The sequence below is a fragment of the Streptomyces sp. NPDC052773 genome, from assembly GCF_044547145.1.
Lineage (GTDB): Bacteria > Actinomycetota > Actinomycetes > Streptomycetales > Streptomycetaceae > Streptomyces.
Window position 1 is genome coordinate 340,468 of sequence record NZ_JBITZX010000004.1, and the last position, 57,671, is coordinate 398,138.

Annotated in this window: 48 protein-coding genes and 1 riboswitch (2 of these 49 only partly in view); of the genes, 25 read left to right on the forward strand and 23 right to left on the reverse strand. The window is 73.4% G+C overall.

Annotated features, from left to right (window positions below; translation table 11 throughout):
* The 6 genes from ACIG0D_RS11970 to ACIG0D_RS11995 form a co-directional block, all read left to right on the forward strand.
* A protein-coding gene (locus ACIG0D_RS11970) for a HAMP domain-containing protein (protein ID WP_399798874.1) crosses the window boundary here: on the forward strand, positions 1-2,321 show its 3' portion. Its footprint begins 1,957 nt before the window's first position; only the last 2,321 of its 4,278 coding nucleotides appear in the window; the start codon falls outside the window, past its left edge; the stop codon is at positions 2,319-2,321.
* A gap of 475 nt (positions 2,322-2,796) precedes the next feature.
* Entirely contained in the window at positions 2,797-5,169 is a 2,373-nt protein-coding gene (locus ACIG0D_RS11975; protein WP_399799285.1) for a SpoIIE family protein phosphatase, read from the forward strand.
* Positions 5,170-5,300: 131 nt separating this feature from the next.
* On the forward strand, positions 5,301-7,535 hold the full coding sequence (locus ACIG0D_RS11980; protein WP_399798875.1) for a glycoside hydrolase family 9 protein: 2,235 nt from the start codon (positions 5,301-5,303) through the stop codon (positions 7,533-7,535).
* 195 nt (positions 7,536-7,730) lie between these two features.
* Positions 7,731-7,976: a hypothetical protein gene (locus ACIG0D_RS11985; RefSeq protein WP_166004145.1), complete on the forward strand. Its 246-nt coding sequence runs from the start codon at positions 7,731-7,733 to the stop codon at positions 7,974-7,976.
* Between the two features lies 1 nt (position 7,977).
* Entirely contained in the window at positions 7,978-8,355 is a 378-nt protein-coding gene (locus tag ACIG0D_RS11990) for a toxin Doc (protein WP_365767714.1), read from the forward strand.
* 470 nt (positions 8,356-8,825) lie between these two features.
* Positions 8,826-10,391: a ricin-type beta-trefoil lectin domain protein gene (locus ACIG0D_RS11995; RefSeq protein ID WP_399798879.1), complete on the forward strand. Its 1,566-nt coding sequence runs from the start codon at positions 8,826-8,828 to the stop codon at positions 10,389-10,391.
* A gap of 765 nt (positions 10,392-11,156) precedes the next feature.
* On the opposite strand, the gene ACIG0D_RS12000 is transcribed toward ACIG0D_RS11995, so the two are convergent.
* Positions 11,157-12,326 (reverse strand): lactate 2-monooxygenase, encoded by a 1,170-nt coding sequence (locus tag ACIG0D_RS12000; protein WP_399798882.1) that lies wholly within the window; start codon positions 12,324-12,326, stop codon positions 11,157-11,159.
* A 421-nt stretch (positions 12,327-12,747) separates the two neighbouring features.
* On the opposite strand from ACIG0D_RS12000, the gene ACIG0D_RS12005 reads away from it, so the two are divergent.
* Positions 12,748-13,173, forward strand: a complete 426-nt coding sequence (locus ACIG0D_RS12005; RefSeq protein ID WP_399798885.1) for a subtilase-type protease inhibitor — start codon at positions 12,748-12,750, stop codon at positions 13,171-13,173.
* A 150-nt stretch (positions 13,174-13,323) separates the two neighbouring features.
* Here the strand turns inward: ACIG0D_RS12005 and ACIG0D_RS12010 are convergent, their stop codons facing one another.
* From ACIG0D_RS12010 to ACIG0D_RS12055, 10 genes are all read right to left on the reverse strand, one after another.
* Positions 13,324-13,530, reverse strand: a complete 207-nt coding sequence (locus tag ACIG0D_RS12010) for a CDGSH iron-sulfur domain-containing protein (RefSeq protein WP_399798888.1) — start codon at positions 13,528-13,530, stop codon at positions 13,324-13,326.
* Positions 13,511-14,164: a HemK2/MTQ2 family protein methyltransferase gene (locus tag ACIG0D_RS12015; protein WP_399798890.1), complete on the reverse strand. Its 654-nt coding sequence runs from the start codon at positions 14,162-14,164 to the stop codon at positions 13,511-13,513. The genes ACIG0D_RS12010 and ACIG0D_RS12015 overlap by 20 nt, the downstream gene beginning before the upstream one ends.
* Positions 14,165-14,185: 21 nt before the next feature.
* Entirely contained in the window at positions 14,186-15,193 is a 1,008-nt protein-coding gene (locus tag ACIG0D_RS12020; RefSeq protein WP_399798892.1) for an iron-containing redox enzyme family protein, read from the reverse strand.
* 68 nt (positions 15,194-15,261) lie between these two features.
* Complete coding sequence (locus ACIG0D_RS12025; RefSeq protein WP_399798895.1) at positions 15,262-15,462, reverse strand: hypothetical protein; 201 nt, start codon at positions 15,460-15,462, stop codon at positions 15,262-15,264.
* A gap of 27 nt (positions 15,463-15,489) precedes the next feature.
* Positions 15,490-16,497 carry a Ppx/GppA family phosphatase gene (locus ACIG0D_RS12030; RefSeq protein ID WP_399798897.1) on the reverse strand — a complete coding sequence of 336 codons (1,008 nt, stop codon included), beginning with the start codon at positions 16,495-16,497 and terminating at the stop codon, positions 15,490-15,492.
* 441 nt (positions 16,498-16,938) lie between these two features.
* Positions 16,939-19,767, reverse strand: coding sequence for an NHLP bacteriocin export ABC transporter permease/ATPase subunit (locus ACIG0D_RS12035; protein WP_399798899.1), 2,829 nt, complete (start codon positions 19,765-19,767; stop codon positions 16,939-16,941).
* A gap of 1 nt (position 19,768) precedes the next feature.
* Complete coding sequence (locus ACIG0D_RS12040) at positions 19,769-21,991, reverse strand: NHLP family bacteriocin export ABC transporter peptidase/permease/ATPase subunit (protein ID WP_399798902.1); 2,223 nt, start codon at positions 21,989-21,991, stop codon at positions 19,769-19,771.
* Positions 21,988-22,794: an HlyD family efflux transporter periplasmic adaptor subunit gene (locus ACIG0D_RS12045; RefSeq protein ID WP_399798904.1), complete on the reverse strand. Its 807-nt coding sequence runs from the start codon at positions 22,792-22,794 to the stop codon at positions 21,988-21,990. The genes ACIG0D_RS12040 and ACIG0D_RS12045 overlap by 4 nt, the downstream gene beginning before the upstream one ends.
* A 104-nt stretch (positions 22,795-22,898) precedes the next feature.
* Positions 22,899-23,117: a type A2 lantipeptide gene (locus ACIG0D_RS12050; RefSeq protein WP_399798907.1), complete on the reverse strand. Its 219-nt coding sequence runs from the start codon at positions 23,115-23,117 to the stop codon at positions 22,899-22,901.
* A gap of 456 nt (positions 23,118-23,573) precedes the next feature.
* Positions 23,574-23,987: a PaaI family thioesterase gene (locus tag ACIG0D_RS12055; RefSeq protein ID WP_399798910.1), complete on the reverse strand. Its 414-nt coding sequence runs from the start codon at positions 23,985-23,987 to the stop codon at positions 23,574-23,576.
* A gap of 222 nt (positions 23,988-24,209) precedes the next feature.
* On the opposite strand from ACIG0D_RS12055, the gene ACIG0D_RS12060 reads away from it, so the two are divergent.
* Entirely contained in the window at positions 24,210-25,649 is a 1,440-nt protein-coding gene (locus ACIG0D_RS12060) for a S1 family peptidase (RefSeq protein ID WP_399798912.1), read from the forward strand.
* Between the two features lie 67 nt (positions 25,650-25,716).
* Here the strand turns inward: ACIG0D_RS12060 and ACIG0D_RS12065 are convergent, their stop codons facing one another.
* On the reverse strand, positions 25,717-27,861 hold the full coding sequence (locus ACIG0D_RS12065) for a SpoIIE family protein phosphatase (protein WP_399799288.1): 2,145 nt from the start codon (positions 27,859-27,861) through the stop codon (positions 25,717-25,719).
* Positions 27,862-28,678: 817 nt separating this feature from the next.
* Here ACIG0D_RS12065 and ACIG0D_RS12070 point away from each other — a divergent pair.
* The gene (locus ACIG0D_RS12070; RefSeq protein WP_365764828.1) at positions 28,679-29,284 is read left to right on the forward strand and encodes a response regulator transcription factor; all 606 of its coding nucleotides are present in this window, start codon (positions 28,679-28,681) and stop codon (positions 29,282-29,284) included.
* Positions 29,285-29,389: 105 nt separating this feature from the next.
* Here ACIG0D_RS12070 and ACIG0D_RS12075 read toward each other — a convergent pair whose 3' ends face one another.
* Entirely contained in the window at positions 29,390-29,506 is a 117-nt protein-coding gene (locus ACIG0D_RS12075; RefSeq protein WP_365764826.1) for a SapB/AmfS family lanthipeptide, read from the reverse strand.
* Positions 29,507-29,609: 103 nt separating this feature from the next.
* Positions 29,610-32,219 (reverse strand): class III lanthionine synthetase LanKC, encoded by a 2,610-nt coding sequence (gene lanKC, locus ACIG0D_RS12080; RefSeq protein ID WP_399798916.1) that lies wholly within the window; start codon positions 32,217-32,219, stop codon positions 29,610-29,612.
* A 238-nt stretch (positions 32,220-32,457) separates the two neighbouring features.
* Here lanKC and ACIG0D_RS12085 point away from each other — a divergent pair, with 238 nt between their 5' ends.
* From ACIG0D_RS12085 to ACIG0D_RS12110, 6 genes are all read left to right on the forward strand, one after another.
* Positions 32,458-34,905: a SpoIIE family protein phosphatase gene (locus tag ACIG0D_RS12085; protein ID WP_399798919.1), complete on the forward strand. Its 2,448-nt coding sequence runs from the start codon at positions 32,458-32,460 to the stop codon at positions 34,903-34,905.
* A 56-nt stretch (positions 34,906-34,961) separates the two neighbouring features.
* On the forward strand, positions 34,962-35,381 hold the full coding sequence (locus ACIG0D_RS12090; RefSeq protein WP_399798922.1) for a CBS domain-containing protein: 420 nt from the start codon (positions 34,962-34,964) through the stop codon (positions 35,379-35,381).
* A gap of 164 nt (positions 35,382-35,545) precedes the next feature.
* Positions 35,546-35,902 (forward strand): DUF6479 family protein, encoded by a 357-nt coding sequence (locus ACIG0D_RS12095; protein ID WP_399798925.1) that lies wholly within the window; start codon positions 35,546-35,548, stop codon positions 35,900-35,902.
* A 73-nt stretch (positions 35,903-35,975) separates the two neighbouring features.
* Positions 35,976-36,155 (forward strand): hypothetical protein, encoded by a 180-nt coding sequence (locus ACIG0D_RS12100; protein ID WP_399798927.1) that lies wholly within the window; start codon positions 35,976-35,978, stop codon positions 36,153-36,155.
* A gap of 38 nt (positions 36,156-36,193) precedes the next feature.
* Positions 36,194-36,694 (forward strand): metallophosphoesterase family protein, encoded by a 501-nt coding sequence (locus ACIG0D_RS12105; RefSeq protein ID WP_399798929.1) that lies wholly within the window; start codon positions 36,194-36,196, stop codon positions 36,692-36,694.
* Between the two features lie 168 nt (positions 36,695-36,862).
* On the forward strand, positions 36,863-38,836 hold the full coding sequence (locus ACIG0D_RS12110; RefSeq protein ID WP_399798932.1) for a GTP-binding protein: 1,974 nt from the start codon (positions 36,863-36,865) through the stop codon (positions 38,834-38,836).
* A 39-nt stretch (positions 38,837-38,875) separates the two neighbouring features.
* On the opposite strand, the gene ACIG0D_RS12115 is transcribed toward ACIG0D_RS12110, so the two are convergent.
* Positions 38,876-40,129, reverse strand: coding sequence for a YncE family protein (locus ACIG0D_RS12115; protein WP_399798935.1), 1,254 nt, complete (start codon positions 40,127-40,129; stop codon positions 38,876-38,878).
* Between the two features lie 158 nt (positions 40,130-40,287).
* Here ACIG0D_RS12115 and ACIG0D_RS12120 point away from each other — a divergent pair, with 158 nt between their 5' ends.
* Both ACIG0D_RS12120 and ACIG0D_RS12125 read left to right on the forward strand, forming a co-directional pair.
* Positions 40,288-40,953 carry a TetR/AcrR family transcriptional regulator gene (locus ACIG0D_RS12120; protein ID WP_365764808.1) on the forward strand — a complete coding sequence of 222 codons (666 nt, stop codon included), beginning with the start codon at positions 40,288-40,290 and terminating at the stop codon, positions 40,951-40,953.
* Between the two features lie 324 nt (positions 40,954-41,277).
* Positions 41,278-42,141 carry an LLM class flavin-dependent oxidoreductase gene (locus ACIG0D_RS12125; RefSeq protein ID WP_399798938.1) on the forward strand — a complete coding sequence of 288 codons (864 nt, stop codon included), beginning with the start codon at positions 41,278-41,280 and terminating at the stop codon, positions 42,139-42,141.
* A 7-nt stretch (positions 42,142-42,148) separates the two neighbouring features.
* On the opposite strand, the gene ACIG0D_RS12130 is transcribed toward ACIG0D_RS12125, so the two are convergent.
* From ACIG0D_RS12130 to ACIG0D_RS12145, 4 genes are all read right to left on the reverse strand, one after another.
* The gene (locus tag ACIG0D_RS12130) at positions 42,149-43,447 is read right to left on the reverse strand and encodes a cytochrome P450 (RefSeq protein ID WP_399798940.1); all 1,299 of its coding nucleotides are present in this window, start codon (positions 43,445-43,447) and stop codon (positions 42,149-42,151) included.
* A 168-nt stretch (positions 43,448-43,615) separates the two neighbouring features.
* Positions 43,616-44,464 (reverse strand): bifunctional 5,10-methylenetetrahydrofolate dehydrogenase/5,10-methenyltetrahydrofolate cyclohydrolase, encoded by an 849-nt coding sequence (locus tag ACIG0D_RS12135; RefSeq protein ID WP_399798943.1) that lies wholly within the window; start codon positions 44,462-44,464, stop codon positions 43,616-43,618.
* Positions 44,465-44,486: 22 nt separating this feature from the next.
* Positions 44,487-44,572: riboswitch (ZMP/ZTP riboswitch) on the reverse strand.
* A 57-nt stretch (positions 44,573-44,629) separates the two neighbouring features.
* Complete coding sequence (locus ACIG0D_RS12140; RefSeq protein ID WP_365764800.1) at positions 44,630-44,995, reverse strand: nuclear transport factor 2 family protein; 366 nt, start codon at positions 44,993-44,995, stop codon at positions 44,630-44,632.
* Between the two features lie 139 nt (positions 44,996-45,134).
* Positions 45,135-46,889, reverse strand: coding sequence for an ABC transporter ATP-binding protein (locus tag ACIG0D_RS12145; RefSeq protein ID WP_399798946.1), 1,755 nt, complete (start codon positions 46,887-46,889; stop codon positions 45,135-45,137).
* A gap of 449 nt (positions 46,890-47,338) precedes the next feature.
* Between ACIG0D_RS12145 and ACIG0D_RS12150 the strand changes: the two genes are divergently transcribed.
* The 3 genes from ACIG0D_RS12150 to ACIG0D_RS12160 all read left to right on the forward strand — a co-directional run bounded on the left by ACIG0D_RS12150 (position 47,339) and on the right by ACIG0D_RS12160 (position 50,075).
* The gene (locus tag ACIG0D_RS12150; RefSeq protein ID WP_399798949.1) at positions 47,339-48,424 is read left to right on the forward strand and encodes an S-(hydroxymethyl)mycothiol dehydrogenase; all 1,086 of its coding nucleotides are present in this window, start codon (positions 47,339-47,341) and stop codon (positions 48,422-48,424) included.
* Positions 48,424-49,056 (forward strand): MBL fold metallo-hydrolase, encoded by a 633-nt coding sequence (locus ACIG0D_RS12155; RefSeq protein WP_399798951.1) that lies wholly within the window; start codon positions 48,424-48,426, stop codon positions 49,054-49,056. The genes ACIG0D_RS12150 and ACIG0D_RS12155 overlap by 1 nt, the downstream gene beginning before the upstream one ends.
* 101 nt (positions 49,057-49,157) lie before the next feature.
* Positions 49,158-50,075 (forward strand): SDR family oxidoreductase, encoded by a 918-nt coding sequence (locus ACIG0D_RS12160; RefSeq protein WP_399798953.1) that lies wholly within the window; start codon positions 49,158-49,160, stop codon positions 50,073-50,075.
* 56 nt (positions 50,076-50,131) lie between these two features.
* Here the strand turns inward: ACIG0D_RS12160 and ACIG0D_RS12165 are convergent, their stop codons facing one another.
* Positions 50,132-50,680, reverse strand: coding sequence for a hypothetical protein (locus tag ACIG0D_RS12165; protein WP_399798956.1), 549 nt, complete (start codon positions 50,678-50,680; stop codon positions 50,132-50,134).
* A 101-nt stretch (positions 50,681-50,781) separates the two neighbouring features.
* On the opposite strand from ACIG0D_RS12165, the gene ACIG0D_RS12170 reads away from it, so the two are divergent.
* The 3 genes from ACIG0D_RS12170 (at position 50,782) to ACIG0D_RS12180 (ending at position 53,204) form a co-directional block, all read left to right on the forward strand.
* On the forward strand, positions 50,782-52,107 hold the full coding sequence (locus tag ACIG0D_RS12170) for an MFS transporter (RefSeq protein WP_399798959.1): 1,326 nt from the start codon (positions 50,782-50,784) through the stop codon (positions 52,105-52,107).
* Between the two features lie 97 nt (positions 52,108-52,204).
* Positions 52,205-52,900, forward strand: a complete 696-nt coding sequence (locus tag ACIG0D_RS12175; RefSeq protein WP_399798962.1) for a L,D-transpeptidase family protein — start codon at positions 52,205-52,207, stop codon at positions 52,898-52,900.
* A gap of 142 nt (positions 52,901-53,042) precedes the next feature.
* Positions 53,043-53,204, forward strand: coding sequence for a hypothetical protein (locus ACIG0D_RS12180; protein ID WP_365767102.1), 162 nt, complete (start codon positions 53,043-53,045; stop codon positions 53,202-53,204).
* Positions 53,205-53,219: 15 nt separating this feature from the next.
* Here ACIG0D_RS12180 and ACIG0D_RS12185 read toward each other — a convergent pair whose 3' ends face one another.
* Both ACIG0D_RS12185 and ACIG0D_RS12190 read right to left on the reverse strand, forming a co-directional pair.
* Complete coding sequence (locus tag ACIG0D_RS12185; RefSeq protein WP_399798964.1) at positions 53,220-54,533, reverse strand: S1 family peptidase; 1,314 nt, start codon at positions 54,531-54,533, stop codon at positions 53,220-53,222.
* Positions 54,534-54,651: 118 nt separating this feature from the next.
* Positions 54,652-55,482, reverse strand: a complete 831-nt coding sequence (locus ACIG0D_RS12190; protein ID WP_399798967.1) for an SAM-dependent methyltransferase — start codon at positions 55,480-55,482, stop codon at positions 54,652-54,654.
* Positions 55,483-55,604: 122 nt separating this feature from the next.
* Between ACIG0D_RS12190 and ACIG0D_RS12195 the strand changes: the two genes are divergently transcribed.
* The gene (locus tag ACIG0D_RS12195) at positions 55,605-56,783 is read left to right on the forward strand and encodes a MalY/PatB family protein (protein ID WP_399798969.1); all 1,179 of its coding nucleotides are present in this window, start codon (positions 55,605-55,607) and stop codon (positions 56,781-56,783) included.
* 69 nt (positions 56,784-56,852) lie between these two features.
* Positions 56,853-57,254: a PPOX class F420-dependent oxidoreductase gene (locus tag ACIG0D_RS12200; protein ID WP_399798971.1), complete on the forward strand. Its 402-nt coding sequence runs from the start codon at positions 56,853-56,855 to the stop codon at positions 57,252-57,254.
* A 7-nt stretch (positions 57,255-57,261) separates the two neighbouring features.
* Here the strand turns inward: ACIG0D_RS12200 and ACIG0D_RS12205 are convergent, their stop codons facing one another.
* A protein-coding gene (locus tag ACIG0D_RS12205) for a Zn-ribbon domain-containing OB-fold protein (protein WP_399798973.1) crosses the window boundary here: on the reverse strand, positions 57,262-57,671 show its 3' portion. The gene runs 16 nt beyond the window's last position; the window shows 410 of its 426 coding nt (coding positions 17-426); the start codon falls outside the window, past its right edge; it ends in the stop codon at positions 57,262-57,264.

Consider the following 57,671-nt stretch of genomic DNA (forward strand, 5'->3'; position numbering starts at 1 on the left):
TGCCGCTGGTCTCCGCCCAGTACGGCGCCTTCTACCTCGCAGAGGACGGGGAACAGGGCTCCGAACTGCGGCTCGTCGGCTCCTACGGCCGCCCCGAGGACGACACCCGGCCCGACCGCTTCCCCTTCGGCCGCTCCCTCGTCGGCCAGGCCGCCCGCAGCCGCCGTACGATCGCGGTCGACCAGCTGCCGCCCGACTACGTCACCATCTCCTCCGGCCTCGGCCGGACCGTGCCGACCACGCTGCTCCTGCTGCCCATCCTCTTCGAGGACCAGGTCCTCGGCGTGATCGAGCTGGCGTCCGTCACCCCGTTCACCCCCATCCACCAGGACCTGCTGGAACAGCTGCGCGAGACGATCGGTGTCAACGTCAACACCATCCTCGCCAACGCCCGCACCGACGAACTGCTCGGCGAGTCCCAGCGCCTGACGGCCGAACTCCAGGTCCGCTCCGCAGAACTCCAGGCGCAGCAGGAGGAGTTGCAGCGCTCCAACGCCGAACTGGAGGAGAAGGCCTCGCTGCTGGCCGCACAGAACCGCGACATCGAGGCGAAGAACCTCCAGATCGAGCAGGCCCGGCAGGAACTCGAGGCGCGCGCCCAGCAGCTCGCGCTGGCCTCCAAGTACAAGTCGGAGTTCCTGGCGAACATGAGCCACGAGCTGCGCACCCCGCTCAACAGCCTGCTCATCCTCGCCCAGCTGCTCGCGCAGAACCCGTCCCGCAACCTCACCCAGAAGCAGGTGGAGTACGCGGGCATCATCCACTCCGCGGGCTCCGACCTGCTCCAGCTGATCAACGACATCCTCGACCTGTCCAAGGTCGAGGCGGGGAAGATGGACATCGCCCCCGAGCGGGTGTCGCTGCGCCAGCTCATCGACTACGTCGAGGCCACCTTCCAGCCGATGACGAGCCAGAAGGGCCTCGACTTCAAGGTGACCACCGCGCCCGGCGCGCCGAGCGACCTCGTCACCGACGACTCCCGGCTGCGCCAGGTGCTGCGCAATCTTCTGTCGAACGCGGTGAAGTTCACCGAGCAGGGCGGTGTCGAACTCGTCGTCCAGCCCGCCGCGCCGGACGAGGTGCCCGACGCCGTGGTCAAGAGCGGCCCCGTCGTGGCGTTCCGTGTCAAGGACACCGGCATCGGCATCCAGGAGCAGCAACTGGAGGCCATCTTCGGCGCCTTCCACCAGGCGGACGGCACCACCAGCCGCAAGTACGGCGGCACGGGCCTCGGCCTGTCCATCACCCGGGAGATCGCCCATCTGCTCGGCGGCGCGGTGACCGTGGACAGCACGCCCGGCCGGGGCAGCACCTTCACCCTGTTCCTGCCGGTGACCCGGCCCGACTTCGAGCAGTTGGCGGGCCGGTCGCCGGAGACCCCGGAAGAGTTGCCCGCCGCGGACGGCGCAGTGGACATCCCCCTGGCACCGCGCCCGCAGCCCCGCCCGCGTGCGGGGGCGCCGCGCCGACGCCGGCTGCTCGTCGTCGAGGAACGGCCCCGCGGGCTGCTGACCCTCGTCGCCGAGAGCGTCGTCGCGGACGTGGCCCGGCACAGCCCGGACGAGGCCCTGCCGCGGCCCGAGGTGGACCTGATCAACGCCGTCGGCGCCCAGGAGGCGGCCGGGGCACTGGCCGCCGAGCCCTGCCACTGTGTCGTCCTCGACCTCGACATGCCCGACGGTGAGGCCGCGCGGTTCCTGGAGGCGCTGCGCGGCGACTCGGCGCTCGCGGACGTACCCGTCCTGGTGCACAGCAGCCACCACACGGACGCGGCGCAGCTGCTCGGCCCGGACGCGCACGACGGGGCGCTGGAATTCCTCTCCAGCCTCGACGAACTGCGCGAACGCATCGCGCTGCACCTGTCCGCGGAGGAGCCGGGGGACGTGCTGTCCCTGGTGCGGGGAGAGGAACGGCAGGAGCTGCCGTCGCCCCCCGTCGACGACTCCTTCGCCGGACGGACCGTCCTCGTCGTCGACGACGACGCGCGCAACCTCTTCGCGCTCAGCGGGATCCTGGAGCTGCAGGGCTTCCGGGTGCTCCACGCGGAGGACGGCCGCAAGGGCATCGAGACGCTGCTCGACAACCCCGACATCGACCTGATCCTGATGGACGTGATGATGCCGGAGATGGACGGCTACACCGCCACGGCCGAGATCCGCAGGATGCCCCGGTTCGCCGACCTGCCCATCATCGCCGTCACCGCCAAGGCGATGCCGGGCGACCGGGAGAAGTCCCTGGCGTCCGGGGCGAGCGACTACGTCACCAAGCCGGTCGACACCCAGGACCTCATCACCTGCGTCCGACGCTGGCTGTCCCGGTGAGCCCCGCACCCCGCCGCACCGGCACGACCGTCCACGCCCCAGGGGCGTCCCGCGCAGGAGCAACCGCACCGTGACCCGAGCCGACCACCCCGAGGAACCCCCCGAGTCCCGAACCACCACGCCGGGCGACTCCGCCCACCACCAGGGCGGTTCGGGCCGCATTCCGGGTCCGGCGAGCGCTGCCGCGTCGCCGCACTCCGTCGAGACCGACGCCGCCGCGTCCCTGCCCGCCGCCCCGGTCGGTGATGAAGCGCCGGCCCTCACCTCCGGCCCAGCCGGCGGTGACGCCCTGTCGCTGCCCGCCGCCCCCGCCCGCGGTGACGCGGTGGCCCTCGTCTCCGTCCCGGATGGTGACGGCGCGTCGGCCATGGCCCCCGTCCCGGATGGTGACGGCGCGTCGGCCATGGCCCCCGTCCCGGACGGTGACGGCGCGTCGGTCATAGCACTCGTCCCGGATGGTGACGACGCGTCGATCATGACGCCCGTCCCGGTCGGTGAGTTGGCCGGTGTGGCGCCGACCTCCCCCGTCGGGAGGCTCGCCGCGACCGTGGAGCGGCTGCGTCGGGAGGTGCGGGCGGCGCAGGCCGAGGCCGAGGGACGGGCGCTGATCGAGCTGGCCAAGGGCATCCTGGTCGAACGGCTCGGCTGCGGACCCGCGCAGGCGGCGAAGCAGCTAGCGGAGCTGACCGAGCAGGCCCGGATGACCCCGCTGGAGTTCGCCGTCGAGGTCATCAACCAGGCGGCCCGGGACCGCGTGGCGGAAGCCACGGACGCGTTCCTCGCGACCGCCATGGGCGCCCGCGCCGGGAAGCTCGACCAGGCCGCCGTACGCCTGCGCGCCGCCGAGAGCGGAGCGCTCGCCGCGTCGGACGCGCAGGCCGTTGTCGACTCACTGCTGGAGCACGCGCTGCGCCCGCTGGGCGCGGTGGCCGTGGCCCTGTGGGCGGCGGGCCCCGACGGCTCGCTCACCCTGGCGGGCAGCGCCGGTTTCGCCCCGGCCGAAGCCTCACGGTGGCGCTATGTGCCCCCGGACGTGGCGACGGTCGCGCGCCGCGCGCTCACCGAGCGCAGCGGCCAGTGGATTTCCTCGCTGGCGGAGACCGGGCTGCCGACGGTCGGCCGGCACGCCTTCCCGGACGGCGGACGGGTCGCCGAGCCCGCCGGGACCGGCGGACGCATCCACGGAGTGCTGGAGATCGCCTGGCCGGGGCCGTTGGAGCCGCAGCCACCGCAGGTCGTCCGCCAGCTGGAGGCCCTGGCCGAGCTGTGCGCGCACACCCTGGAGACGTACCCGCCACGCCCGGACGCGGCCCAGGAGCCGCGGGTCCTGCCGGACACCGCGGAGCTGATGGACCTCGCCGACGGCCTGCACGACCCGGCTCTGGTGCTCGAGCCGTATGTCGACGACTCCGGACGGCTCGCGGACTTCCGTATCCAGCACGTCAACACCCGCTTCCTCGACCCCGCGGGCCGGCCCCGCGCGGTCGTGAGCGGCGCGCTGCTGCTGGAGGCGTACCCGATGACGGCCGGGGGCAGCGAGCTGTTCCAGCGCATCGAGCGGGTGTACGCCACCGGCGAGCCGTTCCGGGCGCGGCGGATGCATCTGACCGCGCTGGTGGACCAGGTGCCGCTGTCGGCGGTCGCGGACATCAGCATCAGCCGTCATGGCAACAGCCTGCTGCTGATCTGGCGCATCGAGGACGAGACGGCCCGGCTGGCGAGCCTGCTCCAGCACGCCCAGCGGCTCGGCCGGATCGGCGGCTTCGAGGAGAACCTGCTGACCGGCGGGATCACCTGGAACAGCCAGATGTTCGACCTGTACGGCCGTTCGCCCGGCAGCCCGCCGGTGCCGCTGGAGGAGCTGCCCGCCCACGCCCATCCGGACGACGCGGTGATCATCGGCCGCTTTCTGCGCACGCTGCTGCACCACCGGCGGCCCGCCTCCGCCGCCTTCCGGTTGCAGCGGCCCGACGGCGTCACCCGCCACATCCGCGTCGTCGCCGAGCCGGTGCTCGACACCGACGGCCGCCTGTTCGTCGTCCGCGGGGCCTGCCAGGACATCTCGGCCCAGCACTGGACGGAGGTCGCCCTCGCCGCCACCCGCGACCAGCTCGCGCACACGGAGCAGCAGGCCGCCGAGCGCAACCGGCTGGCGCTCCAGCTCCAGCACGCCATCATGCCCCCGGCGCAGGCGCCGTTGCGGATGCCCGGCATGCAGGTGGCGGTGCGGTACCGGCCGGCGGAGACGGAGAATCTGGTGGGCGGCGACTGGTACGACGCCGTGGTCCTGCCGTCGGGGCGGGTGCTGCTGTGCGTGGGTGACGTGGCGGGCCACGGGATCGAGGCCGCGACCAGCATGGTCGTCCTGCGCAACGCGCTGCGGGGACTCGCGGTCACCGGGGCCGGGCCGGGTCAGCTGCTGTCGTGGCTGAACGTGGTGGCGCACCATCTCACCGGCGCCGTCACCGCCACGGCCGTCTGCGGCCTGTACGACCCCGACGAGCGCACCCTGCGCTGGGCCAGGGCGGGCCATCTGCCGCCGGTGCTGGTCCGGGGCGCGGAGGCCGAGCCGCTGCCGCTGATCAAGGGTTTGCTGCTGGGGGCACTGCCCGAAGCGGTGTACGAGGAGGACGAAGTCCGGCTCGCGGCGGGGGACACCCTGCTGATGTACACGGACGGGCTGGTGGAGCGCCACGACAGTTCCGTCGAGGAGTCGCTGTCCCACCTGTTGGCCACGGCCTCCCGTACCGCGCCGACCGCGCTGGACCAGCAGCTGGACCGGCTGCTGACGTACAGCCGTTCGGACACCGACGACGACACCTGCCTCGTCGGCATCCGCGTGGCCTGAGACGAGTCTCCTCCGGACCGTTGACGCCGTGTCGTCCCTCCCACAACGATGGCCGCGTCCGAGTTTTGGGAGCGCTCCCATCGCGTGAGAAGCGCGAGGGAGCCACCCGTTATCTCCCGAGGAGCCCCGACGTGAGAAGACGCAGAACCGCCCTGCTGTCCCTGACGGCACTCGTAGGCGCGGCGCTCACCACGGTCCCGGCGCAGGCCGACGAGGTCGAGCAGGTCAGGAACGGCACCTTCGACACCACCACCGACCCCTGGTGGACTTCGAGCAACGTCACGGCGGGCCTGTCCGAGGGCCGGCTGTGCGCGGACGTACCGGGCGGCACGACCAACCGCTGGGACGCCGCTGTCGGACAGAACGACATCACGCTGGTGAAGGGGGAGTCGTACCGGTTCTCCTTCCACGCCGACGGCACCCCGGCCGACCACGTGGTCCGGGCGATCGTCGGTCTGTCGGTGGCCCCGTACGACACCTGGTTCGAGGTGAGCCCGCAGCTCAGCGTCTCCGGCAACACCTACTCGTACACGTTCACCTCGCCCGTCGACACCACCCAGGCGCAGGTGGGCTTCCAGGTCGGCGGCAGCGCCGAGCCCTGGCGGTTCTGCATGGACGACGTCTCGCTGCTCGGCGGGGTGGCGCCCGAGCCGTACGAGCCGGACACCGGGCCCCGGGTCCGCGTCAACCAGGTCGCCTATCTGCCCGCCGGGCCGAAGAACGCCACCCTCGTCACCGACGCGACCGAGCGCCTGCCCTGGCAGCTGAAGAACGCCGACGGCACCGTGGTCGCCCGCGGCTGGACCGTGCCGCGCGGCACCGACGCCTCGTCCGGGCAGAACGTCCACTCCCTCGACTTCAGCGGCTACAAGACCCGCGGCCAGGGCTTCACCCTGATCGCCGACGGGGAGACCAGCCGCCCCTTCGACATCGGCTCCCGCGTCTACGACCGGCTCGCCACCGACGCGGCGAAGTTCTACTACACCCAGCGCAGCGGCCTCGCGATCCGCGACGACCTGCGCCCCGGCTACGGCCGTCCGGCCGGCCACGTCGGCGTCGCGCCCAACCAGGGCGACACGGACGTGCCGTGTCAGCCGGGTGTGTGCGACTACCGGCTCGACGTCTCCGGCGGCTGGTACGACGCGGGCGACCACGGCAAGTACGTCGTCAACGGCGGCATCTCGGTCTGGGAGCTGCTGAGTACCTACGAGCGCGCGCTGCACGCGCGCACCGGCGAGACGGAACGCTTCCGGGACGGCACGCTCGCCATCCCGGAGAGCGGCAACAAGGTGCCCGACCTGCTCGACGAGGTCCGCTGGGAGCTGGACTTCCTGCTGAAGATGCAGGTCCCGGACGGGCAGCCGCTGGCCGGCATGGCCCACCACAAGATCCACGACGAGAACTGGACCGGCCTGCCGCTGCTGCCGAGCGACGACCCGCAGAAGCGCGAGCTGCACCCTCCGACCACCGCCGCGACCCTCAACCTGGCCGCGGTCGCCGCCCAGGCGGCCCGCCTGTACAAGCCGTACGACCCCGAGTTCGCGGCGCGGGCGCTCGCAGCCGCGCGCAAGGCCTGGGCGGCGGCCCAGGCGCACCCCGACGTCTACGCGGACGAGAACGACGGCATCGGCGGCGGCGCCTACCCCGACCGCGCCGTCGACGACGAGTTCTACTGGGCGGCGGCGGAGCTGTACCTCACCACCGGTGAGCGGCGCTTCGCGGACCACGTGCTGACCTCCCCGGTCCACACCGCCGACATCTTCGGCCCGCTCGGCTTCGACTGGGCGCGCACCGCCGCGGCGGCCCGCCTGGACCTGGCGACGGTGCCGAACCGGCTGCCCGGCCGGGACAAGGTCCGCCAGTCCGTCGTCAAGGGCGCCGACCGCTATCTGGCCACCCTGAAGGCCCACCCCTACGGGCTGCCGTACGCCCCCGAGGACAACAAGTACGACTGGGGCTCCACGCACCAGGTCCTCAACAACGCCGTCGTGCTGGCCACCGCCTACGACCTCACCGGATCCGCCAAGTACCGGGACGGCGCGGTGCAGACCATGGACTACGTCCTCGGCCGCAACGCGCTGAACATCTCCTACGTCACCGGCTACGGCGAGGTCAGCGCGCAGAACCAGCACAGCCGCTGGTACGCCCGTCAGCTCGACCCGCGGCTGCCGAACCCGCCGGCCGGTTCGCTGTCCGGCGGGCCGAACTCGAGCATCCAGGACCCGCTGGCGCAGAGCAAACTCCAGGGCTGCGTGGGCCAGTTCTGCTACATCGACGACATCCAGTCCTGGTCGACCAACGAGATCACGATCAACTGGAACGCGGCGCTGGCCCGGGTGGCGGCGTTCGTGGCGGACCAGGGCTGAGACAGGCCCGCGGGTCTGCGGGCCCGCGGGTCCGCACCAGGTGTGCCGCACCGGTGTCCGCATAGGTGTCCGAGGGGTTCGAATGTGATGCGCATCTCGTCGAATCTGACCGCTTTCGATCCCCTCGGTACCGTGATGCCCCCTATCTGACCAGGGGATATTTACGAGTAAGTACCCGCGCGGTACCGTGACCCCATGCCAGCCCTCAACGTGGAGTTCAGCGAACGCGAGCTGGAGGACCTGCGGCAGATCGCCAAGGAGCGCGGGACGTCGATGAAGGCCCTCGTCCGGGAGGCCGCCGCGGCCGACATCGCGCGCCACCGGGCGCTGCAGGAGGGAGCCGAGGCCTTCCGCCGGTTCTTCTCCGCCCACGCCGACGAGTTCGCGGCCGCCTTCCCCGACGACGAGCCGCCCGCCGGTGGCGAGGGACGGGTCGCCTGACGTGGCACCCGTCCTCCACATCGACGTGCCCTGGCTGCTCCAGCGTCACGAAGAGGTCCTGCCGGACCAGCCGACCATCAACGACTTCTCCGCGCTGGTCGCCGCCGTCGCCCGGCACCGCGTCGACCCGCCACGGCTCGGCGTCGACTCCGACCCGGCCTGGCGGGCCGCCGCGCTGCTGCACACCCTCGCCCTGCTGCGCCCGCTGCCGTCGGCGAACGCCCGCTTCGCCTGCGCGACCGCCGTGGCGTACATGTTCGTCAGCGGCGTCGGCATCGACCCGCCCTACGGCGCCCTCGTCGACCTCGCCCGCGACCTGATGGAGGGCAGGACCGACGTCTACGGCGCGGCGGACCGGCTGCGCTCCTGGCAGATCTGATCCGACGGCCGGACGTTCCCGGGCGCACGTCCCTGTGTCGTCGGCGCGCACCGCTCCCGCCCTCGGGGGAGGCCGCCGGCCGAGGGCGGGAGGAACACGGCCGGCGGCCGTGACGCGCGGGAGTGCCGCCGTCCCGCGCGGGGCCTGGCGATGAGGCCGACTCCAGTCCACCGCAGGCCGCCCGCCGGCGGGAGCGTGCGCTTCACCCCCGGTGAGGGCGCGGGTTTCACACGGGGTGCGGGAAAAAGCGAATGGCCGGGCGGGGGGCGGGAGTTGCCATGGAATCTGACTTTATCTCAGTGGTGCAGATGTTGCTCAAGTGCCTTGTTGTGCGTGACTCGGTTGTGCAAGGGTGATCCACCGGGAATTTCTGCTCCCGATCCCCGCCATAAAGGTATGCACCAAGTCCGGCTTCCTTTCGGCGAACAGAACTCCCGGCTGTCCCATATACGTGGGAAGGAAACCGCTCAGTGCTCACCCCCCACCCTGCTTCACCGCCGTTCCCCGACGGCGTTCCCGGCCCGTCCGACGAAGCGCTGGCCGCCCGGCTCAGCGGCGTACCGGACGCCGAAGTATCCCGGGCCACCGCCCTGCTGCTGGCCCGACACTGGCCCTCCGCGTACGCCTACGCGAGGATCTGCCTCGCCTCGTCCGCGCAGGTCGCCGCCATGGTCACCACCGCCGCCTGTCACCAGGTCCTGGACCGCCTCACCCTGGGTGACAACGGTGTCGCGCTGCGACCGCGGCTCCTCGTCACCGTGCGGGACACCGTGCGGCACTGGGCCGCCGAGGACCGAATAGCCGGTGCGCTGCCGGAGTTGCGGAAACCGGCGGGAGGACGCGGTATGCGCGCGGCCACGTCCATGACTCCGGAAAACAGGAGGCTGGCGGAACGCGCTTTCCAAGAGCTTCCGGGTCCGGCCCGCTGTCTGCTCTGGCACACGGAGGTCGAAGCGGAGCCGCTGGACATCCCCGCCGCGTTGCTCGGGATGGACACCGACACCGCGGCGGTCACCCTGGAACAGGCGCGGGAGAAATTCCGGGAAGGCTGCGTCCGCGCCCACCGGCAACTCGCCCCCAGCCCCGACTGCCGCTTCTACAACCGCCTCCTCGACGTGCCGATCCGGCGCGGTGGCGCGCTCCTCCCGGACGTCCAGGACCATCTGGCGGAATGCCGGCACTGCCGGGACGCCGCGGAGCAGCTGAGCCACGTCGAGACCGGGCTCGGCGCGCTGCTCGCCGAGGCGGTGCTCGGCTGGGGCGCCCGCCGCTACTTCGACTCACGGCCCGGCCGCACCCAGCACCGCCCGCGCGGCCGTGGCGCCCGGCGGGCGGGCCGCCGCCCCCGCGTGCTGCCGAGGTTCCCCGGCGTGGCGGCCCGCTCCACCCGGGCGCTGCGCACCGGGGTGGGCATCGCCTCCGCCGGGCTGCTCGCGACGGTCCTCGCCACCAGCCTGTCGTACGACGGTGACGCCGACCCCACGGCGTCCGCCGGCGCGACCGACCGCGGCGACGCGTCCACCCCCGGCCCGGTCACCACTCCCCAGGACGCGGCCCAACTCCCCAGCGAGATCCGGGAGACCAGGTTCCGCAACGCGGGCACCGACCTGTGCCTCGACATCCAGGGCGAGCCCAGGGCCGGCGCTGAGGCGGGTCTGTCGGCCTGCTCCGCGGAGTGGACCCAGCAGTGGTCGTACGAGAACGACGGCCTGCTGCGCAGCGTCGCCGACCCCGGCCTGTGCCTCGACGCCCACGCCGACGCCGGTGTCGTCATCCTCGGCACCTGCGCCGACGCGGGCGACCCACGCGGCGGTGACGTGCGCTACGACCTCACCCGCCAGGGCGAGTTCGTCCCCCGCTGGGACGAACAACTCGCCCTCGCCCCCACCACCGGCGAGCCGGGCGCCGACATCGTCGTCAAGGTCCGCGACGGCTCCCCCACCCAACGCTGGACCGCCGAGCCGACCACCACGGACGCGAACCCCCTGTCCACGAGGGACACAGCCCGCCAGGCAGGCCTCCCGGAAACGAACTGACCGCCCCCTGTCCCCGGCCTGCCCGCCGGGCCGGGGACAGGGGAGGGGGCCCGGCCGGTTGCTCGGCCGTGGAGCGGTTCTGTGACCGGCGCGCGGGCGGCCCGGGCCGCCGACTCACCCGTGCCGGGTGGGCCGGTGACCGGCGCCGGTGACCGGTCGGCGTGGGTCGGCGCCTCGGCACCGCCGGAACCGATGGCCCACAGGCCGTCGCCGTTGGGTGCTGCACCGGCCCCGGCCTTGTCCCCACCCACCCGCCCGCCAGGGACGGGGGACCGGCGGGCGGGGGAGTGGGCCCGGCCGGCTGCTCGGCCCTGTGGAACGGTTCTGCGCCCCACGAGCGGGTGGCCCCCGGCCCCGACTTGCCCGTCCCGGGTGGGCGGGCGACCGGCGGCCGGTGACCGCCCGGCGTGGTTCTGCGCGTCGGCGCCGCCGGGACTTTCGGCGCAGGCCGTCACACCTCGGGTGTTGACCGCCCCCGCCCCCGCCCGGGCTGGGCAGGCCGGGGGCCTGCCGTGGCTCCTCGGGCGCGGGCGGCCGTGCCCAAGTGCTCGTCGCGGCCCTTGCGACGGTGACGTCGGCCTCGCGGGGAACGACCGGCGCCGCCTGAACCGATGGCACCGGCCGTCACCCTTGGGCGCAGGCGACGGCGCCCGGGTCCTCGTCCTCGGGCCCCTGCGACAGTGGCTTCTGTCTTGGCGGGGAACGACCGCGGGTGTCCTGCTTCGGCCCCGCGGCTGCGGTCAACGCGCGCCGTCCCCCGGGCGGTTACCCGGCGTCCTCCACCAGGTCCGCGGTGGTCACGGTGGTGGGGGTGGCGTGGCCCGAGAGGGCCAGGGTGAGGTCGAGTTCGGCGAGGAGGCAACGGATGACGTGTTCGACGCCCGCTTGGCCGTCGAGGGCGAGGCCGTACGCGTAGGGGCGGCCGACGAGCACCGCGCGGGCGCCGAGTGCGAGTGCCTTGACGATGTCGTCGCCGGTGCGGATGCCGCTGTCGAACAGGACCGTCAGCCGGTCGCCGACCGCCTCGGCGACGCGGGGGAGCGCGTCGGCCGCCGCGATCGAGCCGGCCACCTGACGGCCGCCGTGGTTGGACACCACCACCCCGTCCATGCCCGCCTGGGCGGCGCGCCGGGCGTCGTCGGGGTGCAGGACGCCCTTGAGGACGATCGGGCCGTCCCAGTTGTCGCGCAGGAACGCCAGGTCGGGCCAGGTCTTGGCGGGGTCGGCGAACATGCCGACGAAGTGCATGACGGCCGCGTTCGGATCCTCGTGCACGGGTTTGGCGAGGCCCGCCTGGAACGCGGGGTCGGTGAAGTAGTTGGCGGTGCCGACGCCGTGCAGGAACGGCAGATACGCCTGGTCGAGGTCGCGTGGCCGCCAGGCGAGCAGCGGGGTGTCCAGGGTGACCATCAGCACGCTGAAGCCGGAGGCCTTCGCGCGGGCGAGGAAACTCCGCGTCACCTCGCGGTCCTTCGCCCAGTACAGCTGGAACCAGCGCTCGGCGTCCCCCATCGCCTCCGCGACCTGCTCCATCGGCGTGCTGGACGCCGACGACAGGATGTACGGCACGCCCTGCGCGGCGGCGGCCCGGGCGGCGGCCGGCTCGGCGTCCGGATGCATGATCGACAGCACTCCGACCGGGGCCAGCGCCAGCGGGGCGGGCAGCGCGCGCCCCAGCACCTCCACCGACAGGTCCCGCTCGTGGACGTCCCGCAGCACGCGCGGCACGATCCGGCGCCGCCGAAGGGCCGCCCGGTTGGCGAGGGCGGTGCTGCCGTCGCCCGCGCTGCCCGCGACGTAGCCGACCGGGCCGGGTCCGAGCCGCCGCTCGGCCATCTCCTCCAGCCGGGTCAGATCGGTGGGCAGCCGGGGCACCGCGCCCGTCATCCCGTTCAGATAGATCTCGTACTGGAAGTCCGCCCAGTGCTTGCCCATGCGTCCGCCTCTCGCCGTCGAGCCTGCGCCGACGCCGACCCTACCGGGGGCCCGCGAGCGGCCCGCGGGGAGGACGGTTCATCCAACTTCCGTGCCTGGAATGGATGGTTCGACCACCTCTTCCTGAACGCGTGGCGTCCGTCGGGGGTCGCGGCCGGTCAGTTTCGGAATGTTTCCGGCCGATTAACAAGGATGGTGAAACCAGCCAATCAGCCGACTAAAACGATCAAGATCCGCGCAGATCGGCGATTGGAACGTTCGAATCCCGTGACTTCACGCCACTGATTCAATACGCAATGTTACTGAAACCGGTGGGGTCGATGTGAGTTTCGGCGGCGGACTCGGCAGACTCGCGCTCGCCGGTCGGCACTCACCGCGTGCGGTCCGGCACTCAACGCAATCAAGCGGAAGGAAGCACACAATGCGGAACTTCGCGCGCCGGGCAGCGACCCTCGCCCTCGCGGCCACCGCGCTCGCCGCACCCCTGAGCGGGACCGCCCAGGCGGCGCCCGCCACGCTCTACGCCCCCTCCGCCCTGGTGCTCACCGTGGGCCACGGCGAGACCGCCGCCCAGGCCACACCGGAACGCGCGGTGACCCTGAACTGCGCACCGAAGCCCTCCGGCACGCACCCGGACGCGGCCTCGGCCTGCGCGGAACTCCGCCGCGTGGACGGCGACTTCGCCGCCCTGGAGGAGAACGAGAGCGGCATCCTGTGCACCCGGGAGTACGACCCCGTGGTCGTCACGGTCGACGGCGTGTGGCAGGGCGAACGCGTCTCCCACGAGCGCGTCTTCGCCAACGAATGCGTGAAGAACTCGTCCGGTACGAGCGTCTTCGCGTTCTGAGACCGGGATCGCGACGGTTCCGTGATGGCAGCAGGAGTACCGCAGGTGGGGAGTGCGGGTTCCTGTCACGGACCGAGGCGATCTCGTGACAGGGGCCGGCGGGCGGAGTGGGGCCGCCCGCCGGCCTCTCGATCGTTCACCGCGCGCCGCTCACCGGCCCTTGGTCCGGGAGCGGTGGCTGGTGTCGCACCACGGGAACCGGCGGCTGCGCCGGCAGGTGCACAGCGCCACCTGGAAGCGGTCGGAGGAGACGACGGTGCCGTCCTCCAGTTCCACTTCCACCGGGCCTTCGACCAGCAGGGGCCCCTCGCGCCGGACCCGGATCCGGCGGGGGCGGTCAGTCGGGGAGTTCGGCACGGACGACCACCAGCTCTTCCTTCTCCTCGGCGGGCCCGAGCAGCCCCCGGCGCCGCAGCCACTCCGCCCGGGCACTGAGCACCGGGCCGAAGGCGATCCGGCTGCGCCGGGTCACCGCCGCCTTCAGACCCGCCTCGCGCAGCTGCGCCACGCTACGGTCCGGGTCGCTGACCGCCGAGTGCACCATCAGCAGCACCCCTCCGGGCCGCAGCAGACGCGGCGCCTCCCGGCAGATACGGTTCACCACAAGCCGTCCGTCGCGGCCCCCGTCCCAGTTCCGGGCCCGCCCGCGCGGGGCGACGCTCCCGTCCGGGGCCGGCACGTACGGCGGGTTGGCCAGGATCAGGTCGAACCGCTGCCCGCGCACGGGGCCGAACAGATCGCCACGCCGGATCCGCACCGGCAGCCGGGACAGCCGGGCGTTGACCCACGCCGCGCACACCGCGCGCCACGAGACGTCCACGGCGGTGACACGGCCACCACGCCGCGCGGCCTCCAGGGCCAGCGCGCCGCTGCCGGTGCCGACGTCGAGTACCTCCGCGCCTCGGGGCAGCGGCTCCTCGGACAGGGCCGCGGCCAGCAGGGAGGTGTCTTCCTGAGGGGCGTAGACGCCGGGTGGGATCAATGGATTCACCCTCTCCCCGTACCCGAATGTTCAGGAAGTATGGGATGCGCCGGAAGTGACGTGCGAGCGAAGAGAGGACCGGCCCGCCCGCCAGTCGGCGAGCAGCCGCCGCGCGAAGCGGTCCTCGACGAAATCGGTGGCGTCGATCCCGAAGGCCACGTCCGGCGCCAGATGCGGCTCCTCCTCCAGCAGACCGCCGATGACGTCGCGGCGGACCACCTGCTCGTGCACCGCGTCCGCCTCCACGTGCTCGTCGTAGAAGTGCTCTGCCGCGGGTCCCGCGCCGGTGCGCCGCATCGCCTCCGCCAGCCGCCGCGAACCGGGCGACGAGGTGACCTCCACGGCCGCGAAGTGACCGACGAGGGCACCCCTGAGGGCGCGGTGCAGGCCGAACAGGGACATCATGTTCACCGTGGCCAGGGCCTCCGCGGACGCCGCCTCGAGATAGCGGCCGTAGGTGGTGTCCAGGCCCAGGTCCGCCATCAGGTCGGCGAACAGGCGCGCGTGCACCCGGTCCGCGCGCCCGCCGCCGAACTCGTCGAACTCCACCGCCGCCATCGCCGCCTTGGCCCGGCCCCACAGCCGCGGCAGCACCCAGGCGTGCGGGTCCGCCTCCTTCAGGTGGTACAGGGACCGGTGGGCCGCGTACTCCCGCAGCATCCACAGCTCGCCCTCGTCCCGCAGATAGTGCGTGACGCCGGTGCCGTCGACCGGTTCGACCAGCAGATCGGCGAGCGCGTCGTCCACGCCGTCGTGCGCCGGGGCGTCCGCCCGCAGCGCGGCGAGGAACCGCTCCTCCAGCCCCGCCCGGGCGCGCAGCAGCTCCGGGTCCCACTCGTGCTCCGGGTCCACCCCGGCGAAGCCGCGGTAGTGCAGCTCGTAGCAGAGGTACAGGGCGAGTTGGAGATCGTCGCCGTACGGGTCCGCCGCCGCGATCTGCTCGGCGCCGGGCGGAGGGCCCGCCGCGCGCAACCGGTCGGCGACGGCGGCCGAGAGCGGACCGCGGGGCGTGGGCAGAGGCTGTCCTTCACGTTCCATGCTCACCGGGTACCCCGGAACGGGCGCCCGGCGCCTCACCGGGCGCGATCAAGGCGGGGACACGGTCCTCAGCCGCCCTCGGACTCCTCCTGCGCCCGGGTGTTCGGCGTGATGGCCTCCCCGGCCTCGCCCTCGTCGCTCCGCTGCTCGCCGGTGTCCCGTACGCGGCGCTCTTCGTCCAGTATTTCCTGGAGGACCTCCTCGAAGGCGGTCTCCGGCTGCTCTTCCTCGCGGTGCTTGTCGTCAGGGTGCTTGTCGTTCGCCGACACGGTGACCGCTCCTCTCCGGTCGCAGGGTCAGGATGTGGTGCTCGCGATGCGCAGCGGCACCGGGTCCGCGCCGGCGTCGCCCTCGTCGAGCCGGGAGACCTCCGCCCACCAGGACGGGCCGTCCTCGATGTGGCGCAGCAGTACGCCCTCGCGGATCGCCCATGGACAGACGGTGACCGTCCGCAGGCCGGTCACTTTCATCGCGGTGTGCGCGACCAGTGCGCCGGCCAGGCTCTGTGCGGCGCGCGGAGCGGAGATCCCGGGCAGCAGGGCCCGCTCGGCGGCGGGCAGCGCGGCCAGCCGGTCCACCGCCACCCGCAGGTCCGAGCGGCGCAACTCGCGGTCCGCGAACAGCCCGAGCCGCCCCGGCGCCGCCCCGCACAACCGCCCGAGCTGCTGGAAGGTGCGCGAGGTGGCCACCGCGGTCCGCGGCCCCTCCCAGCGGATCCGGGCCCCGGCGTCCCGCAGCTGATGGCGGACCTTGCGGCGCAGCGCCCGCACCTGCTCCGGCGTCGGCGGGTCCTGGTCCGTGAAGAACTCATGGGTCAGCCGGCCCGCGCCCAGCGGCAGCGAGGCCACGAAGTCGGGCAGCCGGCCGCGGCCGAAGGCGACCTCGAGCGAGCCGCCGCCGATGTCCAGCAGCGCCAGCGGGCCCGACCGCCAGCCCATCCAGCGCCGCGCGGCGAGGAACGTCAGCTCCGCCTCGACCTCGCCCGGCAGCGTGCACAGCTCCACACCGGTCCGCTGACGCACGGCGCGCAGCACCTCCCGACGGTTGGGAGCGGCCCGCACCACGGCGGTCGCGAACGCCAGCGGCCCGGCCGCGCCCCACTTGCTCGCGGTCAGGTCGGCCTCGGCGACGGCCTCGGCGAGGCGGTCGACGGCGGTCTGCGGGATCGGCGCGCCGGGCCGCACCTCGTCGGTGAGACGCAGCCGCCACTTGGCGGTGTGCACGGGCAGCGGCACCCCGCCCTCCGCGTCCGCCACGACGAGCCGCACCGTCTTGGAGCCCACGTCCACCACGCTGATTCGCATGGCAGTCCGGGTACCCGGATATTCACCCCGCCAGTCCCCGGCGGGGTGATCACGGTACGGCGCCCCGAGGCACGCGGACCACCAGGGGGCGGGGACACGGCGCCCGAGGGTCGCCCGCGCCCGGACGAACCGGCCGGGTTCCGGCCAGGGCCGCCGGCGGCCGGCTTCGGTGAGGCCGGGGGACGAGGCCGGGCTCGGCCGGGGCGGGGGCCGGATTCAGGTCAGGGCCGGGGGAGACGCCGGTCCGGGACAGGCCGGAGGAGCGGCCGGAGTCAGTCGAGGGCCGGGGGAGACGCCGGTCCGGGTCAGGCCAGGAGCGGCCGGAGTCAGTCGAGGGCCGGGGAGCGCGGCCGGGTTCGGCCGAGGGCCCGGGCGGCGGCCCGGTGCGCGCGAGGGCCGGGGCGAGGCCGGGCTCGGGCCAGGCCCGGGGGTCGGGCCCGTTCACGCCAGCTGCCGGCGCACCAGCTCGTGCAGCCGCCCGCCCGTGTCCGCGAGGAGCTGGGCCGGCGGGCCCTGCTGGGCGACCTTGCCGGACTCCATGACGATCACGCGGTCGGCGTCCAGGACCGTCGACAGCCGGTGTGCGATGACCACGCGGGTCGCGTTGAGCGCCTTGGTGCTCTCGATGACCCGCCGCTGCGTCTCGTTGTCCAGCGCGCTGGTCGCCTCGTCGAAGAAGAGGATCCGCGGCCGGCGGATCAGCGCCTGCGCGATCATCAGCCGCTGCCGCTGCCCGCCGGAGATCGCCCCGTTGCCCGCGACGATGGTGTGCAGCCCCATCGGCATCCGCTTGATGTCCTCGGCGAGCCCCGCCATCTCGGCCGCCGCCATCGCCTCCTCCGGCGTGTACGGCTCGGTACCGCAGATGACGTCCAGGATCGACCCGGTGAACGGCTGCGCGTGCTGGAGCACCACCCCGCACTGCCGCCGTACGGCCGACTGGTCCAGCGCGGCCAGGTCCTGGCCGTCGTAGAGCACACTGCCCGACGTCGGGCGGTCGAAGCCGATCAGCAGCCGCAGCAGCGTGGACTTGCCGCAGCCGCTCGGGCCGACGATGGCCACGAACTCGCCGGGCCGGATGTCGAAGGAGACGTCGTCCAGGACGAGCGGCCCGTCGTCGGAGTAGCGGAAGGACAGCCGCCGCGCCTCGATCGCGCCGGACAGCCGCCCCGGCCGGGTGCTGGCCGTACGCACCTCGGGCAGCTCCCGCAGCACCGGCTTGATCTGTTCGTACAGCGGCAGCGCCGCCACCAGCGACACGAACGCGCCGGTGAGCTGGGTGACCGAGGTCAGCAGCATGGTCACCGAGGTGTTGAACGCCAGGAAGTCGGCCGCCGACATCGTGCCCCGCGCCGGCCCCGCCAGCAGCATGAACATCAGCAGCGAGCACAGCGGCAGATACACCGCGCCGAGCACCGCGGAGAGGTTCTTGATCCGGCCGAGCCGCTGCTGGAGCTCCCGGCTGCGCGCGAACTCGTCCGCCCACGCCGCGTACGCGTAGTTCTCGGCCGCCGCGACCCGCAGCTTCGGCAGACCGCGGAGCGTCTGGAAGGCCTGGTTGTTCAGCTTGTTGGTGAGCACCGTCAGCCGCCGCTGCCAGCGCACCTGCCACAGCCCCAGTCCGAGGAATACGGCCGCGACGACGACCAGCATGCCCACCGCGGCCAGTGCCATCGGCACGCTGTACCAGAGCAGCAGCCCCAGGTTCATCGCCCCGACCGTCACCGACTGGGCGACCGTGGGCCCCACCCCCGCGAGCAGCCGCCGGATCGCGCTGATGCCCATCGCCGCACTGGCCAGCTCACCGGTGGAACGCCCGGTGAAGAACTTCACCGGCAGCCGCAGCAGCCTGTCCCACACGGCCGGCTGGAGCGTCGCCTCGATACGGCCCTCCAGCCGCAGGATCGTCAGGTTCTGCAGCAGCATGAACGCCGCCGCCACCACACTGCTGACGATCACCGCCGCGCACACCTGCGCGATCAGCCCTCCTTCCGCCTTCGGCACGTACTCGCCGAGCACCTTCCCGGTCGCGATGGGCACCAGCGCGCCGATCGCCACAGTCACCAGCCCGCTGAGCAGCAGCGCCGTCATATCGCCGCGTGTGCCGCGCAGACAGAACCGCAGCAGCCCGAGCGGGCCCAGCGGGCGGTCGGGCAGCGGCCGGTAGAACATCACCGCGCGCGGCTCGAACTCGCCCGCGTTGGCCTTCTCGACCGGCGTCTCCCGCCCGGTCGCGGGATGGACGGCCACATAGCCGCCGCGCCGCCACAGCAGCGCGACCGGCGCCCCGGACAGCGCCCGCCGCCCGACCAGGGGACCGACGTTCTCCCGCCACCAGGCACCGTCCAGCCGCACCGCCCGGGTGCGCACCCGCGAGGCCAGCGCGATCCGCTCCACCGGGTCCAGCCGGTCGCTCTCCGTGCCCCCGTGCCCCGGATCGGCCAGCGCGATCCCCGCCGCGCGGGCCACCAGCCGGCACGCCGCGTAGGTGGCGTCCGCGTCGGCGGCGGTCGTACGGCGTTCCGACGAGCGCCCGATGGCCGCGAGCAGCGTCCGGTCGGCCTGCGCGCGCACCTGCTCACCGGCCTTGATCCCGGCCGCGGTGCGCGTCTCGTGGCTGCGCTCCAGCTGCTCGATCCAGCGGTCCAGCGTGGTCAGCAGGCGGTACTGCTGGTCCACCATGCTCTGCCACACCGCCGGGTCCATCAGCAGATCGGCGGCGGCCTCGGCGCCGTACAGCGAGCCGTACTGGACGCTGCCGGGCGGCACCTGCATCCAGAAGACGTCCTCGTCGGTGACCGCCCCGGCCCCCTCGACGGCCCCCTCCGACGCCATCGGCGCCTGGAACAGCACCGACAGGCCACGGCCCACACCCAGCGCGAGCGCGTACTCCAGCGGGCTCGTCGTCGGCGGTACGTACTGCGGGTTGCCGTACTCGTCGTACGACCAGGTCTGCGTGGCCGCCGGCTGGTACAGCTCGCGCAGGCCGATCCGGTGCACCACACAGTCCCGCACCGGGCGCGCCACCAGCGTGTGCTGCGGGCCCGCGACCGGACCGAGCAGCAAGGTGCCCGCCTCCAGACGGCCCAGGTGATGCCAGTGACCCTGCTGCGCCGCGTCCACCGCGAACAGGTCCAGCGCGCCCGCCGCGACCAGCCACAGCACCTGCGGGCCCTCCAGGTCGAGCCGGGTCAGCGTCGACCCGTCGATCGGCGTGCCCAGCGAGCCCAGGGCACCCAGGACCAGGTCGCCCTCGTCGACGGCTCTCATCTCACCGCTCCCTGACCAGCGCCGCGTACGCGCCGCCGCGCGCCACCAGCTCCTCGTGCCGCCCGCGCTCGACGACCGTGCCGTGCTGGAGGACCACGATCTCGTCGCTGTCCCGCACGGTGGACAGCCGGTGCGCGATCACCACACAGGCACAGCCGCGGCGGCGCAGGTTGTCCATCACGACCAGCTCCGTCTCCGCGTCGAGCGCGCTGGTCACCTCGTCCAGCACCAGGATGCTCGGGCGGCGCACCAGCGCCCGGGCGATCTCCAGGCGCTGGCGCTGCCCGCCGGAGAAGTTCCGCCCGTCCTGCTCGACCCGGCTGTGGATGCCGCCCGGACGGCGCATCACCACGTCGTACAGCGCGGCGTCCCGCAGCGCCTCGATCACCGCGTCGTCGGGGATCGACGGGTCCCACAGCGCCACGTTGTCGCGGACCGTGCCCTCGAACAGGAACACATCCTGGTCGACGAAGGAGACGGAGGCCGCGAGGGCGCCGCGCGGGATGTCCTCCAGGCGCTGCCCGTCGATCCGGATGACGCCCTCCCACGGGCTGTACAGCCCCGCGATCAGCCGCGACACGGTCGACTTGCCGCTGCCGGAGCCGCCGACCAGCGCCACCTGCTGCCCCGGTCCCACGGTCAGGTCGAAGCCGGTCAGCAGCGGCTTGTCCAGCGGGCTGTAGCCGAAGGTGATGTTCTCCAGCTCGACGTGCCCGTGCAGCCGCCGCGTGGACTCCCCGCCCGGACGGCTGTAGAGCGGGTCCGCGCGGAAGTTCTCCACGTCCTTCAGCCGCGCCACGTCCGCCGCGAAGTCCTGGATGCGGCCCGCGACCCCGTTGAGCCGGGTCAGCGGGGCGGTGAACCGGGTGACCAGCGCCTGGAAGGCGACCAGCAGACCCACCGAGATATGGCCCTCGATGGCCCGCATCCCGCCGATCCACAGGATCAGCGCGCTGTTCAGCGTGGCCAGCGTCGGGGCCACCACACCCAGCCAGGCGCTCGGCACCCCGAGCCGCTGCTGCTCCTCCAGCGTGGTCGCGTGCTGCCCGGCCCACTTGCGGAAGTAGCCGTCCTCGCCGCCGGTCGCCTTCATCGTCTCGATGAGCTGCAGGCCGCTGTACGCCGTCGTCGTCAGCCGCGCGTTGTCCGCGCGCAGCTTCGCCGTACGGGTCGCGCGCAGCCGGATCACCACCCGCATGGCGACGATGTTCAGCAGCGCCACCCCGATGCCGACGAACGTCAGCTGCGGGTCGTACGTGTAGAGCAGCACCGCGTAGAGCACGACGACCACCGCGTCCACGCCCGCCGCCGCGAGGTCGCGGGCCAGGGTCTCGGCGACCGCGTCGTTCGACTGGAGGCGCTGCACCAGGTCGGCCGGGCTGCGCTGGGAGAAGAAGGTGACCGGCAGCCGCAGCAGATGGCGCAGGAAGCGGGCGCTGGACAGGGTGGAGGAGATGATCCGGCCCTGGTGCAGGTTCGCCTGCTGGAGCCAGGTCAGCACCAGCGTGAGCAGCACGCACGCGCCCATGGACGCGAACAGCACGTCCAGCAGCGAGGTCTGCCCGCCGATCAGGAACATGTCGATGTACGTCCGGCTGAGCGCCGGCACCGCCGCGCCGACCAGCACCAGCAGCAGGCTCGCCAGTACGGCGGCGGGCAACGTGCCCGCGGTGCCGCGCAGCCGGGCGGGCATCGCGCCGAGCACGCCCGGCCGGCGCCCGCCCTTGGTGAAGTCCTCGCCGGGCTCCATCACCAGCACCACGCCGGTGAAGCTGCCGTCGAAGTCCTCCATCGGCACGAACCGGCGGCCCTTGCCGGGGTCGTTGACCCACACGCCGCGGCGGCCGAAGCGGCGGCCCATGCCGTCGTAGACGACGTAGTGGTTGAACTCCCAGAACAGGATGGCCGGCGCCTTCACCTCGGCGAGCGCGGCCAGGTCCATCTGCATGCCCTTGGCGGTCAGGCCGTAACTGCGGGCCGCCTTCAGCAGGTTGCTGGCGCGCGAGCCGTCACGGGAGACACCGCAGGCGATGCGCAGCTCCTCCAGCGGGACGTGCCTGCCGTAGTGGCCGAGCACCATCGCCAGCGAGGCGGCGCCGCACTCGACGGCCTCCATCTGGAGCACGGTGGGGGTGCGCACGGTACGGCGGCGCACCTTGGGGACCGTGCGCCGCGGCGGGGCGGCCCGGCGGCGGCCCCGGGTTTCCTCGGCGGTGGTGGTCACGGCAGCAGCCAATCGACGGGACGCTGATCGGCCAGCCGGATCGAGCCGGTGGCCAGGGTCATGGAGGTGAGGGGGTGCGGCGGGCCGTCCGTGGTCGACCAGGCGTAACCGCTCTTCGTGGAGGCCGACCTGTCGAGGCGGACGAGTACGGCGACGGGGCGGCCGTCCTTGGTGAACTGCTCCCCGAGCTGGCTGTCACCGAGGAACGCGCCGATCCGCTGGGCGGTCTGCGGCGAGCGGTCCACGGACTTCACATGGCCGCGCAGCACGCCGTACTCCTGCGTGGGGACCGTCTGCACGGTGAGGTCCACGGGCGCGTTCGCGGGGATCGCGGAGGCGTTCTGGGCGGGGACGTACACCGTCGCGTACAGCGGGGCGTTCTTCGCCGTCACCTTCTCCACGGCGGCCACGTTCGCGCCGGTGGAGACGATCTGGCCGATCGTCGCGGCGAGCGCGGTCAGCCGGCCCGCGGCGAGCGTGCGGACCACGGTCTCGCCCTGGGCGGTACGGACCTTCAGCACGGGGGCGTCGGCGGGCAGTTGCTCGCCCTGCTCGGCGAGGATCTCGGTGACCTGGCCGGAGACCGGGCTCTGCAGGATGTAGCTGCCCTGCCCGTGGGTGAGCACGGCGGGCGCGCTTACGGTGGAGGACACCGAACCCGTCACCGCCCACACGGAAGCGGCCGCCATCGCGACCACCGTCACGGACAGTACGAGCCAGCCCTGCGGGCGGGCCAGCCGCACCGGAAGGTCCAGCTCCTCCGGCGACTGGAGTCTGGCGAGGGCCTGTTGGCGGAACTGCACGATCTTCCTCACCCGGGGTGGTGCGCGTCGGGGCAGACCGAGTCCCGGGACCGGTCGGGCCGACCCCGGGACTCATGAGCACGTCAGGGTGTGCTCGAATGCGGTCAGAGACCGGCGACGGCGCCCTGGAGCGGGGCGGCGTTCACGCCGGAGACGCCCTGGGCGACACCGGTGACCGTGTTGACCAGGCCGAAGGCGCCCGGGGCGACCTCCTGCGCGAGGGCCAGGGTGCTGTCGAGGGTGTTCACCTGCAGACCGCCGGAGACGTTGTCCAGCTCGGCGTCGGAGATCTCGACGGTCTCAACCTGGGGGGTGGAGTTCATGATGGAACTTCCCTTCGTATGGATATTTCACAAGGGGGGAGCGGCCCCCTCTGGGGACAGATGGACGGCCGCGAACCGCAAGGCGCCGGGCGCCCCTGGAGAGGGCGCCCTCGCAGCCCCGACGGTGCGATGGATCAAAGCACGCGGCGACCTCCGTCCTCCAATCAACCACCCGTCTCACCTGGGCACTTGAAACCCCGGCGTGCCCAACCGTGCAGGTGTACCCACGGCTTGTCGGCGACTTCTTCACATGCCGCACGGCATCGGCGCACACCGCCGCTCGCCGCCCGTTCGGCGAATCCGGCACACCCGTCCCAATGGCGCGCCAGACGGTGCGGGCGCGTGGGGATCCTCCGCGTCCGGTGAGCCGGTTGGGCAGTCGATGTGCAGATTCCCTGAAGCTCTCGTTCCGCTACGTGATCGAAACAGAGCGTCGCCGGGTGATTGCGGAACGTGTCAGCCCAGGAGTGCGTAGACCGTGCTCGCGCGGGCCGCGAGGTCGCCGGCCGGCTCCGCCGTCATCGTGATGTCCGCGAACGCCATCCGGCGGCCCAGCTTGGTGAGCACCGCGGTGACGAGGACGTCCGAGCCGGTCACCGCGCGCTGGAAGGACGTCGACTGCTGAACCGTCGTCATCGGGACGAAGGCGCCGCGCGCCGCCGAGACGGCGATCACCGTCGCGGTGTCCGCCGCGGCCATCAGCGCCTGTCCCGACAGTGCGCCGCCCTCCCGGGCCAGCCGGTCCGACCAGGGCAGCCGCAGGGTCGCCCGGTCGTCGCCCAACGCCTCCACGGCGAGGCCCAGTTCGAGCACCCAGGGGGCGAAGTTCGCGGACAGGATCTTCTCGGCGTCGGCCGTGGTCATCGTCATGGAGGGACTTTTCCCCGGAGGCCCGTCGATATCGCACGTCTGCCTGCCCTTCTCGTCCATCGGGCTCCTCCATCCGGGGGCCGGTTTCGCGCCAACCCGGTCCGGTTTCGCACACGCGGTTGAACGCCCCGCGCGTGCGCTGCGTACCAGTGGCCATCCAGGCGCCCCCAACCGCCGCCGAAGGGCGGCCCGGACCCGGTCCCCTCAGGAGGTCGAGAAGTCTTGAGTCACAAGCGCATTCCGAAGCGCAAGGCCGTGCTGGCCGCGGGCGGCGTGGCAGCGCTCGGAGCGGCGGCGCTCCTGCTGCCGAACGCCAACGCGTCCCAGGACGGCGCGGCGGACACCCAGGCCGCACCCCGCGCCTTGAAGGCCGCGGACGCCTCGGATCTCGCCGGCCGGCTCGCCGGACTGCTCGGCGACGCCTTCGCCGGGTCGTACTACGACGCCGACCGGCAGCAGCTCGTCGTCAACGTGGTCGGCGACAACAACCAGCTCGTCGTCCAGGCCAAGAAGGCGGGCGCGGCGGTCCGCGAGGTCGACAACAGCACCGCCGAACTGAAGGCCGCCGAACGGACCCTGAAGAGCGAGGCGACCATCCCGGGCACCGCCTGGGCCGTCGACCCCAGAAGCAACAAGATCGTCGTCACCGCCGACTCCACGGTCACCGGCGCCAAGTGGGACACGCTGGAGTCCACCGTGCAGAGCCTCGGCTCGGACATGGCGACCCTGCGCAAGTCCACCGGCACCTTCAAGCCGTTCGCCTCGGGCGGTGACGCCATCTTCGGCGGCGGCGCCCGCTGTTCCCTCGGCTTCAACGTCACCGCGGGCGACGGCACCCCGGCCTTCCTGACCGCCGGCCACTGCGGCGTCGCGGCGGAACAGTGGTCCGACGCCCAGGGCGGCGCGCCGATCGGCACCGTCGACCAGGCCGTCTTCCCCGGCGAGGGCGACTTCGCGCTGGTGAAGTACGACGACCCCGCCACCGAGGCGCCCAGCGAGGTGAACGCGGAGGGGCAGGCCGTCCCGATCCTCCAGGCGGCGGAGGCCACCGTCGGCCAGGAGGTGTTCCGCATGGGCAGCACCACGGGCCTCGCCGACGGCACGGTCACCGGGCTCGACGCCACCGTCAACTACCCGGAGGGCACCGTCACCGGGCTCATCCAGACGAACGTCTGCGCCGAACCCGGCGACAGCGGCGGCTCGATGTTCACCCAGGACGGCCTGGCCCTCGGCCTCACCTCCGGCGGCAGCGGCGACTGCACGGTCGGCGGGGAGACCTTCTTCCAGCCCGTCACCACCGCGCTGGAGGCGGTGGGCGCGACCCTCGGCGAGGGCGGCGCGTCGGGAGCCGGCGGCGCGGGCGAGGGTGCCGGTGGCGAACAGGGTGCCGGCGGCGAGGAGCAGGGCGCCGGGAACGGCCAGGAGGGCGCCGACCCCGGTCAGCAAGGTGCCGATCCCGGTCAGCAGGGCGCCGGGAACGAGCAGCAGGGCGCCGGGAACGGTCAGGAAGGGGCCGTTCCCGGTCAGGAAGGCGCCGACCCCGGTCAGCAGGCCGGCGGCGAACAGCAGGGCTCCGGTGACGGGCAGGACGCCGGAGCCGGAGAGCAGCCCGGCGGCGAGGATGACGGCGCCGACGAGTCCGGGCTGACCCAGCCCCACTGACCTCCGCCGATGGGTCGGTGAGGCGGGCCGGGCCCCTCGGCGGAGGGGCCCGGCCACTTCGCACGTCTCACGCCCGTGCCCGCAGCAGCAGCAACGCCACGTCGTCCCCCCGCTCCTCCGCCCCCGCCCCCTGCCCGATCAGCACGTCGGCCAGCTCGTCCAGCGGCAGCTGCCCGGCCTCGCCGAGCCGCCGCCCGAGGGTCGCGAGCGCGTCCTCGATGTCGACGCCGGGGGACTCGATCAGCCCGTCGGTGTACAGCAGCAGCACGGAGCCGGGCGCCAGCTCCACCTCGGTCGTCGGATACCCGGCCGACGCGTCGATGCCCAGCAGCGGACCGCCCGCCAGGTCGAGCACCCGCACCCGCCCGTCCGGCCGTCGCAGCAGCGGCGGCGGATGCCCGGCCCGGGCCATCACCGCCCGCCCGTGCGCCGGGTCGAGCCGCAGATACAGACAGCTCGCGAACAGGTCGACGCCGAGGTCGATCAGCAGCCGGTTGGTGCTGCGCATCACCTCCTGCGGCGACTGGCCGACGGTGGTGTACGCCCGTACAGCCGTCCGGATCTGCCCCATCAGCCCCGCCGCGGTCACGTTGTGGCCCTGCACGTCCCCGATCACGGCCGCCGCGCCGCTCGGCACCGGGACCACGTCGTAGAAGTCGCCGCCGATGTCCATGCCCCGGGTGCTCGGCAGATAGCGGGCCGCCGTCTCGATGCCCGGCAGCGGTGGCAGGGAGGGCGGCAGCAGTGCCGCCTGCAGACCGTGCGCCAGCTGGTGTTTCACGTCGTACAGCAGCGCCCGCTCCAGGGCGAGCGCCACCAGCCCGGCCACGCTGCTCAGCACCGCCCGCTCGTCCGTGGAGAAGGGGTGCGGCTCGGCGTAGGCGAGGACGCACGTCCCTACCGGGCGTCCCGATGCGATCAGCGGCAGATACGCCCAGGCGGCGAACCCGTCCGGGGTCGCGGACCGCGACGGATACAGCCGCTCCAGCTCCTCCCGTGACTCGAAGAACGCCGGCACCCCGGTGGTCAGGGCGTGCGCGCCCGGCGTCTGCGCGCCGAGCGGCGTCCCGTCGAACCGCTCCACCACCCGCGGGTCGGGATAGCCGCGATGCCCCAGCACCCGCAGCCGGCCCGCCCGGGTGCCGAGCACCACCAGGGCCTGGCTGCCGACCGCGGGGGCGAGTTCCTCGGCCACCAGCTGCACCACGTCCTGCACGCCCACCGCCTCGGTCAGCGCGCTCGCGAGCGCGAGGACCTGCGAGATGGTGACCAGCCGGCCCGGTCCGTCGGCGGAACGCGGCCCGGCCCGGCTCATTCCCGTCATCGCCCCGGTCCGGGTGATCCGCACGCTCAGCCCGGACGTGCTCGGATACAGCCGGAACGACAGCCAGTCGCCCGGCGGACGCAGCGCCACGAACGACGTGGGGTGCTGGCTGAACAGCGCGGCGCGGTACCGGTCCTCGTACACCGGGTCGTTCAGCCACGGCACCGTCGCCCACAGCTGGTGGCCCACCAGCCGGCGGACCGGCTGGCCGATCAGCTCGGCCGCCGCCGGGTTGGCGAAGGCCACCCGGCCGTGCAGATCGAGCGAGCACAGCCCGTACGGCAGCCGGGACACCAGCCGGGCCGCCTCGATCGCGCCGATCGTGCCGGCCACGCCGCCGACCAGGGGCGCGGCGAGCAGATCCGGCTCCGGAAGCACCGGCCGGCCGTCCCGCGCGGCCCGCTCCAGCCGCAGCGCCAGCCGCTCGCAGGCCGACGTCAGCTGCTCCCGCTCCCGGTCGGACAGCACCGGCGGCCGGACCCCGGGCCAGGTGACGAAAACCGCGCCGTACACCGTGTCCCCGGTCGCCACCGGCAGCGCGGCCAGCGCGAAGGGATACGGCAGCACCACCGCGACACGCGGATACCGGCGGGCCATCTCCTCCTCGTCACCGACCCAGACCAGCCGCCGCTCGCGCACCGCCTCCGAGACCGGGACCGGCGCGCTCACCGAGATCCGTTCCCAGGGCGCGGCGAAGGCCCGCGGCAGCCCCGCCATCACGGCCATCTCCAGCACCTGCTCGTCGGGCGAGAGCAGGTACACCGCCCCGGCGTGCGCGTGAACACCGTCGATCATGGCGGCCAGGGCCAGCGACAGCAGCGGCCCCCCGACCGGGTGCCGGCCGGCCGCCGGTGCCTCCGCGGGCTGCCCGTCGGACACGCCGACCACCTCCTCGCGGCGCTGCGAGCCCAATACCAGGCCTCAAATCTCTCTCGTCCGACCCCACACCGCACGGCGAACGAGCCCCGCACCGCCAGGACCCGCCCCATGCCGCACGGCGAACGACCCCCGCACCGCGCGAGGGCCCGTCCCATGCCGCACGATGGGCTCGGTCCGCACCGCGCGGTGAGGCTTGGCCGCGGGTGCGCGGTGGGGGCGCCGCTCGTATCACGTGGTGGCCCCGCTCACGCCGCATGGCGTCCCTGCCGACGGCGCATGGCGAATCCGGGTCGCAGCGCCTGGCGGGCCCTGCCCATGCCGTCGGCCCCGGTCGCAGCGTGCGGCGGACCCGGCCGGCGCGCGGCGACTTGGCCCACGCCGGACGGCGGCCCCAACCGCCGGTGAGCGGCGAGCCGGCCGTACGGCATGGCGAGCCCAGCCCGCACCGCAGGTGAGGCCGTGAGGCCGCCCGCACCGCCCGCGAGCCTGCCCCGCACCGCATGGCGACCCCGCCCGCACCGGACGCGAGCCTGCCCCGCACCCCGAGGACCCCGACCCATGCCGCGCGGCGGCCTGCCGCACGCCGCCCCGCGAGCCGCCCACGTCGCCCGCCCCAAGTCGACCCGCCCTCGGCGAACCGCCTCTCGTACCCCATCCGCCGCACCTCATTCCCCCTGTCCGGAAGCGTGCCCCGGAGCACGGGCGCGGGGCGCGCGCCCCCGCGCATCCCGTTGGCCGGTTCTGCGCGGCCGGACAGGAGGAGTGCCGCCAAGAATGGGGCACGCGCTCATCACCATGAACCGGCGGCGGTCTGAGAGGGGCAGTGTTGATCCGGGTACTGCTGGTGCACGACGCGTGTCTGGTGCGATCGGTCCTCGCGGACTGGCTGCGCCGGGAACCCGACCTCGGGGTCTACGACGCCCCCTGGCGGGCGGCCCCCGGGCGGGTCCGTTCCTTACGGCCGGACGTCTGCGCCGCGGACCTCGAGTACACCGGCCGCTACGGCATCCCGCCCCTGGCCGAGCTGTCCGGGCGGGGCGGCGACAGACCCCCGCGGCTGCTGGTGCTGGCCGGTGCGGACCGGCCGGGGCTGCTCAGACGGGCCGCCGAGGCCGGAGCGCTCGGCTATGTCGACAAGGCGGGCCCGCCCGAGCGCCTGATCCACGGAATCCGCCAGGTCGCGGCGGGTGAACGTTTCGTCGACGACTCCCTCGGCTTCGGCTTCCTCAAGGCGGCCCAGATGCCGCTGACCGGCCGGGAGCTGAGCGTGCTCAGTCTGGCCGCCCAGGGCGCGTCCATCGCCGAGATAGCCGGCAGCCTGCACCTCTCGCGCGGCACCGTACGCAACTACCTGGCCGCCATCACCCGCAAGACCGGCGCCCGCAACCGCATCGACGCGATACGCATCTCGCAGGGGGAGGGCTGGCTGTAGCGCCCGGGACAAGGCCCCGCGTGCGGGAAGGCCGCACGGGGAAGGCCCCGGGCGGTGCCTCCCTCGCGGGAGACGGCCGCCCGGGGCCCGATGGTGCGGTGCCCGTCAGAGACAGAGCAGAACGCTCGCCGCGCTGATGCAGGAGAGCAGGCTCACGGTGCTGGCGCCGCCGCCACCGGTGTGCTCGTCGGCTTCCATCGCCTGCAGGTCGAGAAGAGCCATCTTCTGTTCCTTTCCGTGATCATCATGGTTGCCCTGATGGGGTTTTCCCGTGCATCCCGTGGGGACGGGTGCGGTTCACGACTCCTCCGGACGGGGAGCCGCGTCATGAGGGCCGCCCGGTGGGCGGCGGGAGGAACGGCAGGGCGGCGGGCGCGTCGCCGAGAGCGGCGCCGAGTGCCAGCAGGCAGCCGGCCGTTCCGGTGGCCAGGTCCATGGAGAGCCGCATCATCTGGTGCCCGGGGAACGCGAGCCGCCCCTGGTACGGCATCGCGAGCCAGCCGAGCCCGGCGATCTGCTCGGCCAGCCGGTCGCTGAGACCGGTGCCGGGCGCGGTGGTGCGGCTGAGGTGCAGGATCATTCCGGCGCGGCCCTGGAAGAGCCCGGGCTGCGCGTAGAAGCGGCAGGTCGCGGCGGTGAGCACGCCCGCACGGGCCCGCTCGAACCCGCCGAGGTCGCCAAGGTCGTCGGTGGCGTCGGTGGCGTGGGCGACGTAGTCGTCGAGGACCATGCCCAGCCCGGCACTGCCGTCGCCGAGGTACGGCAGCGTCCGCCACCCCTCGTCGACCTCCAGCGCCCCGCCCTCGCGGACCACGCAGGACGCCAGATCCTGCCGCAGCGCCCGCCCGGCCGCCGCCAGCAGCTTCCGGTCACCGGTCGTCTCGTACCGCCGCAGCAGGAACAGCGCCTGCCCGCTCGCCCCGCGCAGCAGCCCGGCCCGGCGCCGCGGCGTCTCGGGGCGCGGCTCGTCCAGCCGCCGTACGACGATCTCCGCGGCCTCGGCGGCCCGCTCCCGCAGCCGCGGCTCACCGGTGGTGCCGGCGAGGTGGTCGAGAACCAGCCCCAGCCCGGCGAGCCCGCCGTGCAGATCCGAGGACAGGTGCTGCCAGCGCTCCCGCAGGACACCGTCGAGCAGGTCGAGGGCGCGCTGCCGGTGGCCGAGCCGGTCCAGGACCAGGGCGACGCCCGCGAGACCGTCGTACAGGCCCAGCGGCGTGCCCGCGGGCGGCGGCGCCGTGCGGTCGAGGAGCCAGCGCTCGCCCTCCTCGTACCGGTCCGCGCCCACCTCCGCCAGCGCGTACAGCACCCCGGCCGCGCCGTGCGCGAGTCCCAGGCCGCCGCCGTCGGAGAACTGGGCGATGTCCCCGGGGAAGAGCCGGTCGGTGCGCTCGGGCGTGGCGGAGGCGAGGATCGCCTCGACCATCGAGTCCCGGCTGCGCGGCCAGTCGCACGGCTCCACGGGCCGCACCGGCCGGACGGGGGCGCCCCCGGCGGTGTCCCGGGTGATCTCCTCGACCGCCTCGTCCAGGAACGCCCGCGGCACATCGGGGAACTGCTCGGCGATCACCTCGGCGAGATGCGCCGCCTTGCCCCGGTCGACCACGAACAGCGTGGTCACGGGCATGAAGAGGGCGAGCCGCAGACAGGCCAGCGCATAGCGGTCGACATCGGTGCCCCGGCGGTCCGGCGGCGCGAAGAACCCCGGGTGCGCGACCACCTGGCGGCCCTGTTCGGACACCGGTGCCGCCGCCTCGAAGTCCAGCAGGAACACCGACTCCTCGTCGGGCGCCACCATGATGTTGAAGACGTGCAGGTCGTTGAAGACGATCCCGCGCTCGTGCACCGCCGCCACGGCCCGCTCCACCGCCCCGTGGATCCGCAGCGCCCACGCCGTGTAGTCGGCGACGGCCCGCGGATCCGGCTCCGGCAGGAGCAGCGGGTGCCGTTCGGCGAAGAAGGAGTTGAGCGGCCGGCCCTCGACGAAGTCCATCACCAGGAACCGGTGCTCGCCCAGCGTGAACCAGTCACGCACCTCGGGCACCACCCCGGTCCCGGCCACCCGCTCCAGCGCCTCCTTCTCCCGCTCCAGCCGGGCCACCGCGTCCGCGCCGTCGGCGGCGAGCCCCGCGTACGGGCGCGCCTCCTTCAGCACCACCCGGCGTCCGTCACGGGTGTCTGTGCCCGCGTACACCCCGCCGCCGTTGGAGAAGTGCAGCGCCTTCTCGATGCGGTACGGCAGGTCGCCGACCGTGGTGGCGTTGCGGGCCGCCAGCTGCGGGGCCAGGAAGTCCGGCAGCGTCACCCACTCCGGCACCCGGAAGGCCGGATCGCGCCGGTCCGGCACCAGCCGCCCCTCCCCGTCGCGCAGCGCCGGCACCAGCGACCCGCGCTCGTCGACCACGTAGGAGCGCGCGAAGGCGCCGTAGCGGACGTGGAGCGGACCGTCCTCCCAGCGCAGATCGGTGAGGATGTACGGCCCCTCCATGCCCTTCAGCAGGGCGCCCAGCTCGGTCAGCACCTGGTGCAGCTGCCGCTCGTCCGCCGGGTAGAGGGTGACGAACTTGCCGCTGCCCTCGCGCGGCGCGTACTTGGCGTTGCGCAGATGCAGCAGATGCGGGGCCGGGACGAACTTGAACGGGATACGGCGCGGCACGCAGTAGTCCCACACGATCTCCGCGATCCGCTCCGCGTTCCCCCGGGTGGCCGACGCGTGCACCTTCCAGCCCTGCGCCGGCCCGGGCAGCGGCTCGCCGTCCGCGCCGAGCGGGGTCAGCGTCAGCCAGTCCCCGGTGCGCGCAGCGCGCCAGCCCTCGGGGACCTCGCGCCGGGCCGTCGCGTACAGCGGGGCCGCCTCGCTCCCCGCGCCCGTCAGCCGGTCGGGCGTGTCGTAGAAGTGACCGTCCGCGAGCGCGTACACCTCGTACCGCTTGTCCATGCGTCCCCCTCCGTGACGGCACCGAGCCTTCCAGCCGGGCGGCGGTCGCCGACAGTCACGCCTGTCACGAGGTGGCCGTGCGGAACGCACGCGTCAAGACATGTTCGAACCGTTTCGAGCGTCAGTGCCCCCGAACGGCTTCCCTCGCGCCCCGAACGGCCGCTCTCCGGCCCCGCCCCGGCCCCACGGAGCGACCGCAGGGGCTGCGCGGTCGGCTCATTAGCGCTGTAATACGGACGTGGTCAGTGAGGGCGCTGCGGGACGCGGAACGGCGACGCCGCGCGCCGAGACCGCCCTGCGAGCGATCATGGAGGACCGCGGCGCACCCGAGCGGCTGCACCGCGTACTCGAACAAGCGCTCGTCTTCGCGAGGGCCACGTACGCCGCCGTGTACACCCCCGACGAGGACGGCGATCTGCTGTGCCTGGTGGAGTCGGCGGGCGTCCCGCAGACCCTGTACGGACTGCGCGACAGCTACCCGCTCGCCGGGCACTCCCCGGTGGCCGAGGCCCGCCGCACCGGGCGGCCGGTCTGGCTGGGGCCCGCCGACCTGGCCGCCCGCGCCGAGAGCCGGCGCACCCCCGGGCCGGAGTTCCACGTGGCCGCGCTGCCCGCCCACCCGGAAGCCGACGGCGGCTGCCTGCTCGCCGTCAGCGAGGACCCGCACGGCTTCGACACCGACCAGCGCAAGTCCCTCGAACTGATCGCGGACGCCGTCTCCAGCCCCGCCGCCCCGCCCGGCCGCGCGGCGGGCGGCGAACTCCCGCCCAACGCCTTCTCCCTCGCCATGGACACCGGCCGGGTCGAGGTCGGCGACGAGCTCCTTCACCTGTTCGGCGTCACCCGCGACGACTTCGACGGCCGGGTCGAGACCCTGCTCGGCCTCACCGTCCCCGAGGACCTGCCCTCGCTGATGTCCGTGGTCGAGGCCGACCACATGACCGTCGGCGAGCGGGAACTGGAGTTCCGGGTGCTCCGGCCCGCCGGACCGCCCCGCTGGCTGCGGCTGCGCGGCCGTCTCCTGCCGGGTGTCGAGGGCCGGCCCGCGCTGCTCGTCGGAACCGTCGAGGACGCCGCCGGGCTGCGCTCCGACGTCACCGACGTCGCCCGCGTCCAGCGCCTCGCCTCCGCCCTCGCCACCGCCGGCACCGTCCGCGACGTCAGCCAGGCCGTGGTCGCCGCCCTGCGCCGGCCGCTGCGCGCCGACCGGATCGCGCTCGCCGAGCTGGAGCACGACCGGCTCGTCGTCACCGTCCTCGACCCGCCCGAACCCGAGGCCTGGCCCGAGCTGTGGCGCCTGGAGTGGCGCACCGAGTGGCCCGACGCGCCCGTACGCGCCATGCCCACCCTCGCCTCCGCCCTGCGCGAGGGCCGCGCCCAGATCTGGCCCGCCGGAACCCCACTGGAACCCGCCCTCGCCGAGGTCGGACCCGGCGGCCTCGCCGTGCTGCCGCTGCCCGCCGGCGGCCGGATGGCCGGCGCCTGCCTGATCGGCTGGGACAGCCCGCACGACTTCGGACCCGATGAGCGCGCCCTGCTCACCGCCTCCGCCGGCCTCGCCGGACAGGCCCTGATGCGCGCCCGCGCCTTCGACGCCGAGCACGAACTCGTCGGCATGCTCCAGCGCCAGCTGCTGCCACGCCGGCTGCCCACCCTGCCCGGCGCGGTCGCCGTCGCCCGCTATCTGCCCGCCACCGCGGGCCTCGAGGTCGGCGGCGACTGGTACGACGTCATCCCGCTGCCCGACCACCACGTGGCCCTCGTCATCGGCGACGTACAGGGCCACAGCGCCGCCGCCGCCACCCTGATGGGCCAGATGCGCACCGCGCTGCGCGCCTACGCCGTCGAGGGCCACCCGCCCGACGTGGTCGTCTCGCACGCCAACCGGCTCCTCGTCGACATGGAGACCGACCTCTTCGCCACCTGCGTCTACGTCGACGTCGACATGGAGGAGGGCACCGCTTGGTGCGTCCGCGCCGGACACCTGCCGCCGGTGCTGCGCCACCCCGACGGCTCCACCCGCATCGTCGAGGCGGAGGGCGGCCCGCCGCTGGGCGTCGTCGCCCAGGCCGACTTCCCCATGACCCCGCTGCGGCTGACGCCCGGCACCCTGGTCACCCTCACCACCGACGGCCTCGTGGAGTCCGCGGACGCCGACATCGACCAGGGCATGGACCAGCTCGCCCACCGGCTCGCCGGCGCCGACCCCGCCCACCTCGGCCTGGTCGCCGACGCCCTGCTCACCGGCGCCCGCCGCAGCGACGACGTCGCCTTGCTGCTGATGCGCTACGACGGCATGGCCGTACGCCCCCGCCGGGAGACCTGGACCGTCTGGCGCGTCCCGGAGGCCGTCCGGCACGCCCGCCGCTTCACCCACCGCACCCTGCGCGCGTGGGGCGTCACCCGGTACACCGACACCGTCCTCCTGGTCGTCTCCGAACTCGTCACCAACGCCCTGGTGCACACCGACGGCCCCGTCCGCCTCGACCTCACCCTCGTCGGCAGCAGGCTCCGGGTCGCCGTCGCCGACTCCTCGCCCCGCACGCCCGTGCGGCCCACCAGCATCGGCTGGGAGGCCACCGGGGGACGCGGACTGCTGCTCGTCGAGGCCATGTCGGCGGCCTGGGGCACGGTGCCGGTCAGCGGCGGCAAGCAGGTGTGGTGCGAGATCGTGCTGGACGCCTGACGCCGGGTACCCGGAGCGGCGACAGACTCGGAAGAAGGCGGAGAAGGAGGTACGCCATGACCCAGCACGTCCGCGACATCATGACCGCGGATCCGGTGACCGTGGAACCGGTGACCTCGGTCGCGCAGGTCGCCCGGATCATGCGCGACGAGGACATCGGCGCCGTCCTGGTCACCGAGGGCGACACCCTGCGCGGCCTGGTCACCGACCGCGACCTGGTCGTCCGCTCGCTCTGCGAGGGCGGCGACCCGGAGCAGACCACGGTCGCCTCGGCGTGCAGCGAGGACCTGTTCACGCTGACGCCCGACGAGGAGCTGGACCACGCCGTCCAGCTGATGCGCGAGCACGCGGTACGCCGCGTCCCGGTCGTCGACCACGGTCACCCCGTGGGCATCGTCTCCCTGGGCGACCTGGCGATGGAGCGGGACCCGGACTCCGCCCTCGGCGACATCAGCGTGGCCCGTCCCAACACCTGACCCACCCCACGGCCCGCCCCCCGGGCGGAGCCCACGACAGCGGGCCGGGACCCTCACACGGGCCCCGGCCCGCCCACCGATGCCTGAAGCGCCACTCACCCCACCGCAGCAACGCCACCCCGCCGGCAGCCATTCACTCGCCCCCGCTGGGTACCCGCACCCACATGAACACCATCGCGTACACCACCACAGCCGCCTCGGGCTCCGTGTGGGGCATGGTCACCATCGTGGTCGGGGGCGTCCTCATCACGGCGGCGCTGATCTGGGCCGTCCAGTACGGCATCCGGGTGCGCCGCAGCGAGGCCCGGCGACCGCGGACCGGCAACCAGCCGACGCTGCCGGAGTCGGGGCCGGTCCACGAGACCCACGAGCAGCGCGAACCGAACGAGATGGGTGAGGGCGAACGGCTCAACCCGCACGAACTCCGCCCCACCGGCGGCTCTCCCAGCGGTGACCAGCGCCGCCCGCGCTGGAGCCGCGGTTCCAGCGGCTCCTTCGGTGGCGGCGGGCCCGGCGTCTGAGCGGGCGGGCACGCCGTTTTGCCCAGCTCACAGCGGGGACCCGGAGAAACGCAACCAGTGAAGGGAGCACGTCGTGACCGCCCCGACCAGTGACAAACCCGTTGCCCGGCGCCCCGAGACAGGATGGTCCAGGGCCCGCCGTCTGAGGGAGAAACCGGCCCTGCGCACCTGCCTGCCGCCCGTCGAGGACCCGGACGGCCCGCCGTCCTCGCACACCGCCGCCGAGTGGAACATCGTCAGGGGTGAGGACTGACCCGCACATCGCCCGGTTCACCGCCGTACGCTGAGCGCGTGCGCCTGCTGCTGATGGCCGACACCCACATCCCCAAGCGCGCCCGGGAGCTGCCCGCGCCGTTGCTGGCGGAACTCCCGCACGCCGACGTCGTCTTCCACGCCGGGGACTGGGTCGACACGGACACCCTCGACCTGCTGGAGCGCCGCTGCCGCCGGCTGATCGGCGTGTACGGCAACAACGACGGGCCCGAGCTGCGGGCCCGGCTGCCCGAAATGGCCTACGCCGAGCTGGGCGGCCTGCGCTTCGGCGCCGTCCACGAGACCGGCGCCGCGCAGGGCCGGGAGGCACGCTGCGCCGCCCGCTTCCCCGATCTCGACGTGCTGGTCTTCGGCCACAGCCACATCCCCTGGGACACCACCGCCCCCTCGGGCCTGCGCCTGCTCAACCCCGGCTCGCCCACCGACCGCCGCAGGCAGCCGCACTGCACCTACATGACCGCCTCCGTCGCCGACGGCCGTCTCACGGAGGTCACCCTGCACCGGCTCCCGCCGCGCTGAAACCGCTCCGCCGCGGCCTCCGCGCCGCGTTAATTCGCTGGCGCCCCACCCTCCGGTTCTGCTGCACTGCGTCCGACCCGTCGTCGCGCCCGAAGGAGCGATCCATGCGCACTGCGTCCATGTCCATCCCGCACGGAATGACCCCCACCACCAAGGACATGACGCTACGTGCACTTGCTCAACCTCGGAATCCTCGCGCACGTCGACGCGGGTAAGACCAGCCTGACCGAACGGCTGCTGCACAGCGCCGGAGTCATCGACGAGATCGGCAGCGTCGACGCCGGCAGCACCCGCACCGACACCCTCGCGCTGGAGCGGCAGCGCGGCATCACCATCAAATCCGCCGTCGTCTCGTTCCCGCTCGGCGACGTCACCGTCAACCTCATCGACACCCCCGGCCACCCGGACTTCATCGCCGAGGTGGAGCGGGTGCTCGGCGTGCTGGACGGCGCCGTCCTGGTCGTCTCGGCCGTCGAGGGCGTCCAGGCGCAGACACGCGTACTGATGCGGACCCTGCGCCGGCTGCGCATCCCCACCCTCCTCTTCGTCAACAAGATCGACCGCCGGGGCGCGGCCTACGAGGACGTCCTGCGCGCCGCCGCCGAACGGCTCTCCGCCGCCGTCGTCCCCATGGGCACCGCCACCGCCCTCGGCACGCCGCAGGCCCGCTTCACGCCCGGCCCCGTCCCGGCCGCCCTCGACGTCCTCGCCGACCACGACGACGACCTGCTCGCCGCCTACGTCGAGGGCACCGTCCCCGACGCCCTGCTGCACACGTCCCTCGCCGAGCAGACCCGGCGGTGCCTGGTCCATCCGGCGTACGCGGGCTCCGCGATCACCGGAGCGGGCGTCGACGCGCTGACCGACGGCATCCGGCGGCTGCTGCCCCGCGCCGACGGCGACCCCGAAGGCCCCCTCTCCGGAACCGTCTTCAAGGTGGAGCGCGGCCCGGCGGGGGAGAAGGTGGCGTACACCCGCCTCTTCTCCGGCACCCTGCGCACCCGCGACCGGATCCGCTTCGGCGCGCAGGGCCACGAGGGCCGCGTGACCGCCGTACACGTCTTCGAGGACGGCACGGACATCCGCCGGGACGCGGTCACCGCGGGCCGGATCGCCCGGCTGTGGGGCCTGGCCGAGGTCAGGATCGGCGACTGGCTCGGCGTACCCCGCCCGACGGACGGGCACCTCTTCGCCCCGCCCACACTGGAGACCGTCGTCGAGCCGGTACGGCCGGGGGACCGGCGGGCCCTGCATCCGGCGCTCACCCAGCTCGCCGAGCAGGACCCGCTGATCGGCCTGCGCCACGACGCGGCGCGCGGGGAGACCTCGGTGTCCCTCTACGGCGAGGTGCAGAAGGAGGTCGTCCAGGCCACCCTCGCCGACGAGTACGGCCTCGACGTCACCTTCCGCGAGACGACACCGCTGTGCGTCGAGCGGCCCGTCGGCACCGGCGCGGCGGTCGAGTTCAACAAGAAGGACGACAACCCCTTCCTCGCTACCGTGGGCCTGCGCGTCGACCCCGCCCCGGTCGGCGCGGGCAACGCGTTCCGCCTGGAGGTGGAGCTGGGCTCGATGCCGTACGCCTTCTTCAAGGCCGTCGAGGACACCGTGCGCGAGACCCTGGCCCAGGGCCTGCACGGCTGGCAGGTCACCGACTGCACGGTCACCATGACCCACTCCGGATACTCACCGCGCCAGAGCCACGCCCACCAGGGCTTCGACAAGAGCATGTCGAGCACCGGTGCCGACTTCCGCGGCCTGACTCCGCTGGTGCTGACCGAGGCGCTGCGCCGGGCCGGGACGCGGGTGCACGAGCCGATGCACCGGTTCCGGCTCCGGGTCCCGGCGGACACGCTGGGCGCGCTGCTGCCCGTGCTGTCCGCGCTGCGGGCGGTGCCCCGGACCACCGAGACCCGCGGCGCCCACTGCCTCCTCGACGGCGTGGTGCCGGCGGCACGGGTGCACGCCCTGGAGCAGCGGCTGCCGGGGCTGACCCGCGGCGAGGGCGAGCTGGAGAGCGCCTTCGACCACTACGCGCCCGTCGACCGGGGCGCCCCCGTCCCCGAGCGCCCGCGCACCGACCACAACCCGCTGAACCGGAGGGAGTATTTGCTCAACGTCACGCGCCGGTCGTTGAGTTGACGGATAGTCAGCCCCTGTGGTCCGCGCGGGGAGTGACCGTCACCCGGCCGCCGGGCCCGTCCAGTTCGCGGGCACCCGGGCCAGCCGCACCCGCTGGGGGTGGTCGCCGACCGGGACCGACGCCGTCTTCTCGCCGGTGGCGAAGTCGATGGCGGTCACCCGGTCGGCTCCGCTCTCGGAGACCACGCAGGACTTGCCGTCACCGCTGACGGTCGCCCAGTAGGGCTTCGCGGCGGGGACCAGTGGGCCCTCCCGGAGCGTCGTACGGTCGACGACGGTCGCGTAGTCGTCCATGGTGCCCGCGACGCACAGCTTCGTGCCGTCCGGCTTCATGGTGATGCCGTGGTGGCGGGAGTCGTTGACCCAGGTGGTGCGGTCCTCGCTGGTGGCGGGGTTCTTCGGGAGGGTCTTCGTCCGGGTGATCCGGTCCGTGGCGACGTCGTACTCGAAGAAGCCGTTGAAGAACGACACCTGGAAGTACAGCTTCGACTCGTCCGGGCTGAACGCGGCCGGGCGCACCGCGTCGGAGTGCTCCTTGAGCCCGATCGCGTCGAGCCGCTGCCGCATGTCGATGACCTTGACCTGCTGGAACGTGGTGGCGTCGACGACCGTGATGCGCCGGTCGCCCTTCGTCCAGTCCAGCCAGGGGGCGTCCAGGGCGGTGTTCACCTCGCCGATGGACATGTTCCAGATGTACCTGCCGTCCCGGCTGAAGACGTTCTCGTGCGGCTTGTCGCCGGTGGCGAACGAACCGACCTGCCTGCCCGTCTCGATGTCCAGCACATGCACGGTGTTGGAGGTGGACGCGGAGACCGCCACCCGGGTGCCGTCGGGGGAGACCGCCATGTGGTCGGCGCGGTAACCCGACACGGGAAAGCGCCAGTTGACCGCGCCGGTCGCCAGGTCGAGGGAGACGACGTCGGCGAAGCTCGGCCGGGAGACGACCATCGCGGAGCCGTCCGGGGTGGCGTACATGTCGTCGACGAACTGGTCGTGGCCCTCGCCGACGCTGTTGCGGATGCCCATGAAGTAGATCCACTTGATGGGGTCGGCCTTGATCTCCGCCATCCGCTGTTCCTTGTCCGGCACGACGTTGATCCGGCCGATCCGCTCGAAGTCCCCGCTCGACTCGATGACATCGGCGGTGCCGTCCCAGTTGTTGCCGACGAACAGCACCTCCCGCAGGGCGGCGGGGGAGTCCGGCGCGGCCTGGGCGGCGGTCGCGGGGGCGGTGACGGCGAGCACGAGCGCGGCGGCGACGGCGGCGAGCCGTCTGGGTCCGAGGGCAGGCATGACTGCTCCCTCCAGGGAGTGGGGATGGTGGGGGGAATCTGAAAACGGCGGCGTTCAGAGTGACTTACTGGAAAGTAAGGAGCGTTCACCCTTCTCCACAAGACCGCGTACACGACAAAATTGGCCGACCGTGCGGGCCGCGGAGGACGGGGAGGCACGTGACAGGCAGGCTCAGAGCGCCCACCGGGCGATACGGCGGCCGGTCCGCCGAGGAACGGCAGGCCGAGCGGCGCCGGCGCTTCCTCGACGCCGCACTGCGACTCTTCGGCGACCGGCCGGGCTACCGGGCCACCACCGTCGCCGCGCTCAGCGAGGCGGCCGGCCTGTCCACCCGGCAGTTCTACGAGGAGTTCCGCACCCTGGAGGACGTCCTCGCCGCCCTCCACCTCCAGGTCAACGACTGGGCCGAACAGGCCGTCCGCGCCGCCGTCGCCGAAGCCGAGGGGCTGCCCCTGGCCGACCGCGTCGCCGCGATCTTCCGCGCCTACGCCGCCAACGTCACCGCCGACCCGCGCCGCGTCCGCATCACGTTCGTCGAGATCGTCGGTGTCAGTCCCCGCCTGGAGGAACAGCGACTGGCTCGCCGGGCCGGCTGGGTCGACCTCATCCGCACCGAGGCCGAGGCCGCCGTCGCCCGCGGCGAGGCCGTCCCCCGCGACTACCGGCTGCCCGCCACCGCCTTCATCGGCAGCGTCAACGGCCTGCTCCACGACTGGAGCGCCGGCTGGGTGGACGCCACCCTGGACGAGGTCGTGGCGGAACTCGTCCGGCAGCTGCTGGGCATCCTGCGTCCGGTGGGCTGGGACCCGACCGGACAGCCGTGAGCGGGCGCCGAAGGCCGACCGGAGAGCCGTGGGCGGGCGCCGAACGCCGACCGGAGAGCCGTGCGCGGGTGCCGAACCCCGACCGGACAGCTGTGGAGCGGGCGCCGAACGCCGACCGGAGAGCGGCGAGCGGGCGCCGAACGCCGACCGGAGAGCGGCGAGCGGGCGCCGAACGCCGACCGAGAGCGGCGAGCGGGCGCCGAACCCCGGCCGGGGCGCCGAAGTCACCGCAGCCGGGCGAATCCGCCGTGTCCTTCGGCGCGGCCGGTGGGCCGCCGACGGAGGATGGCCGCGACCAACGGCTCCCCACCACCGGAGGCATGGATGGACATCGGTATCGGCTTGCCCAACACCGTTCCGGGAACCGAGGCGGACACGCTCGTCGACTGGGCCCGGCGGGCGGAGGAGGCCGGGTTCAGCACCCTCGGGACGATCGGCCGCCTCGTGTACCCGGGCTACGAGGAACTGATCGCCCTCACCGCCGCCGCGGTGGTGACCAGCAGGATCCGGCTGACGACCAGCGTGCTGCTCGGCCCCCTGCACACCAACACCGCGCTGCTCGCCAAACAGGCGGCCACCCTCGACCGGATCTCCGAGGGCCGCCTGGTCCTCGGGATCGGCCTCGGCGCCCGCGGCGACGACTACACCACCAGCGGGCTGCCGACCAAGGGCCGGGGGGACCGGCTGAGCGAGCAGCTGGCCGAGATGCGGCGCATCTGGTCCGGCGAGGAGCGCGGCTTCGCGGGCGCCATCGGACCGAGCCCCGTGCGCGACGGCGGACCGCCGCTCATCGTCGGCGGCTCCAGCGAGCGCAGCCTCCGGCGGGCGGCGCGCCTCGGCGACGGCTGGATCATGACCGCCGGCACCCCGGAGATGTTCGCCGGGCAGGGCCCCGCCGCGGACGCCGCCTGGCGGGAGGCGGGCCGCCCGGGCAAGCCGCGCAAACTGTCACTGGCGTACTACGCGCTCGGCCCCGACGCCCGCGCCCAGGCGGACGCCTACCTCCTGGACTACTACGGCTTCATGGGCGAGGTCGCGCACCAGGTGGCGCAGGCCGCCGCGGTCGGACCCGAGACGGTCCGCTCGTACGCCACCGGGTTCGCGGAGGCGGGCTGCGACGAACTCATCTTCGTACCCACCGCCTCGACACCGGACCAGCTCGACCTGCTGGCCGAGGCGATCGCCTGACCGTCGTCTAAGGGATGTCCGCGCCCGGATTCCCCTGCCGCTCCACCGCGACCCGCAGGGGCGCCCGGAACGACAGCAGGCCGAGCATCGGGACGTCCTCGGCCGCCGGCCGTACCCGGGTCAGACGGCGCGCCGCCTGCCGCAGCGCCACCGCCGCCTCGGTCCGTGCCAGGGACGCGCCCGGGCAGCGGTGGCGGCCGACGCCGAAGGCCAGGTGCCGGCGTACGTTCGCCCGGTGCGGGCACATCTCCTCCGGAGCGGAGAAGACCTCCGGGTCCGAACCGCTGCCCATGAGCATCAGCAGCAGCTGAGCGCCCTCGGGCAGCTCGACCCCGCCCAGCTCGGCCGGGCACGCGGTGACCCGGCGCCAGGTCGTCACCGGCGGCTCACGGCGCAGCACCTCCTCCACCCAGGCCTCCGCCAGTCCCGGCTCCTCGGCGAGGCGGGACCACAGCCCGTCCTCTTCCAGGGCCCGGCGCAGCACCGTCGCGATCAGCTGGCCCGTCGTGGACTGCCCGGCGACGAACACGAAGAAGCACGCGCCGACCGCGGTCTGCACGTCCAGCGGCTCGCCGTCGGGCAGCCGGTGGTCGGTCAGGGCCGCGACGAACGAACCGGGGGCGGCACCGCCGTCCCGGACGGTCTTCGTCAGCCACTGGTGGAACTCGGCGACCAGCGGCGCCAGTTCGAGCTGCCGCTCGGCCGTCGGCCGGCCCCAGAACAGCTCCAGCGAGGCGTCGCTCCAGCGGATCAGCGTGGCCGGGGAGACACCGTCGATGCCGAGGAGTTCCATCAGCACCCGGCACGGCAGCACCTGCGCGAAGGACGTGAACAGGTCGACGCCGCCCGAGGCGTCGAGGCGCTCGTCGGCCGTGGCGAGCAGTTCGTCGGCGATCCGCTCGATCACCGGTACGGCGGCGGCGACCCGGTGGGCGTTGAAGAACCGGGTGACGACGCGGCGCAGTCCGGGGTGGCTCGCGGTTCCGTTGTTGGCCAGCGCCGGAGGCAGGTTGAACCCCGCCCGGGCGAGCACCCGCAGCACCCCGATCGGCAGCGGGGTCACCGCGTGCTGGGCGTTGTCCGGGTGGAAGACGTCCGGGTCGAGCAGGACCCGCCGGATGTCCTCGTAGCGGCTGACCAGCCACAGCCCGGTCCTGGGATCGTGGTGCACCGGCGCCTCGGCGCGCAGCGTGTCCAGCCAGGGATACGGGTCGCGGACAAAGCCGTCGCCGAAGAGATCGAGCAGGTCGAGGGCCTGGTGGGAGGCCTCGTCAGGGCTGATCGTGTCCGGAGCCGAGAGAGTCACGGCCGGACGCTAACACGTGATCGAGCGGACACCGTCCGTGTGTGCGCGGCATCACTCGATCACCGGGAGGCACGCCACAGCGAGCCGCGCCAACGGGAGGCCGGCATGCCACAGGAGCCCCGCCACCGGGAGGCCGGCGCCCGCGAGCGGGCGCCGGCCTCCCCGCCGTCACAGTCCGAGCTGCCGCTCCGCGGCGTCGACCGTCTGCTCCAGCAGCGTGGCGATGGTCATCGGGCCGACACCGCCCGGCACCGGGGTGATCAGCGAGGCCCGCTCGACGGCCGAGTCGAAGTCGACGTCGCCCACGTTGCCCGGGTTGTACCCGGCGTCGATCACCACCGCGCCCGGCTTGACGTCCTGGCCGCGGATCAGCCGGGGCCGGCCGACCGCGGCGACCACGATGTCCGCCTCCCGCACCGCCGCCGACAGGTCCGCGGTGCGCGAGTGGCAGTAGGTGACCGTCGCGTCCCGGGCGAGCAGCAGCATCCCGGCCGGCTTGCCGAGGATGGCGCTGCGGCCCACCACCACGGCCCGCTTCCCGGCCGGGTCGACGCCGTACTCGTCCAGCAGCCGCATGATGCCGCCGGGCGTGCACGACACGAAGCCGGGCAGGCCGAAGCTCATCGTGGCGAAGGAGGCGAAGGTGACCCCGTCGACGTCCTTCTCCGGCGCGATCGCCTCGAACGCGGCCCGCTCGTCGATGTGGGCGCCCACCGGGTGCTGGAGCAGGATGCCGTGCACCCCGGGGTCGGCGGACAGCTCGCGCAGCGTGCCGACCAGTTCCTCGGTGGTCGTGGCGGCGGGCAGGGCGACGTGCCGGGAGGCGATGCCGGCCTTCCGGCAGCGGTTCTGCTTCATCTTGACGTACGTCACGGACGCCGGGTCCTCGCCCACCAGCACCGTCGCGAGGCAGGGTGCCGTGCCGGTGCGGTCGGTGAGGACGGCCGCGCGCTCGGCGGTCTCCTCGACGATGCGCCGGGCGAGCGCGGTGCCGTCCATGAGCCGGGCCTGAGACATGATCCACTCCTGGGTCGATCGACCGGATCGCCCAGGCGCGCGGCATCGACTCCTACGTGGACCGCTCCCCGGTGGTACTCCACCTCAGCGCCAGTCACGGCCCCGGAGCAGCGTAACCCAGGCCGTGCGCGGTGCCGCGCCCGGCCCGGCCGCCTGGCTGCCCGGCTACTCGTCCCAGGCCTGGATCATGGTCTGATCGACGATCTTGCCGTCCCGCAGCGTGATCATCGACTCGGCGAGCACCCGGACCCCGTCGGGGTACTCACAGGACTCGCTGAAGGCCGCGCGGTCGCCCTGGATCACACAGTCCTCCAGCTTGTGCGTCATGTCCCGGCCGTAGATGTCGTCGAGCAGTTCGCCGATCTCGTCCCGGCCGCGCAGCACGCGCGGATGGCTGGGCTGGGTGTTGCGGTCGACGACCCGCAGTTGCGCGTCGTCCGCGTACAGCGACATCAGCGTCGCCGAGTTGTGTCCCTCGATGCCCCGGCGCAGTGTCTCGGTGTCGAAGCCGGGGGTGGCCGCGGTGCCCATCGTGACCTCCTCGGAAAAGGGGTGCGGCCCCGCCTGGCGGCGGACCGCGAAGGGCCTCTCCTACGAGGCTCCTCCGCCCCCTCCGCCCCGGCAAGCGCAGCGGGCGCTCCGCCTGACGGGTGAGCCCGGCCGGGCGCCCTCAGTCCGTCGCGGCGAGGAACTGCGTGGCCGCCAGCTCCGCGTACAGCGGATCGGCGGTCACGAGTTCACGGTGGGTGCCCACCGCGCGGACCCGGCCCGCGTCCATCACCACGATCCGGTCGGCCATCGTCACCGTCGACAGCCGGTGCGCGACCACCAGCACCGTCGTCGTCCGGGCCACATCGGCGACCGTGTCCCGCAGCGCCGCCTCGTTCACCGCGTCCAGCTGCGACGTCGCCTCGTCCAGCAGCAGCAGCCGGGGCCGCCGCAGCAGCGCCCGGGCGATCGCCACCCGCTGCCGCTCCCCGCCGGACAGCTTGGTACCGCGATGCCCGACCAGGGTGTCGAGACCGTCGGGCAGCCGGGCGACCAGCCCGTCGAGCCGGGTCGTCTTCAGCACCCGGGTGAGCGTGTCCTCGTCCGCCCCCGGATTGCCCAGCAGCAGGTTGTCCCGCAGCGAGCCGGACAGCACCGGGGCGTCCTGTTCGACGTAGCCGATCGCCGACCGCAACCGGGACAGCTCCCAGTCCGCGAGGTTCCGGCCGTCGAGCGTGATCACGCCCTCCTCCGGGTCGTAGAACCGCTCGATCAGCGAGAACACGGTGGTCTTGCCCGCCCCGGACGGGCCGACGAACGCCGTCATACCGCGCGGCGGCACCGAGAACGTCACCCCGTGGTGGACGTACGGCAGATCCTCCGCGTAGCGGAAGCGGACATCGGTGAAGGCGAGCGAGGCCGGCTCGGCGTCGGAGTCCGGCAGCGGGACCGCCGGGGCCTGCGGCTCGGCGGGCAGCCGCAGCGCCTCCTGGATGCGGGTGAGGGCCGCGGCACCGGTCTGATACTGGGTGATCGCGCCGACGACCTGCTGGATCGGCGACATCAGATAGAAGACGTACAGCAGGAACGCGACCAGCGTGCCGATGTCGATCGCACCGGTCGCCACCCGCGCCCCGCCCACCGCCAGCACGGTGATGAAGGCGATCTGCATCGACAGCCCGGCCGTGTTGCCCGCGGCGGCCGTCCACTTCGCGGCGCGCACGCTCTGCCGCCACGACTCCTCGGCGGCGGCGTGCAGCGTCTCCTCCTCGCGGTGCTCCGCGCCGGACGCCTTCACCGTGCGCAGCGCGCCCAGCACCCGCTCCAGCGAGGCACCCATCACGCCGACCGCGTCCTGCGCCTGCCGGCTGGCCCGGTTGATGCGCGGCACGATCACCCCGAGGATCGTGCCCGTCGCGAACACCACGGCCAGGGTGACCCCGAGCAGCACCGGGTCGACCAGCCCCATCATCACCACGGTCGCCAGCAGCGTCAGCCCGCCGGTACCGAGCCCGACCAGCGAGTCGGTGGTGACCTCGCGCAGCAGGGTCGTGTCGGAGGTGATCCGGGCCATCAGATCGCCCGGCTCACTGCGGTCCACCGCGGCGATCCGCAGCCGCAGCAGATACGACGACAGGGCCCGCCGCGCGCCGAGCACCACCGACTCCGCGGTGCGCCGCAGCACATACGAACCGAGCGCGCCCACCGCCGCGTTGGCGACGACGAGCAACGACATCAGCAGCAACGCGCCCGCGATGGACCGGTCGTGGGCGAGGTCGTCGATCAACTCCCGGGCCACCAGCGGCAGCAGCAGGCCGGTCGCCCCGGTGACCAGGGAGAGCACCGCGCCCGCCAGCAGGGCCCATCGGTGCGGTCGGACATAGCCGAGAAGCAGCCGCCACGGGGGCGGTCCGGTGGGGGTCTCGGTGCGGGTCACAGTGCTCCTTCGCCGTCGCGGCCGGTGGCGGACAGAACGTTCAGGCTACGACGGCCGACGCGTGCCCGGGCCCCGATTTCGCGCCGGACCCCGAGGCATCCGGGAGCGGTTCCGGCCGGCGCGACCCTCGGCGGCGCGCCGCGCGGAGGCTGCGCGCGGGCGCCGTCGGTGACGGCCGGGGGCGGGCGTGCAGGCGTCTGGAGCGGGCGAGCGGCGACTGGGAGCAGGCGAGCGGGCGCCTGGGGGCGGTCAGGCGGACGGTCGAGGGGGACAAGCGGGCGAACGAGGGCGGGCGAAGGGGCGATCGCGGGCGGACAAGCGGGCGATCGGGGGTGGATCGGCCGTGGCCGGAAAGTGCTCCGCGCGCGCTCGTCGCTCGCGCCCTTACCGATCAGTCGGCCGTAGGGTCGGCAGCGGGACGGACACCGCGGACGGAAGGGATCAGCATCATGGCGCAGGAAGTGCGCGGCGTGATCGCACCGGGCAAGGACGAGCCGGTGCGGGTGGAGACGATCGTCGTACCCGACCCCGGCCCGGGGGAGGCCGTGGTGCGGGTCCAGGCCTGCGGGGTCTGCCACACCGACCTGCACTACAAGCAGGGCGGCATCACCGACGAGTTCCCCTTCCTGCTCGGCCACGAGGCCGCCGGGGTGGTGGAGGCGGTCGGCGACGGGGTCACCGAGGTGGCGCCCGGCGACTTCGTGATCCTCAACTGGCGCGCTGTGTGCGGCCGTTGCCGGGCCTGCCTGCGCGGGCGACCGCAGTACTGCTTCGACACCCACAACGCGCGGCAGAAGATGACCCTCACCGACGGCACGGAACTCTCACCCGCCCTCGGCATCGGCGCCTTCGCCGAGAAGACCCTCGTCGCGGCCGGACAGTGCACCAAGGTCGACCCCGCCGCCTCCCCGGCCGCCGCCGGACTGCTCGGCTGCGGGGTGATGGCCGGCATCGGCGCCGCGATCAACACCGGCGGCGTCAGCCGGGGCGACACGGTCGCCGTCATCGGCTGCGGCGGCGTGGGTGACGCGGCCGTCGCCGGATCGCGGCTGGCGGGCGCGGCGCGGATCATCGCCGTCGACATCGACGACCGCAAGCTCGCCACCGCCCGCACGATGGGCGCCACCCACACCGTCAACTCCCGCGAGACCGACCCGGTCGCCGCGATCCGCGAGCTGACCGGCGGGTTCGGCGCCGACGTGGTCATCGAGGCCGTCGGCCGCCCCGAGACCTACCGCCAGGCCTTCTACGCCCGCGACCTGGCCGGCACGGTCGTCCTCGTCGGCGTCCCCACCCCGGAGATGAAACTGGAGCTGCCGCTCGCGGACGTCTTCGGCCGCGGCGGCGCGCTGAAGTCCTCCTGGTACGGCGACTGCCTGCCCTCCCGGGACTTCCCCATGCTCATCGACCTCTACCTTCAGGGCCGCCTGGACCTCGACGCGTTCGTCAGCGAGACGATCGCGCTCGACGAGGTGGAGAAGGCGTTCGAGCGGATGCACCAGGGGGACGTACTGCGCTCGGTGGTGATCCTCTGATGGCCCGCGTGCGCATCGAACGCCTCGTCACCTCCGGCCAGTTCCGCCTCGACGGCGGCACCTGGGACGTCGACAACAACGTCTGGATCGTCGGTGACGACCACGAGGTCGTCGTCATCGACGCCGCCCACGACGCCGACGCCATCGCCGAGGCCGTCGGCGAGCGCCGGCTCACCGCCATCGTCTGCACCCACGCCCACAACGACCACGTCAACGCGGCCCCCGCCCTCGCCGACCGCACGGGCGCGGTCATCTGGCTGCACCGCGACGACCTGCCGCTGTGGAAGCAGACCCACCCGGACCGCGAACCGGACGCCTGGCTGCGCGACGGTCTGGTCATCGAGGCGGCCGGCGCCGACCTGACCGTGCTGCACACCCCGGGGCACGCCCCCGGCGCGGTCTGTCTGTACGACCCCGGCCTCGGCGCCGTCTTCACCGGCGACACCCTCTTCCAGGGCGGCCCCGGCGCCACCGGCCGCTCCTACTCCCACTTCCCGACCCTCGTCGACTCCATCCGCGACCGGCTGCTCACCCTCCCGCCCGAGACGAAGGTCCTCACCGGGCACGGGGACGCCACCACGATCGGCGCCGAGGCACCGCATCTGGAGGAGTGGATCGCGCGCGGCCACTGAGCGGCGCGGCGACACGGGAACCCGTCGCGGAAAGAAGACAGGAGATGTCCGGCTTCCACGGCAGCCTCGTACCGACCGCGCACGCGAGAAGGAGGCCGGACATGCCGGAACAGCCCCTGAAGGGCAAGGTCGCACTGGTCGCCGGGGCGACCCGGGGAGCCGGGCGGGGCATCGCCGTGGAACTGGGGGCCGCCGGCGCCACGGTGTACGTCACCGGGCGCAGTACCCGCGCCCGGCGCTCGGAGTACGACCGCCCCGAGACCATCGAGGACACCGCCGACCTCGTCGACCGGGCCGGTGGCACGGGCATCGCCGTACCCACCGACCACCTCGACCCCGCCCAGGTCCGCACCCTCGTCGACCGCATCGCCGACGAGCAAGGCCGCCTGGACGTCCTCGTCAACGACATCTGGGGTGGCGAGAACCTGTTCGAGTGGGAGAAACCGGTCTGGGAGCACGACCTCGACAGCGGACTCAGACTGCTCCGCCTCGCGGTGGAGACCCACGCCATCACCAGCCACTTCGCCCTGCCGCTGCTGCTGCGCCGGCCCGGCGGCCTGGTGGTCGAGGTCACCGACGGCACCGCCGACTACAACCGCGACCACTACCGGGTCTCCTTCTTCTACGACCTGGCCAAGTCGGCCGTCCTGCGCATGGCGTTCGCCCTGGCCCACGAACTGGGCCCGCGCGGCGCCACCGCCCTCGCCCTCACCCCGGGCTGGCTGCGCTCGGAGATCATGCTGGAGCACTTCGGGGTGCGCGAGGAGAACTGGCGCGACGCCCTCGGCAGCCAACCGCACTTCGCCATCTCGGAGACCCCGCGCTACGTCGGCCGCGCCGTCGCCGCCCTGGCCGCCGACCCCGACGTGGCCCGCCACAACGGGGCGTCGCTCTCCAGCGGCGGCCTGGCCCGGGAGTACGGCTTCACCGACCTCGACGGCAGCCGCCCCGACGCCTGGCGCTACCTCGTCGAGGTGCAGGACCCGGGCAAGCCCGCGGACACCACGGGCTACCGCTGATCACCGGAACGCCGAGCATCGGCTACCGCTCAGCGTCGGCTACCGCGGGGCGTCGGCTACCGCCGGGCGGCGGCGTCCGCCCCCGGCGGCAGCGGCCAGCGTGCCGGGTGGCCCGGCGGCAGCGCGAGATCGGCGCGCACCGCCGCGTAGTAGCCCTCCCGCGCCTCCCGCTGCCGCTCCAGCAACTCCTGCCAGGCCTCGGGATCCCGTGTCCCCTCCCGCAGGAACGCCTCCAGCGCCAGCACCGCGACCACCCAGGTCCGCGCCCGGTCCACCACCTCACGGCTGCCCAGCAGAAGCAGCGCCTCACCGGCCGGGTCCCGCGCGTCCGCGGCCTCCGCCAGCAGCGGCTCCGCCTGATCGGGGGCGAGCGGATGCGGGTGCGGATCGTTGCCGAGGTGGGACGCCACCCGGTAGGTGAGGGTGATGGTCTTCTTCAACTGGCGCGCGTAGTCGGCGTACGCCGCCAGCCGCCGCTCCTCCCAGCGGGCCGCCTGCTCCTGGCGGAACCGGACCCGCTCACCCCGCATGACCACCAGATAGGAACCGAGGGCACCGATCACCACGCCGAGCAGGGCGGGCAGTTGCTGTATGAACTCCGACATGGACGCACGGTATCCAGGAAACGATCGACGTAGCTCCGCTTAAATGTCCTTGTAGAACTATTCACTTGTCCTACTCGATCACCCTCGGGCACCGTGTCCCCGTGCCGACCGACCCGCAGACCCACTCACCGACCCCCACGTCCACCCCGGCCCCCTCCCGGCCACCGTCCCCCTGGCGTGTCCGCGACTTCCGCACCCTCTTCGGCGCCACCACCCTCAGCCAGCTCGGCACGAACGTCGGCTATGTCGCCGTCCCCCTGGTCGCCGTGGCCGCGCTGGACGCGGGCCCCGGCCAGGTCGGCGCCCTCGCCACCCTGAGCACCCTGGCGTTCCTGCTGATCGGCCTGCCGGCCGGGGCGTGGGTGGACCGGATGCGGCACCGCCGGGTGCTGATCGGCGCCGACCTCGCCCGCGCCCTGCTGTTCGCCTCGGTCCCGCTGGCGTGGTGGCTCGACGCGCTCACCCTCGGCCAGCTCTACGCGGTGGTCCTGCTGACCGGCTGCGCGACGGTGTTCTTCGACGTCGGCTCGCAGAGCGTGCTGCCCCAACTCGTCGGCCGTGAGGCCCTGGTGGGCGCGAACGCCGCCGTCGTCAGCCTCCAGGCGGCCGGAAACGTGGCCGGGCGCGGCCTCGGCGGCGGACTCGTCCAGCTGCTCACCGCCCCCGTCGCGGTGCTCTGCACCGCCCTCGCCCACCTCGCCTCCGCCCTCCGGCTCCTCGCCCTGCGCGGCGGCACCGCGCCCCGGCCGGAGGCCGCGCGGACGGGCCTGCGGGCGCAGATCGCCGAAGGGCTGCGCCATGTCCTCGGCAACGCCGAGCTGCGCGCCCTCGCGCTCACCGCCTCCCTCACCAACCTCGGGTCGCAGATCGTGAACACCATGCTGCCCGTGCTGTTCGTCCGCGAACTGCACCTCCCGGCGAGCGTGCTCGGCCTGTACTGGGCCGCGGGCGGCCTCGGTCTCCTGCTCGGCGCCCGCTGCGCCCGCCCCCTCGCCGCCCGCCTCGGCCTCGGCCGCACCCTCGCCCTCGCCGGGCCGGTCCTGGCCCCCGCCGCCCTGCTCGTCCCGCTGATCGGGCGCGGCCCCTGGCTGTGGCTCGCCGGTGCCGGATGGGCGCTGGCGATGTTCAAGACCGGCATGGACAACGTCCTCGGTGTGAGCCTGCGCCAGGGGATGACCCCGGACGCCCTCCTCGGTCGTATGAACGCCACGTTCCGCTTCATGCTGACCGGCGCCCTCGCGATCGGCGCCGCCCTCTCCGGGCTCCTCGGCGAGGCGGCCGGGGTCCGCCCGACCCTCTGGACCGGCGGCGCGCTGCTGGCGGTCGCGTTCCTGCCGGTGCTGCTCTCGCCGGTGCGCCGCCGGCGGACGCTGCCGGGGGAGCGGTCGACGCGTGCCACGCCGGCCCCGCCCCCGCGAACCGCATGAGACGCCTCACATCCGCCCGCATCCCTACAACCCTCCTGGGCAGGTATCCGTCTATCCGGTACAGACAACCGCCGTATCCGAAGGGGCAAACCCTGCCATGGGGGACAAAAGCAGACGGGCTACCGTCGTCCTGGGCGCCACCGCACTGGTGGCGCCGCTCACACTCGCGCTCGGCGCCGCTCCGGCGCAGGCCGCGAGTTGTACGACCCAGACCGGGCCGTATCAGAAGCAGGTCGAGAAGTTCCTCGGCCGGCCCGTCGACGGCGTCCAGTCCGCCGCCGACTGCAAGGCGATCCAGGCCTTCCAGACCAAGCACGGCATCCAGCCGAACGCCGGCTACGCGGGCCCTGTGACCTGGGGTGTCATGGATCTGATGCTGAAGCAGAAGGCCGTGGGGACCAACCCCAACAAGGACGGCAAGTGCCCGGTGAACAAGGGCCGGATCGCCTGTGTGAACCTCACCCTCCAGCTGAGCTGGATCCAGGACGGCAAGAAGCTCGTCTACGGCCCCGTGCCCGTGCGCACCGGCCGTGACGGGTACGAGACCCGCACCGGTCTGAAGAAGATCTACTGGCGCAACATCGACCACGTCTCCTCCATCTACGACGTGCCGATGCCGTACGCCCAGTTCTTCGACGGCGGCCAGGCCTTTCACTCGGTCGGCGTCAGCATGTGGAACCCGCCGGGCTCCCACGGATGCGTCAACATGACCAAGGCGGACGCCAAGAAGTACTGGTCGCTGCTGAAGACCGGCGACGACGTCTTCGTGTACGGCCGCAAGCCCGGCACCTGAGTGCTGGGGCCCGGTGTGACGGACGGGTGAACTCCCGCGTCGGTTCGCGGACATGGGAGTGATCAGTAACACGGTCCGATTTGTCGGATTCGTTCCTGTTGGCTCACACAGTCTTCACCTCAGGCGCCGTATGCTTCACATCATGTCCACCACTGTTGAACCCGCCACCGAGCGATCGGCAGCGGAGATCAACGAGGAGATCCGGGCCCTGTGGCGCCGGTCGGGCGGGACACTGAACACCGAGCAGCGCGAGGAATACCAGCGGCTCGTGATGGAGTGGGCCGACCGCACGTCGGCCGCCTGACCCACCCGTCCTCGATCAACTCCAGCTCGCCGAGTACTGGCGCTGGTAGGCCTTGCGGTCCTGCTCCGTGCGGATCCACCGCGTGGCCACCAGCGCGACCAGGCTTCCCGCGATGACCAGCAGCCCCGGACCGGCGTTCCGGGGATCCGCCAGCCGTGCGTACAGGGACGGCGTCTGCCCGCCGCCCGCCGCCTGGGCCGGCGCACCCGGCGCGCTCGCGTCCTGGCCCGCGGAGGAGGACGGAGCCGGCGAGGACGCCCCGGTCGCCGTGATCAGCCGCACCCCGAGCTCCTCCATCGCCTTCGTCACCGGCTGGAAGAACGTCGTCCCGCCACTGCGGCAGTCCCCGCTGCCCCCGGACGTCACGCCCAGTGCGATCCCCTCCGCGAACAGCGGCCCGCCGCTGTCCCCGGGCTCGGCGCACACATCCGTCTCGATCAGGCCCGTGACCGTGCCCTCCGGATAGTTCACCGTCGCGTCCAGCGCCGTCACCCGCCCGTCGCGCAGCCCTGTCGTACTGCCGCTGCGGAATACCCGCTGCCCGACGTCCGGCTCGGCCGCCCCGGTGATCCGCACCCCCTCCCGGGCGCCGATCGCCACCACGTCGGCGCCCTCGCCCGCCCGGCCGCTCGCGTACCGCACCAGGGAGTAGTCGGCGCCCGGGAAGCTCCCGGCGACCGTCCGGCCCACCTCGCGCGCGCCCTGGTCGTCGGCGAACCACACCGACCCCGTGGGTCCGCAGTGCCCGGCCGTGAGGATGAAGTCGCGCCGCCCGTCGGTCACGTTGAACCCCGCCGAACAGCGCCCGACCGTCGACAGGATGGGCCGCGCCCCGTTCAGCCGGGTGGTGAAGGTGCCCGCGGAGCGCTCCATGCGGACGAAGCCGCCGATGTCCTCGGCGAGTTGCGTCAGCCGGTCCCAGTCGGCGGCGGAGACGGTGCGGTCGGCCCGTACCACCACCTCGTTGCGCCGGTAGTCCACCGCCCACGCCGTCCCGGCCACCCTTGGCGCCGAACGCAGCGCCGCGGTGGCCGACTTCAGCTCGCGGAGGCTGTGCCGCACCACCTTCGGCGTGGCGCCCGCCCGGCGGACCTCGGCGGCGGTGTCCCGGTCGGTGACCGCGACCACCGGCCGCCCGTCGGCACCGACCCAGCTGCCCGCGGTGCGCTCGGCGCCGAGCCGCTCGACGAGACCCGGGCCGGTGACCGGCGGGGCGGGCGGCGGCGGGCTCGCCACCGCCTGGGTCACCATCGTCCCCCCGAGCAGCAGACCGCCGACGGCCGCCAGCCGTGCCGCCCGCCGGACGATCCGTCGTCGTACGTGCCTCATGCATGGCTCCCGAACCCCGAACGCGCGGTGACGCCACCGCGGGGGCCTCCGGCAGTCGAGCGCCCTCCTTCGCATACGTGCCGGGAGCCGGGCCCGTTCACCCCCTCAAGGGGACGGCTCAGTTCTTGCGGGCCACCCCGCCGAACATCGCCACCTCTTCCGGCTCCGTCCCGTCGCGGCCCTCCGGGCGCCAGCGTGAGCAGGAGACGACGCCGGGCTCCAGCAGCTCCAGCCCGTCGAAGAAGCGGGTCACCTGCTCGGGGGTGCGCTGGGTCAGCTTCGGCGTGCCGTGCTCGTTCCAGAACTTCACCGCCTCGTCCACGTCCGGCATCGACGGCGAGGTGATGGTGTGCGACAGCACCAGGTGGCTGCCCGCCGGCAGCGCGTCCACCAGCCGCCGCACCAGGCCGTACGGGTCCTCGTCGTCGCCGATGAAGATGACCACGCCGAGCAGGATCAGCCCCACCGGCTTGCTGAAGTCCAGCGTCCTGCCCGCGTGTTCGAGGATGGCGTCGACGTTGCGCAGATCCTCGTCGAGGTAGTCGGTGCGGCCCTCGGGAGTGCTGGTCAGCAGCGCGCGGGCGTGCGCCAGGACGAGCGGGTCGTTGTCGACGTAGACGATCCGCGCGTCCGGGGCGAGCCGCTGGGCGACCTCGTGGGTGTTGTCGGCGGTCGGCAGCCCGGTGCCGATGTCCAGGAACTGGCGGATCCCGGCCTCCTGGACGAGATGGCGCACGGCCCGGCCCAGGAAGAGCCGGTCGGCCTGCGCGTACGCGCCGATGCCCGGGTGGAGTTGGCGGATCTGGTCGCCGGCCGTGCGGTCCACCTCGTAGTTGTCCTTGCCGCCCAGCCAGTAGTTCCAGATGCGGGCCGTGTGCGGCTGGGAGGTGTTGATGCGCTCGCGCAGGGAATCGGCCACGCCGTCCGTGGTGGGCGGGTTCTCGGTCACGGGTCAGCTCCTGGGATGCCGTAATGCGGTGGAGTGTCAAGCAGCAATCTAGACGCATCAGTTGATCAGTGCCGATCCCCCTGCGCATTTTGCCGGACCGCGCAGCCGCCTATCGTGTGGGCATGAGCGGTATGCCGCACGAGACGACCGGAGAACCGAACCCGCTGCGCGCCCTCGACCTGGAGCGGCTGCGCCGTCGTACGAGCGCGAAATGGCGTACGTATCCCGAGGACGTACTGCCTCTGTGGGTGGCCGAGATGGACGTGCCGCTCGCCGAGCCGATCACCCGCGCGCTCACCGAAGCCCTCGACCTCGGCGACACGGGCTACCCCGCCGGCACCGGCTACGCCGAGGCGCTGGCCGCCTTCGCGGCGAAGCGGTGGGGATGGGACGGCATCGCCGTGGAGCGCACCACGACCGTGACCGACGTGATGCTGGGCGTCGCCGAGCTGCTGAGGCTGCTGACCGGGCCCGGGGACGCGGTCGTGATCAGCCCGCCGGTGTACCCGCCGTTCTACGCCTACGTCACCCACCTGGGCCGCAGGGTGGCCGAGGCCCCGCTCGGCCCAGACACGCGGATCGACCTCGCGGCGCTGGAGACGGCCTTCCGGCAGGCGGTCGCGGGCGGCCGGCCCGCGGCGTACCTGCTGTGCAGCCCGCACAACCCGACCGGCACCGTGCACACCGCCGAGGAGCTGTCCGCGGTCGCCGCGCTCGCCGAGCGGTACGGGGTGCGGGTCGTCGCCGACGAGACGCACGCGCCGCTGGTCCTGCGCGGTGCCGAGTTCACGCCCTATCTGAGCGTGCCCGGCGCCGAACGCGGGCTGTCGCTGATGTCGGCGTCCAAGGCGTGGAACCTCGCCGGACTCAAGGCCGCCCTCGCCATCGCGGGCCGGGGCGCCGCCGACGATCTGGCGCGGATCCCCGAGAAGGCGAGCCCCGGGCCGAGCCACCTCGGCGTCATCGCCCACACCGCGGCGCTGCGCGACGGAACCGCCTGGCTCGACGCCCTCCTGGCCGGACTCGACGACAACCGGCGGCTGCTCACCGCCCTGCTGGCCGAGCACCTGCCGCAAATCCGCTACCGGCCCGGCGAGGGCACCTACCTCGCCTGGCTCGACTGCCGCGCCCTCGGCCTCGGCGACGACCCGGCGCAAGCCTTCCTGGACCGCGGCCGGGTCGCCCTGTACCCGGGCCTCCCGTTCGGCGCGGGCGGCGCCGGACACGCCCGGCTGAACCTGGCCACCTCACCCGAGCTGATCACGGAGGCGGTACGGCGGATGGCACGGACGGCGGGGTGATCGCTGCGCCCGGCACCCTGGCCGTCACCCTCGGCTCCCGCCCTGCCCCGCCAGCCCTAGACTCCGGTCATGGACGAGACGCCCACGGCCCGGCTCGGCGCCGGCAAATACCTGCTGATCACCAGCTACCGCCGGAACGGCACGGGAGTCGACACCCCTGTCTGGGTCGTGGAGGACGAGGGCGCGCTCGGTGTGTGGACGGTCGCCGACTCCTGGAAGGTGAAGCGGATCCGCGCCAACCCGCGGGTCCGTGTCGCCCCCTGCGACCTGCGCGGCAATCCCACCGGCGACGCGATCGAGGCCACCGCCGAGATCTGCGACCCGGCCACCACCGCCCGCTACCGCAGGCTCATCGCCCGCAAGTACGGCGTGATCGGCCGCCTCACCCTGCTCGGCAGCCGGCTGCGGCGCGGCACGGCGGGCACGGTCGGCATCCGGGTGACTCCCGTGCGGACCCCGGACGCCGCGTGACGTCTCGTCAGGTCCAGGCCCGGTAGGGCTCGTCGATCAGCTGGAAGACGGGCTCGCCGCGCACCGGGTCCTTGGCCGTGGACAGCCGTACCCGGTCGCCGCTGTGGATGCCGATGGGCGGGCCCATGACCCGGCCCCGCACCACGAACCCCTCCGCCATCTCTATCAGCGACACGTTGCGCGCGGCCGGGGTGTTGCGGTGCACCACCGTGGAGTGGCGGACCGTGCCGACGCCCTCGCTGCGCTCCGTGCGCAGATCGCTGCCCTGGCACACCGGACACAGCAGCCGGTGGTACATCGCGGTGCCGCACCAGGTGCAGCGCTGGAAGAGGATGGTCTCGTCGTCCGCCGCCCGGTGGTCCATCGCGGGGGTGAGGACACCCGCCGCGGAGCCGGCTCCCTGCTGAGCGGCGCTTC

Excerpts from the sequence above, each read along its gene's own strand:
- ACIG0D_RS11975 (WP_399799285.1), top strand. The coding sequence starts at position 2,797 with ATGACGCCCGTCCCGGTCGGTGAGTTGGCCGGTGTGGCGCCGACCTCC.
- ACIG0D_RS11985 (WP_166004145.1), top strand. The coding sequence starts at position 7,731 with ATGCCAGCCCTCAACGTGGAGTTCAGCGAACGCGAGCTGGAGGACCTG.
- ACIG0D_RS12000 (WP_399798882.1), bottom strand. The coding sequence starts at position 12,326 with ATGGGCAAGCACTGGGCGGACTTCCAGTACGAGATCTATCTGAACGGG.
- ACIG0D_RS12005 (WP_399798885.1), top strand. The coding sequence starts at position 12,748 with ATGCGGAACTTCGCGCGCCGGGCAGCGACCCTCGCCCTCGCGGCCACC.
- ACIG0D_RS12020 (WP_399798892.1), bottom strand. The coding sequence starts at position 15,193 with ATGGAACGTGAAGGACAGCCTCTGCCCACGCCCCGCGGTCCGCTCTCG.
- ACIG0D_RS12030 (WP_399798897.1), bottom strand. The coding sequence starts at position 16,497 with ATGCGAATCAGCGTGGTGGACGTGGGCTCCAAGACGGTGCGGCTCGTC.
- ACIG0D_RS12035 (WP_399798899.1), bottom strand. The coding sequence starts at position 19,767 with ATGAGAGCCGTCGACGAGGGCGACCTGGTCCTGGGTGCCCTGGGCTCG.
- ACIG0D_RS12050 (WP_399798907.1), bottom strand. The coding sequence starts at position 23,117 with ATGAACTCCACCCCCCAGGTTGAGACCGTCGAGATCTCCGACGCCGAG.
- ACIG0D_RS12055 (WP_399798910.1), bottom strand. The coding sequence starts at position 23,987 with ATGACGATGACCACGGCCGACGCCGAGAAGATCCTGTCCGCGAACTTC.
- ACIG0D_RS12075 (WP_365764826.1), bottom strand. The coding sequence starts at position 29,506 with ATGGCTCTTCTCGACCTGCAGGCGATGGAAGCCGACGAGCACACCGGT.
- lanKC (WP_399798916.1), bottom strand. The coding sequence starts at position 32,219 with ATGGACAAGCGGTACGAGGTGTACGCGCTCGCGGACGGTCACTTCTAC.
- ACIG0D_RS12090 (WP_399798922.1), top strand. The coding sequence starts at position 34,962 with ATGACCCAGCACGTCCGCGACATCATGACCGCGGATCCGGTGACCGTG.
- ACIG0D_RS12095 (WP_399798925.1), top strand. The coding sequence starts at position 35,546 with ATGAACACCATCGCGTACACCACCACAGCCGCCTCGGGCTCCGTGTGG.
- ACIG0D_RS12115 (WP_399798935.1), bottom strand. The coding sequence starts at position 40,129 with ATGCCTGCCCTCGGACCCAGACGGCTCGCCGCCGTCGCCGCCGCGCTC.
- ACIG0D_RS12125 (WP_399798938.1), top strand. The coding sequence starts at position 41,278 with ATGGACATCGGTATCGGCTTGCCCAACACCGTTCCGGGAACCGAGGCG.
- ACIG0D_RS12135 (WP_399798943.1), bottom strand. The coding sequence starts at position 44,464 with ATGTCTCAGGCCCGGCTCATGGACGGCACCGCGCTCGCCCGGCGCATC.
- ACIG0D_RS12140 (WP_365764800.1), bottom strand. The coding sequence starts at position 44,995 with ATGGGCACCGCGGCCACCCCCGGCTTCGACACCGAGACACTGCGCCGG.
- ACIG0D_RS12150 (WP_399798949.1), top strand. The coding sequence starts at position 47,339 with ATGGCGCAGGAAGTGCGCGGCGTGATCGCACCGGGCAAGGACGAGCCG.
- ACIG0D_RS12155 (WP_399798951.1), top strand. The coding sequence starts at position 48,424 with ATGGCCCGCGTGCGCATCGAACGCCTCGTCACCTCCGGCCAGTTCCGC.
- ACIG0D_RS12160 (WP_399798953.1), top strand. The coding sequence starts at position 49,158 with ATGCCGGAACAGCCCCTGAAGGGCAAGGTCGCACTGGTCGCCGGGGCG.
- ACIG0D_RS12165 (WP_399798956.1), bottom strand. The coding sequence starts at position 50,680 with ATGTCGGAGTTCATACAGCAACTGCCCGCCCTGCTCGGCGTGGTGATC.
- ACIG0D_RS12175 (WP_399798962.1), top strand. The coding sequence starts at position 52,205 with ATGGGGGACAAAAGCAGACGGGCTACCGTCGTCCTGGGCGCCACCGCA.
- ACIG0D_RS12180 (WP_365767102.1), top strand. The coding sequence starts at position 53,043 with ATGTCCACCACTGTTGAACCCGCCACCGAGCGATCGGCAGCGGAGATC.
- ACIG0D_RS12185 (WP_399798964.1), bottom strand. The coding sequence starts at position 54,533 with ATGAGGCACGTACGACGACGGATCGTCCGGCGGGCGGCACGGCTGGCG.
- ACIG0D_RS12195 (WP_399798969.1), top strand. The coding sequence starts at position 55,605 with ATGAGCGGTATGCCGCACGAGACGACCGGAGAACCGAACCCGCTGCGC.
- ACIG0D_RS12200 (WP_399798971.1), top strand. The coding sequence starts at position 56,853 with ATGGACGAGACGCCCACGGCCCGGCTCGGCGCCGGCAAATACCTGCTG.